The sequence below is a fragment of the Streptomyces sp. DG2A-72 genome (assembly GCF_030499575.1).
Taxonomy (GTDB): domain Bacteria; phylum Actinomycetota; class Actinomycetes; order Streptomycetales; family Streptomycetaceae; genus Streptomyces.
In genome coordinates, this window is the sequence record NZ_JASTLC010000001.1 from 904,391 (window position 1) to 961,654 (window position 57,264).

Below are 57,264 nucleotides of genomic sequence, written 5' to 3' on the forward strand. Positions count from 1 at the left end.
CAGACGGGATCTGCCACTGCACGGGGAGGGAGCCGCGGGCGCCGTCCCGGTAGACGGGCGTGACGGTGGCGGGGAGTTCGGGTGCGCGGCCGGGGACGGTGAACGCCTTCGCGGGCTCGGTGCGCAGCGCGGTCTCGTCGATCACGGTCCACCGCTGGTTCGCGTTGGACGTGGGCAGGTACGCCGACACGCGGGCGCCGTCCGCGGTGGACTGCCCGGCGACGTCGATCAGGCGGCCGGTGGCGGCGTTGACGAAGGTCCAGCTGCCGTCCCCGGTCGTCGACATGATCCACTGCGCTTCCGGCCCGGAGCCGCCGGTGTCCTCAAGGACCGCCTCGTTGTCGCGTACGGCGAGGCGCTTGCCCGTCGCGGCGTTGACGAGGGCGTAGCGCTCACGGTTGCCGTCACCGCGGGTCAGCTTGCGCACCGACCACAGCTGGGACTCGGCGTTCGGGTCGTTCGTGCGGATGACGACGCCGTTGCCGTCGTCGGACGGGGCCAGGGACTTGCCGCTCTGCGCGCCCTGGAGCCGGTACTCGTGGCCGGGCTGGACGAGCGCGGCGTCCTTGGCGGTGCCGGAGACGCCGTCGACGAGGAAGGACGTCACCGACTTCGCGGGCACGGTGAGTGTCGCGGAGGCGTCGGTCACCTTCACCGGCGTGCCCCGGACGAGCGCTCCGTCGGTGCTGGTGACGACGGGCGTCACCTTGGCGCCGGGCGCGATGTGCCGGAAGCGGGAGAGGTCCAGGGTCACGGCGCGCGGGGTCGTGCCGTTGTTGACGTGCACCACGGTCGCTCCGCGGCCGGACTTGCGAACGGCGGCGACGCTGGACCGGTCGTCGGCCTTCACGAAGTGGTCGCCGGGCCGGATGTGGTGGGTGAAGTTGCGGATCGTGTGGAACTTGGTGTTGGCGCGGATCGGGCAGGTCTGCGGCGTGTCCTTGGCGGTGCAGTTGAACGGGATGTGGATGCTGCCCCAGTTCTTCCCCGCCTGCGCCTGCGGGATGGAGTCCTCGATGGGCTGCCACAACACCCAGGCGGAGGGCTCCAGTTCGCGCATGTCGTCGACGATCCGGGTGGCGATGCCGAGGCCCGGCTCCATGCCGGTGAAGTCGGTGCCGGTGCCCCAGGTGCCCTCGACCTCGCTCATCCAGAACTTCTTGTCCGCGGCCTTGGCACTGTCGCGGGCGCTGGTGCGCATGCCGGTGCCGTAGGTGTGCACGTTGAGCTGGTCGACGGCGGCGCGCGAGGCGCTGTCGTAGGCGTTCCAGTTCTGGACGAAGATGCTGGGGTTCGTCTCGTCCATCGCGGAGATGGTGGCGCGGGTCCTGGCGTCGGCCAGGGCGCGGCTCAGGGCCTTGACGACCTTCTGCTGGAGCTCGGGGCCGGCGTGCGCGCCTTCCTGACGGCCGCCGGTGGGCTGTCCGTCGGGGCCCAACTGGGTTCCCCAGTAGTTGGTGTTGGGCTCGTTGAGCGGGGCGATGGTGTCGAACCTGATGCGGTGCTTCTTCTCCAGGTGGTCCGTCACCCGGGTCAGGTAGGTGGCGAAGTCGTCGACGCGGTCCGTGCGGATCTGGTCCGTGTTCGCGTCGAAGCCACCGGAGACGTATCCGCTGACCGTCTGGAACCACGGCGGGGAGTTGCTGAACGCCTCCCAGCGGGTCACCTTGTCCTTGATCTGGTCCACCCACCAGCGCTGGTTCGCGTCGGCGGCCCAGTTCCAGTGGGCGGGGTTGTCGGGGTTCCACCAGTCCGTGTCTTCCCTGGTGGTGCCGACGGGGGCCTTCCAGAAGCCCTCCATGGTCGCGCCGGTCTTCATGTAGTCCTTGCGGACGTCGGGGGCGTTGCCGCCGCCGATGTTGTAGCGCGCGATGTTGAGGCGGAGACCGTCCTCGCCGAACAGCATGTCGACGAGCTGCTTGCGGACGGGGTCCGGGTAGCCGCCGGTGGCGTTGGCGAACCACACCAGGCTCGTGCCCCACCCTTCGAACTCCTGCTGCTGGTACGACGGGTCGATGCGTACCGTGACCGCGTCGGCGGCAGCCGCCTGGGGCACGGCGGCAACGAGTCCCGCACCGAGGGCCAGCGGGACGGTGACCGCCAGGGCCCGGACGAGGCGATGTCTGCTGGACATGGATTCCCTTCGGGAGCGAACAGAACCGCACAGAACCAATCGAGCTTCCCGAATGTTTTAGGACGGCACCCAACACGTCAAGAGATGCGGCAGCTTCACACCTCTTGACGCGTACAACATCGATGAGCGTCCATGTATCTAAACCACGTTTGCTGTTATGGACAGACGGAGGCTCAGTGGCCGGTCCAGGCTTAGCCCGCACGCGTCCGATCGTCACGTCCCTGGCCGTTCTGCTCACCGTCTCCGGGTGCTCGGTGGCCGGCGCCGACCCCATCGGAGGCGGTCCCGACACCCTGCGCATCGTCCTTCCCGAGGAACCCCCGACCCTCGAACCCTGCGACGCCTCGCTCACCGCGACGGGCCGGGTGACGCGGGCCAACATCACGGAGGCGCTCACCGAGCGCGACGCGTCCACCGGCCGGCTTCAGCCGTCGCTGGCCACCAAGTGGACCCGTACGTCGGCCACTTCATGGACCTTCACGCTCCGGCCGGAGGTCAGATTCCACGACGGTTCGCCGTTCACGGCCGACGCTGCCGCCTTCTCGGTCAAGCGCGCCACGGACTCCCGTATCGACTGCAACGTCGACGGCTACATCTTCGCGGACAGTGAGCTGACCGCCGTACCGGTGAACGACACCACCCTCAAGGTCACCACCGCGAAACCGGACCCGATTCTGCCGCTGCGCCTGTCCTTCGTGGAGATCGTGCCGACGAGTACGGCGCCGAACTCCCGGGTGCGCGAGCCGGTCGGCACGGGGCCGTACCGGATCGATGAGTGGAGCGTGGGGCGCTTCCTGCGCCTGGAGCGCTTCTCCGGGTACTGGGGCCGAGCACCGGAGTTCGCCGCGGCCACCTATGCGTGGCGGGCGGAGGGGAGCGTGCGCGCGGCCATGGTGACCAACGACGAGGCGGACGTCGCGATCGGGCTCGCGCCCGAGGACGGGGCGGGCGACCGGGCGGTGGAGTTCCCCACCAACGAGGTGTCGTACCTGCGGATGGACGCGAGCAAGCCGCCGCTGAACGACATCCGGATCCGACAGGCCGTCAACTACGCCGTCGACCGGGAAGGGTTGGTCACCGCGGTCTTCGCCGGGCGGCCGACCGGCCAGCTCGTCGCCAAAGGCGTCACCGGCCACAACCCGCGCGTCCGGCCGTGGCCGTACGACCCGGACCGCGCGAAGGATCTCGTGGCCGAGGCCCGCGCCGACGGCGTCCCGACCGACCGGACCATCACCATCAACGGCCGCAACGGCATCTACCCGAAGGCCGCCGAGGCGATGGAGGTGGTGCAGGACGGCCTGCTCAAGGCCGGGCTGAAGGCCGAGATCAAGATGCTCGACGTCAACGCCTGGCTGGAGTACCTGCTGCGCCCCTTCCCGGCCGGAGACACCGGACCCGCCCTGCTCCAGGCACAGCACGGCAACCAGGCCGGGGACGCCGCGTTCACGATGGAGCAGATCTACGGCAGCAAGGGCGCCCAGAGCAGTTACGGCACCGCCGCGTTCGACGCGCTGATCGAGAGGGCGGAGCAGGCGTCGGGGCAGGAGCGACAGGAGGCGTTCGCGCAGGCGTTCGCCCACCAGAACGACGAGGTCGTACGGGACGCCGTCATGGCCAACATGACCGGCATCCTGGCGCTCTCCGAGAAGGTCCGCTACCGGCCGGACCCGTCCACGAACGACGAGATGCGGCTCGCCGACATGCGCCGCGCGGACTGAGAGGGACGGATGTGCTGACCCTGCTGCGCCGCCGTGCGGTCTCCAGCGTCATCCCGCTGCTGGTCGTCGTCCTCGGCGTGTTCTTCCTCGCCCGCCTCACCGGAGACCCCGCCAACCTGTACCTGCCGCTCAGCGCGACACCCGAGATGCGGGCGGAGTTCGCCGCCCGCAACGGCTTCGACGCGCCACTGATCAACCAGTTCGGCGACTACCTCGCCCAGGTCGCACGGATCGACTTCGGCGAGTCGCTGCGCACCGCCCAGCCGGCGAGCGAGGCGGTGCTCCGGGCCTTCCCCGCGACGATCCAGCTGGCGGGCTGGACGATGTTGCTCTCCATCGTGGGCGCCGTGGTGATCGGCAGCCTGGCGGCGTACCGGCCCAACTCGGCCATGGACCGGGTGGCGAGCCTTCTCTCCTCGACCGCCGCGAGCGTGCCCGACTTCTGGTTCGCCATCATGGGGGTGCTGGTCTTCGCGGTGTCGCTCGGCTGGCTGCCCACGTCCGGTACGAGCGGCGCGGCGGCCTGGGTGCTGCCCGTGGCCACGCTGTTCATCCGACCGTTCGGGGTGCTGGTCCAGGTGGTGCGGGGCGCCATGGTCACCGCGCTCTCCGCGCCGTACGTGAAGGTGGCGCGCAGCAAGGGCGCCTCCGAGGCCCGGGTGGTGTTCGGGCACGCCCTGCGCAACGCGGCGGCTCCCGCACTCACCGTCGCGGGCGACCTCGCCGTGGGGCTGGTCAACGGGGCCGTCGTCGTCGAGACCATCTTCGGCTGGCCCGGCATCGGCAAACTCATGATCGACTCGGTGCTGCAGCGGGACTTCGCGGTGTTGCAGGCCGCGGTTCTGCTCACGGCACTGGTGATCTTCGCGCTCAACATCCTGGTGGACCTCTGCCACGCGCTGCTCGATCCACGAGTACGGCAGCCGGCGGCGGCATGAGTCGAGGACGGGACATGCTTCGAAAAGCAGATGGGGCAGCGGCACAGCGGAACTGGCTCTCACCGCTGCTGCGGGACCGGTTCGCGTGCGCGGCGGTGCTGGTGCTGGTGGTGGTCGCGGTGTGCGCCGTACTGGGTCCGCTCCTCGCCGGCGACCTGGCGACCCGGCAGAACCTGCGCGCGCCCGGGCGGCCACCGTTCAGCCTCGACCACGGCTGGGCGTTCGTCCTCGGCAGCGACTCGCTGGGCCGGCCGGTCGTCGCCCGGCTGCTCGCGGCGGCCGGGACGACGCTGTCCGTGGCCGTGCCCGCCGTGCTGTGCTCCCTGATCGTCGGGTCGGTGTGGGGCATGTGGGCGGGCTATCACGGAGGGTGGCGCGAGAACGTGTCGCTGCGGATCGCCGACGTGATCCTCAGCTTCCCGTCACTGCTGCTGGCCGTGGTCGTGCTGTACGTGTTCTCGCCGAGCGCCGCCAACATTGTGCTGGTGCTGGCCGTCGCCCGGATCCCGGTCTATCTGCGCACCGCGCGCGCCGAGTCCGCGGAGCTGCGCAGCCGGCTCTTCCTCGACGCGGCCCGCACCTTCGGCGCCGGCGGCTGGGCGGCCATCCGGCGCCATGTGGCCCCCTCGGTGCTGCCCACGCTGCTCACCGTGGCCGCGCTCGACTTCTGCTTCGTGATGCTGGCCGAGTCCTCGCTGAGCTTCCTGGGCATCGGCATCCAGCCACCGGATGTGAGCTGGGGGCTGATGGTGGCGCAGGGGCGGCAGGAGTTGCAGAGCGCGTGGTGGATCGCGCTCTTCCCGGGGCTCGCCATCGTCGTCACGACCGTGTCGGCGACGGTGCTCGCCTCGTGGGCACGGCTGACAACGGATCCGGGGCAGCGGTGGCGGCAGGGGCTGCGGCGCGGTCGCCGTACGGCGGAGAAGGGTGCGGGCGCCCGCACCACCGTGGGCACCGGCGGAACCCGGGGCCACGGCCCGGCCGTCGGGCAGTCGGCGTCGGACGCTCACGTTGAACAGCCGGCGCCGGCCGCCACTCTCTCCGTCACAGACCTGTCGGTCGACATCCACACCCCCACCGGCCCCGTCCCCGTCGTCCGCGACGTCGGTTTCTCCGTCCGCTCCGGCGAGACACTGGCTCTGCTGGGCGAGTCGGGGTGCGGCAAGAGCATGACCGCGCATGCCGTCGCGGGGCTGCTCGATCCGGTCGCCGAGGTGGTGGGCGGGCAGGTGCGGCTGGGCGGTGAGGATCTGCTGGCGCTGGACGCGCGGGCCAGGCGGCGGCTGGCCGGGCCCGGGCTGGCCATGGTGTTCCAGGACGCGCTCAGTTCGCTCAACCCCGTCCTGACCGTCGGCACGCAGCTCGCGGAGCCGTTCCGGATCCACGAGGGCATGTCCCGGCGGGCGGCGCGGGCCAGGGCGGTGGAGCTGATGGAGCGCGTCGGCATCCCGGAGGCACGCGCCCGTGCCGACGCGTATCCGCACCAGTTCTCCGGCGGCATGCGCCAGCGCCTGCTGATCGCGACAGCGGTCGCGCTGCGCCCGAGGGTCCTGCTCGCCGACGAGCCGACGACGGCCCTGGACGTCACCGTGCAGGCCCAGATCATGGACCTGCTGCGGGAGTTGCGCAGCGAGCAGCACATGGCGCTCGTCCTCATCACGCACGACCTCGGACTCGCCGCCGAGCACGCGGACCGCGTCGCCGTGATGTACGCGGGCACGGTCGTGGAGAGCGGGCCGGTGGCCGAGGTGTTCGCTCGGCCCCACCACCCCTACACGCGCGGCCTGTTGGAGTCGGTACCGGCCGAACAGCACCGGGGCGCCCGACTCAGCTCCATTCCCGGCAGCCCGCCGGACCCGCGGTCCGTGCCCGCCGGCTGCGCCTTCCGCACCCGCTGCCCCATGGCCCGCGAACGCTGCGCCACCCACCGGCCACAGCTGACCACCACGGCGACCGGCCGGACCGCCGCCTGCCACTTCGGGAAGGAACTCGCCGATGCCTGAGTCGGGGACGCCGGGAACCGTGCTGGAGGCCACCGGCCTCGTGAAGAGCTTCCCGGTGAGGCGCGGCACCAGGCTGCGCGCGCTCGACGGCGTGGACCTGACCCTCGGTCGCGGGCAGACACTCGGCCTGGTCGGCGAGTCCGGCTGCGGCAAGACCACGCTGGCCAGGATCCTGCTGCTTCTGGAGCGCCCCGACGCGGGCACCGTACGGTACGACGGCGTCGACCCGTTCGCGCTGTCGGGTGCGGAGTTGCTCGCCTGGCGCCGGAAGGTGCAGATGGTCTTCCAGGACCCGTTCGGCTCGCTCAACCCCCGGATGTCCGCGGCGGATCTGATCAGCGAGCCCTGGCGCACCCACCGCGGCCTGGTGCCCGCCGGGAAGCGGGCGGCGCGCGTGGCCAAGCTGCTGGAGATGGTCGGTCTGCGCGCGTCCGACGCGCACCGCTATCCGCAGGAGTTCTCCGGCGGGCAGCGGCAGCGGATCGGGATCGCCCGCGCCCTGGCCCTGGAACCCGACGTCATCGTGTGCGACGAACCGGTCTCCGCGCTGGACCTGTCGGTGCAGGCGCAGGTGCTCAACCTGCTGTGCAACCTGCGGGACGAGCTGGGGCTGTCGTACGTGTTCATCTCGCACGACCTGTCCGTGGTACGCCATCTCGCCGACCGGGTCGCCGTGATGTATCTCGGCCGGATCGTCGAGTCGGGTCCGGCCGAGGAGGTCTTCGACCGGCCGCGCCATCCCTATACGGCGGCGCTTCTGTCGGCGGCGCCCTCGCCGGTGGCCGGCGGTGGGCGCGGGCGGCAGCGCATCCTGCTCACCGGCGAGATCCCCTCGCCGGTGAGCCCGCCGTCCGGGTGCCGGTTCCGGACCCGGTGCTGGCGCGCGCAGGGTGTCTGCGCCGAGGCCGCGCCCGCCGCACTGCCGGGAGCCCCGCTGCACAGCGCGGCCTGCCACTTCCCGCTGGAGGAGCGGACGCCGGCGGCCGCGGTCTGAGCGCCGAGAGGCGCTCTTCTGCTCAACTCGCCCTTCTCGTACCGTCGTTCCGCTTGAAGTGGCTACAGCGACGGAAGGGTTTTCATGGGCAGAGGTCTGCTTGCGCTGGTGCTCACCGCGGTCACCGGCGCCTCGCTACTCACCGCACCGGCGAGCGCGGCGCCGCCCGGCCCCTCCGACGTGTACCGGCCGGTGCGCGGGCCGTCCGCCCCCGCGGAGTACCGCTACGCCCAGAAAACCGTATCGGGCGAGTCGATCCCCCGCCACGCACACGACCTGGCCGCGGCGCAGGCCCGGAAGCTGCCCGTCGTCGGCGGGCGCTGGAAGAACGTCGGCCCCACGAACATCGGCGGCCGGGTCGTCTCCCTCGCGCTCGACCCGAAGCGCGCCGACACCCTGTACGCGGCGGCAGCGAGCGGCGGTCTGTGGCGCAGCACGGACGCCGGGGCCACGTTCCACTCGGTGTGGCCCGACAGCTGGACCCAGGCCATGGGCGCGGTCACGGCCGCCCCGGACGGCACCCTGTACGTGGGCACCGGCGAGCCCAACCCGGGCGGCGGCAGCGTCACGTACGAAGGGACGGGCCTGTACCGGAGCCGGGACGGCGGCCGGAGCTGGACGCCGCTCGGCCTGCGCGACTCCGGCGCGATCAGCGCCATCACCGTCGACTCCGCGAACCCGCGCCGCATCTATGTGGCCGCGGCCGGCTCGCTCTACAACGGCGGCGGCGACCGGGGCGTGTACCGCTCGGAGGACGGCGGCGCGACCTGGGAGCGGATCCTCGCCGGTGCCAACGAGTTCACCGGCGCCACCGAGATCGTGGCGGACGGCGACCGCCTGTACGCCGTGCTGTGGGACAAGCGCCGCCGCCCCGATCTGCGCACGTACGGCGGTGTCGGCTCCGGCGTCTTCCGCAGTACGGACGGCGGCGAGACGTGGGAGCGGCTGGGCGGCGGACTGCCCGCCGCGGGCCCCGACGTCGGACGCATCGGCCTGGGCGTCGCGGGCGACCGGCTCTACGCGATCGTCAACAAGGCCGACGGCCGCTTCGAGGGCTTCTACGCCTCCGCCGACGGCGGCGACGACTGGACCCGCACACCCGCCGACGACGACCTCACCGACTCGCAGTCCAGCTTCGGCTGGTGGTTCGGGAAGGTATGGATCGACCCCCGGGACACCGAGCACGTGCATGTGGCCGGGGTCGCCCTGCTGACCACCAAGGACGGCGGCGCCACCTGGACCGCCGACGACACGAGCATGCACGTCGACCACCACGCCATGGTGTGGGACCCGCGCCGCCCCGGCCGCGTCTACCTCGGCAACGACGGCGGTGTCTACCGCTCCGACGCGCGCGGCGACGGCGGCTGGGTCAAGTCCCGCCACCAGCCGTACACCCAGCTCTACAGCGCGGCGATCACCCCGCAGGACGTCACCCGGATCTCGGGCGGCGCGCAGGACAACGGCTCGCTGCGCTCCTGGGGCGGGGCGAAGTTCAACGAGTACCTCGGCGGGGACGGCGAGGAGAACCTGATCAACCCGGCCGACGTGAACAACGTCTTCGCCTGCTACCAGTACGGCAACTGCTTCCGCTCCACCGACGGCGGCGACACCCTTACGTACTTCGCCGACCGGACGACGTTCCAGCGCCGCAACTGGTTCACGCCGATGACCTTCGATCCGCGTGACCCGAAGATCCTCTACTACGGCTCCGAGGTCCTCAACCGCTCCACCAACGGCGGCGAGACCTGGCAGACCGTCAGCCCCGACCTGAGCGGCGGCCCGGGCTCCGACCCCAGCTACCCCAACTACGGCACCATCACCTCCATCGCCCCCGCGTCCGACGGCCGCACGGTCTACGTGGGCACGGACGACGGCCGCGTCTGGGTCACCAGGGACCTGGGCGCCACCTGGACGAAGCTGGCCGAGGGGCGCCCCTGGGTCACCCGGGTGGTCGTCGATCCGAAGAATCCCGACCGGGTGTGGACCACCCACTCCGGCTACCGCTCCGGCGACCCGCTCCCCCACGTGTACGGCAGCGCCGACGGCGGCCGGCACTGGCGCGACCTGTCGGGCAACCTCCCGGCGGCCCCCGTCAACGACCTGGTCGTGGCCCGTGGCGGTGTCCTCCATATCGCCACCGATCAGGGCGTGTTCACGTCCGTGACGGGCGGCGGACGCTGGCTGCGCCTGGGCCGCGGCATGCCGCAGGTGCCGGTGGACGACATCGAGTACGACGCGGGGCACCACCGGCTGGTGGCGGCGACGTTCGGGAGGGGGTTCTACGAGCTGACCACGTTCTGAGGGGGGACGGTCAGAGCCCCGGGATGATCCGCAGCCCTTCAAGGACCTCCTCGCCGTGCACCTCCTGCGCCGTGGCGCTCAGGTACAGGGCGAGGGGGCCCGCTGTGCCGACGAGGGCCAGCACCAGGTACAGATTGCCGTCGATGATCGCGCGTGCGGCCGTACTCGCTCATGTGTCCCCCTGCCCCGTCGGGTGGCGCCCACTTCAGGACTTCGGCGGCGTCATGGTTCCCGGGAGCGGGGCGAGCCCACCTGGTCAGGCGTGCATGGTCAGCCGGAGCAGCAGCACACCGGGTGTGCGCGGCAGGGAAACCCTCAGTCCGGTTCCGTCCCAGACGGCCGAGCCGGCGGCCGGAGCGGACGGGTGCAGGATCTCCGGGCGTACCGTGCGATCCCCCAAGTCACCTATGGGCACGTGGAGTTCGGGCTCCCCGCCCCGGCGCCACACCGACAGGTATGCCGTACGGTCGCCGGGCGCCCGCATGCCCAGTGCCAGCCATTCGTCCGTCCAGGCGGGCAGGCCGAGCGGCCAGAACGGTGCCGCCTGGGCGAGGTCGGGGCGGATCGCCTTGTAGACGCTCACCGCCTCCCGCACAAGGGCGAGTTGATGGCCGGTCATGCGATTGAGGTGGCCCGAGAGGTGGATGCGGCCGAGCAGTGCCCCGCCCAGGGTGAAGCGGATCAGGTCGTCGTCGAACTCGGGCTGTGGATAGGCCCAGACGGCGCCCTGTTCGGGCGGGACCGCCGTGGGCGCGGCGGCGGCGATCGGCGGGTAGCGCAGCGGGTCCTGCTGGTCGCTGGTGGACTGGAGCTGGGTGACGGCCAAGCAGGCCCCGTCCATGCGCATCCCGCCGGAGGCGCAGTTCTCGATCACCAGCCCGGGATACCGGTCCAGCACGTCGGACAGCCAGTCGAGGTAGGCCTGGGCGTGCCCGAGCAGCCCGGCTCCCGGCGCGATGTCCCCGGGCGCGCAGGTGCCCGGGTCGACCACGATGTTGTAGTCGAGCTTGAGGTAGCCCACGCCCCAGTCGCCCACGATCCGGTCCACCGTCCGGTCGAGATGCGCGCGTGCGGCCGGGTGTCGCAGATCGAGTTGGTGGCGGCCCTGTTCGTCGAGGCGTATGCCGTCCCGCTGGAAGAACGCCTCCGGAGGAAGTTCGGCGGCGAGCGGGCTGCGCACGCCGATGGCCTCCGGCTCCAGCCACAACCCGGGCACCATGCCCCGCTGCCGGATGTGGTCCAGGACCCGCTGGATCCCGCCGTCGGGAAAGCGGCGCGGTGAGGGCAGCCAGGCGCCGACGCTGTCCCACCAGCCCTCTGTGCCGTCGTCGTACCAGCCTGAGTCGATGCAGAAGTACTCCGCGCCGGCCTTGGCGGCCGCGTCGATCAGCGGCAGCAGTTTCGCCGTCGTCGGATCGCCCATGAGCGTGTTCATGTAGTCGTTGAAGACGACGGGGAGCGCGCTGTGGTCGGGGTGCGGGCGGCGTACGGCGCGGCGGTACGAGGTCAGGGCGCCCATCGCGTCGTCGAACCCCGAGCCGAGGGCCAGCACGCCCGGCACCGTGGTGAACTCCTCGCCCGGCGCGAGCCGGACCCGCCATTGGTGGGCCGCGTCGGTGGGGCCGTTCAGCGCGAGATACGTGCCATGCGCGCGTTCGCCCAGGTCCCAGCGCCAGCCGGCCGGGGACTCGACCTGCCACAACCAGGTGCGGCCACCGTCCCGTTCCGTCAGCGCGCCCATCGGCAGATGCCCGTCGGTGGGCCAGCTGCCGCGCCCGGTGAGCACGAGAGCGGCTCGGCTGTCGTGCTGGTGGGCGCGGACGTTGATGTCGGCGACCGCGTCGCGCAGCGGCTCGGCGAACCAGCGGCACTCGGCGAGCCAGTCGTTGCGGGCCCGGTGCACGTCGAGGGCGTCCGGGGCGGGCAGGCCGCCCAGCAGCAGACTGCTGACGGACTGGATGACAAGGGGCTGCGTGCCGTCGTTGCGCAGCCGGACGCGGGAGCGGAGCACCGGCACTCCCGTGGGCGTGGACAGTTCGGCGAAGGCCGTCAACCCGGTTGCCGGATCGTGGAGTTCGACGGTCAACCGCTCCCAGTCGGCGTGTCTGTCCGTACGGTGCCCCCGGTATGCGAGCCGCGCCCCGAGGGCCGTACCGGTGAAGCGCGGACCGGACCAGCCACTGCCATGGCCGAGGGCCGTCAACTCGACGAGAGGAAGGGCGGTTTCGACGTCGGCGGTGCGTGTCCCGTCCGGACGGTGGAGCGTGACGAGCCTGAGCGTTCCGTCGGTGCCGACCGCGAAATCGGCACGCAGCGCCGAGTGGCCCCAAGTGAAAGCGTCATGTGCGCAGTCGGAGGCTTTCTGAGCCACATCCGCCGTACCGGTCAACGTGCTTCCTCTCCCGCCCGCGCCGCCGGAGGCAGTCCGCGTCAGTCGTGTGAATCCGTCGTTACGGTCTCTTGACGGCCCCTGTGTGACCGGTCACAATCCTGGCATGAATGTGACCGGTCACACAAGGAGCCCGGCGAGCATCAGGGATGTCGCAGCCGCCGCCGGGGTCTCCTACCAGACCGTCTCCCGGGTGATCAACGGCCACCCCAGCGTCAAGCCGTCGACCCGGGAGCGGGTGCTCGCCGCCATCGACGAGCTGGGTTTCCGGCGCAACGCCACGGCCCTCGCCCTGGCCAGCGGCCGCAGCCGGGCCGTGACCGTGCTCACCGCCAACACCACCCACTACGGCTACGCCTCGATCCTGCAGGGCGTGGAGGAGGCCGCCCGCGCCGCGTCCTACGCGGTCGGGATAGGCGTTCTCGAGTCGGCCGCGGAAGCCGCCGTCGCCGCCGAGGTGCGGCGGGCCGCGGACGTGGGCGGCGGACTGATCGTGATCGCCTACGATCCGGCCGGTGTCCGGGCCCTGGAGGCGGTCCCCGCCGGGCTGCCGGTCGTCGGCGTGGTCGAGACCCCGGCGAGTCCGCCCGGCGACAACCGGCCCTGGGTGTGGACGGACGACCGCGAGGCCGCCTACCAGGCGACCCGCCATCTGCTCTCCCTGGGCCATGAGACCGTGCACTACGTCGCGATCCCGTCCAGCACCCGCCGCACCAGCGCCCGAACCAGCGGCTGGCGGCAGGCCCTCAAGGAGGCCGGCGCGCCGGAACACCGTCCCGTGCAGGGCAGTTGGGGTCCGGCCGGCGGCTACGCGGCGAGCCGGGAACTCGCGCGGAACCCAGCCGTCACCGCGATCCTGTGCGGCAACGACGACCTCGCCCTCGGAGTGCTGCGGGCCCTGCACGAGGCGGGCCGCTCGGTGCCGGACGAGGTCAGCGTGGCCGGGTTCGACGACGCCCCGCACTCCGCCTATCTGACCCCGTCGCTGACGACCGTACGCCTGGACTTCACCGGTCTGGGCCGGTCCGCGTTCGCCCTGCTGCACGGCGTGCTGGAGGAATCCGCGCAGATCGCCCCGCATCCCGTCTCCGTGCTGGAGCTGGTGGTGCGGGAGAGCTCGGGGCCGCCGCCCGCCAGGGGCTGACCGCCCGGCCACTCCCCTACTGAGATCTCGGTACCGCCGTCCTGAACCACCTGTTCTCGAAAGGCACTTGAGGTACGTGATGAAGAGTAGAGCCCTCCCCGCGCTGGCCCTGATATGTGTTGCGGCCCTGGCCGCCACCGCGTGCAGCGACCCCACCGCCGCGGACTCCGATACGGACGCCAAGCAGACCGCGGTCGATCCGACCGCCCGCCTGGACGGCGTGAAGCTGACCATGTGGACCGCGCAGAACACGGTCGACGCGCCCCAGCAGGTCATCGACGCCTTCAAGAAGGCCACCGGCGCCACGGTGGAGACCCAGGCCATCCCGGACCTCTACGAGCAGAACGTGCCGACGAAGCTGGCCTCCGGCGACCGCCCCGACCTGATGTTCTGGCAACCGTCCATCTCCACGCTGCCGTTCGTCCAGCCGCAGCAGAACCTCCTCCCCCTCGACGGGGAGCCGTGGGAGTCCAGGCTCGGCGACACCGAGAAGACGCTCGGCATGATCGACGGCAAGCGGTACGCGGCGATCGTCACCAGCCCCGCCATGCTCGGCGTCTACTACAACAAGGAGGTCTTCGAGCAGGCGGGCATCGCCGAGAAGGACTTCCCCAAGTCGTACGACGATCTGCTGGCCCTCGGCCACAAGGTCACCGACAAGACCGACGCCGCAGCCTTCTACGAGGCCGGCGGCGACAAGTGGCCCCTGCAGTGGCAGATGCAGGTCCAGCTCACCGACCTCGACAAGCAGTGGTGGGACGGGCTCAACGAGAACAAGGAGAAGTGGACCGACCCGGTCGTCGTCGACGCGATCAAGAAGTACAAGGAGAAGCTGCTCGACGCCGGGCTCGCCCAGAAGAACTACCGGACGGGCACGTTCACCGGGCAGGCCGACGCGCTGTGGAAGGGCGAGGCCGGCATGGTCCTCAACGTCACCTCCTTCCAGAGCCAGTTGCAGGCGAAGTACTCCACCGCCGAGATCGACGACAAGATCGGCTGGTTCCCGATCGCCAACTCCTCGGCCACCGGCATGTACTCCCCCGACCAGACCAACGGTGTGGTCGCCTTCAAGACCGGAGACGAGAAGCGGCAGAACGCCGCCCGGCAGTTCCTCGCCTTCTGGCTCGGCCCCGACTACGACGACTACATCAAGGCGATGAAGATCCCGTCCGTGCAGCCGTCCGTGCCGACCCCCGACGGCCTCCCGCAGACATCCAAGGACCAGGTCGCCGCCCTGCCCACGGCCATCGGGGTTTTCCAGGCCAAGGCGATCGTCGCCCCGGACACGCACCTCTACCTCGCCAACATGATCTTCGGCAAGAAGGACCCGCGGCAGGTCGCCCAGGCCATCCAGGACCAGTTCGCACAGGTGGCCAAGGCCCAGGGCGCACCCGGGTTCTGACGATGGCGCACACCGTCGTACGTTCCGAGCCCACGCCGGTGACCGGCGCGCCGAAGAAGGTCGGCCGCCTGCCGCGTGCCGCCGTGCACCACCCCTGGTGGTTCGCCCTCCCCGCGATCGTCGTCTTCGCGGGCTTCTTCCTGCTGCCGAACCTGCTCAACTTCTACTACCCGTTCACGAACTGGTCCTCGTACCACTCGGACATCGCCTTCACGGGCCTGGACAACTTCAAGACCATCGCCGACGACGGCTCACTGCTCCGCGCGATCCGCACGACCCTGTTGTACGCGCTACTGGCGGCGCTGTTCCAGAACGGCTTCGGGCTCGTGCTCGCGCTGCTCCTGGAGGACGACACCCGCTTCAACCGGTTCTTCCGCGCGGTCTTCTTCCTTCCGGTGCTGATCTCGGCGCTCGCCACCGGTTATGTGTTCCAGGCGCTCCTCGACCAGGACGGGGCCGTCAACTCCGTTCTCGGCACGGACATTCCGTGGCTGGGCTCGACGACGTGGACGCTGATCGTGGTCACCCTGATCCACGGCTGGAAGTGGATGGGCCTGTCCATGCTGATCTATCTTGCCGGACTCAAGGGCATCCCCGGCGACATGCTCGAAGCCGCGCGGATGGACGGGGCCGGGCCCTGGCGGACGTTCTGGTCGGTGCGCTGGCCGATGCTCGCCCCGGCCGTCACCTTCAACGTCACCACGGCGCTGATCGGCTCGATGAACACCTTCGACATCGTGCAGGCCACCACGGGCGGCGGCCCCGCGGCCTCCACCGAGGTCTTCAACATCTACATGTTCCGGATCTTCGGACAGGGCCTGTACGCCCAGGCCTCCGCGATGAGCCTCGTCCTGTTCCTGGTCGTGGTCACCGTGGCGATCCCCCTGGTCATCGGCCTGCGGCGAAGGGAGCAGCTGCTGTGAGTCCGATCTGGCGGTACGGCCGCCCGGCCCTCGTCCTGCTGCTCGCCGGCCTGGCCGTCGGCGTGCCGCTGTGGCTGGTCGCCGTCACCTCGGCCAAGCCGCAGGCGGAGGCCATCGAGCCGAACCTCGATCTGCCGCGGTCCTGGCAGCCCGGCAGCAACTACGCCGACGCCGTCAGCGAGGGCGAGATGCTGCGCGGCTTCCTCAACTCCCTGCTCGTCGTGGTGCCTTCGGTGCTCCTCGTCCTGATCCTCGGGGCGGGCGCGGCCTGGGTCTTCGCGCGCCGCAAGTCGAAGCTCGTGTCGGCGGCGTACGCGCTGTGCATCAGCGGACTGCTGCTGCCACCCGCCGTCATCACCATCGTCATGGAGCTGCGGCAGCTGGGCCTGGCGAACACACGCCCCGGCATGATCGCCGTCTACACCGGCATGTATCTGTCGACGTCGATCTTCTTCATGACCGGATTCATCCGCGCCATCCCCATGGAGCTGGAGGAGGCGGCCCGGATCGACGGGGCGCCCCCGTGGCGGATCTTCGCGCGGATCGTCCTGCCCCTGCTCCGGCCGGTGATCGCCACCGCGACGATCATGGTGATGCTCTACGCCTGGAGCGACATCTTCTACGCGTTCTTCGTCCTCGGCGGCGGAGACCGGGCGACCCTGCCGCTCAACCTCTACCAGGTCGCCAGCGCCCAGCTCTACCTCAACAACTGGCACCTCGTCTTCGCGTACGTCGTGGTGATGAGCCTGCCCATGGTCGCCGTGTTCCTCGTCGGCCAGCGAAAGATCGTGTCCGGAATCACCAGTGGAGCCGTCAAATGACCGGAGGTCCAGCAGCGTGATCACCCCCACCCGCACAAGATCCCGTACCAGAACCGCCTTGACAGCAGCCGCACTTGGAGTAGCCGCCATGGCAAGCGCCCTCCCCGCAGCCGGGTCGGCAGCTGCCGCCGACCCGCAGCGCCTCACCGTCGACCTCGCCGCCTCCGAAGGCCCGGTGATGCTCGGCGCCAACGGCTCGCTCTACGGGCTGAGCGACGACGGGGTGCCCAGCGACGCCGCGATGGAACCGTTGAAGATCACCAGCATCTCGCAGAAGCCGGAGGGCGGCGCCCAGCACCCCAACGGCGACGCGCTCACGGTCTCGAAGTCGTTCTTCCGCAACAGCGGCGGCGAGATCAACGTGATGATGCAGGACGTCTACGCGAAGTGGCCGTACGAGGACCTCGGCATCGACGACTACCTCCCCAGGGTCGACAAGATCGCCAAGGAGGTGTCGGCGGCCCCGAACAGCGACCGCTTCGTCTACATCCCGTTCAACGAGCCCGACCAGATCTGGTACAAGCTCGGCGTCGCCGACCAGGCCACGTACGAGAAGAACCGCGACCGGTTCTTCAAGGACTGGAAGACGGTGTACCACCGGATCCGCGCGATCGACCCGGACGCGAGGATCGCGGGCCCCAACGAAGCCGCCTACCACACCCGCCTGCTGAAGGACTTCCTGGCGTTCGCCAAGCGGGAGAACGTCCTGCCGCAGGTGATGACCTGGCACGAGCTGGGCTCCGGTTCGCTGCGCGACTTCCAGGCGCACTACGACAACTACCGCTCCCTGGAGCGCGAGGCGGGCATCGCACCGCTGAAGATCAACATCGACGAGTACGCCAACCGACGTGACCTGTCCGTGCCGGGGCAACTCGTGCAGTGGGTCTCGATGTTCGAGCGGAACAAAGTGTTGGCCAACATGGCCTACTGGGACGCCGCCGGCAATCTCAGCGGCCATGTGGTGCGCTCCAACATCCCCAACGGCGGCTGGTGGTTCTTCCGCTGGTACGCCGGACTCACCGGCGACACCGTCAAGGTGGCCCCGCCGCAGCCCAACACCATCGACACCCTCCAGGGGCTCGCCTCCCTCGACACCTCGCGCCGCCAGGCCCAGGTCCTGCTCGGCGGCTCGGCCGGTGATTCGGACGTGGTCGTCAAGAACGTCTCCCGTTCCCTGTTCGGCCGCACGGTCACCGCGACCGTCGCCGAGGCCGGCTGGTCCGGCTACGAAGGGCAGCACGCCGCGCCGCGGGTCCTCACCCGTACGAAGGTCAAGGTGGCCGAGGACGGCTCGGTGACCGTTCCGCTGCGCGGCATGCACAAGATGTCCGCGTACCGGATCGTCCTCACCCCCGGCGGCACCGGCACCCCCTCCCCCGCCTCCGTCCCCTGGACGGCGTCGTACGAGGCCGAAGACGCCACCATCACGGACGGCAGGATCTACACCCAGGGAACGGTCAGCAACGCCAACGGCTACGCCGCCTCCGGCACCAAGGACGTCGGCTCGCTCAACGCGGCCACCAGCAAGGTCGACTTCACGGTGTCGGTCCCGGCGGACGGCACGTACGACCTGGCGATCCTGTACGGCAACCAGTCCGGCGGTCCCGCCACCCAGCAGTTGTCCATCGACGGCCGCGCCCCGGTCGCGGTCACCTATCCCTCCACCGAGAACTGGACCTACCGCGCCAAGAAGGACGCCACCGTACGGCTTTCGGCGGGCACCCACGTGCTGACGCTGGCCAAGGGGGAGGCGGAGGTCACCCTCGACCGCATCGACCTCACCGCCCGCACCGGCGCTCCGTCCGCGTCGTACGAGGCCACCCTGGCGGACATCGGCGGGAAACCGTCGTACGACTATTCCTCGTCGGCCGGGACGGGCACCGGTGCCCTTGGCCTTCGCTCCGGCGACAAGGCCGTCTTCGATGTCTACGCGCCGCGCGACGGCTACTTCACGGTGGTGTCGCGCGCCTCGGCGGCGGTGCGGCTCTCCCTGCACGGCGAGACGGTGACGGCAGCGCCCGGACGCCCGCTGCGCCTGTACCTCGTGGCCGGCAACAACCGCGTCACCATGACGTCGGACCATGCTTCCGTCCGCTCCCTCGACGTCACGGGTGAGGGCTCTACCACCGGTGTCCTCTCCTACGAGAGCACCTCGGCCACGCTGACAGGCGGCGCCGAACTCATCGAGTCCCGCCACGCATCCGCCGGTTCCTACATCGGCCGACTCGGCAACAGCCCGTCCAGCACCGCCGAGTTCACGGTGGACGCACCCCGGTCCGGCCGCTACGTCCTGGTCGTCCAGTACGCGCACAACGACCGGCGCGACAACGGCCACGCCTACAACACGGACATCATGTCCCGTACGGCGGACATCACGGTCGGCAGCGGCTCGCCCCGACGCGTCACCTTCAAGAACACCTGGAGCGCGGACGACTACTGGACGCTCGGCGTCCCGGTCGAGCTGAAGAAGGGCTCCAACAAGGTGACGTTCGGCAACGCGACCGCCTGGGCGCCGGACATCGACAGGATCGAACTCGCCCGCGTCCTCGGCCAGTCCAGGCACTGATCAGCGCTCCTCGCCCCACGCCGACCGACTCGGCGTGGGGCGAGGAACGGAAACTCCGCCCGTCCGCGGGAACTGAATCCGTCGGCTCAGGTGAAGTTCACGTCGCTGCACAGGAAGTACGTCTGGTCCATGTGCGATGCCTGCCAGATCGTGTAGACGACATGGTGACCGGTGAGTCCCGGCATGCTCACGTCGATCGAGTAGTTCTGGCTGGGGGCGTAGCGGCCGGTTCGGGTGACCAGTTGGAGGTCGCCCCAGGTCAGCGGCTGGGTGGTCGGGTCGAAGCCCTGGCGGGTGACGTAGACGAGGAAGTAGTCCGCACCATGGCTGGCCTGGTCGTACAGGCGCACGGTGAAGTCGCTGCTGCCGATGTCCGTCGTCTTCCAAGGGCCGACGGCGTCCAGGGAGTTGTACCGGCCGCCTTCGGTCCGACCGCCACTGCACAGTTGCCCGTCCGGGACGGCCGCCGGGAAGTTGCCGCCGGAGCCGTTGCGGTACAGGCCGTTCCAGTTCCACATGGCGTTCGGGTTGTCCTGCCACGCCTGCCAGCACATGGGGTCTTCCTGCTCCATGGCCGGATTCTGGAAGTCCGATCCCCACCGGAGCCAGCAGCCGTAGTTCCGGGACGCCGGGTCGACGACCGAGCCGTGCGCCACAGCGGTTCCGCTCCAGGGGATCAGACAGAGCAGCAGCGCGGCGAGCATGCTCAGGGCGAGGGTCGCACGAGGACGGACTCTCTTCGCCCTACTGACTTGCTCATGACAATGCATGATGTCTTACCTCCGAGATGACTGTCGAGTTGCGCGGGAGCGATATGGGAGCGCTCCCATATCATCCAACCTGCTCCTCGCGAAACGGGGGCGCAACGTCCGATTGCGCCACTCTCCCGCCCCCTGACCGACTGGCCGGGCGGCGACTCGCACGCGTCCTCAGGCGAGTTCGGGCCATGCGCTCAACTCGGTGGGCCGGCCGTCGATCTCGGCCGTCGGGGCAGGGTGGGGGAAGCCCGGAAGCGCGATGCGCAGTCGGGGGTGGTCGGGGCCCTCGGTGGTGATGGTCAGATGGCTGTCATCGGCGAGGTGGGCGGTGATGACGGTGCGGTGGCCGTTCTCGTCGTTCAGCGTCGCGCGGGCCGTGCGGGAGGGCTCGTACTGCGGATGAGGCCAGACCGCGGTCACCTCCTGGAAGGGGGTGCCGCCTGCGCGGTCGGTGGGGGTGGCTGTCAGGAGGAGGGCTCCGGCTCGTAGCCAGAGCGGGGCGGCGGCGAGTGGGATGTCGAAGCGGTGCCAGTCCGGACCGGTGATCGGGGCTCCGCCGCCGTAAGGCAGCCACTCGCCCGGCGGGAACCAGACCTGCCGTCGGCCTCCCGGTGCGTACAGCGGGGCGACCAACAGGTCGGGGCCCAGCAGGTACTGGAGGTCGGCGGCGTGGGCGTCCGGGCGGTCGGGGTGGTCCAGGGGCATGGGGCGGGCCAGTGGTTCGCCGGTGCGGACCGCGTCGGCTGCGGCCGAGTAGACGTACGGCAGCAGACTCATGCGCAGGCGGGCCGCGTGCAGGACGGCCTCGTACGCCTCCTCGCCGAAGTCCCACGGGAGCCGGGACGTCATCCCGTGGAACCGGCTGAGGGGTGACAGCAGGCCGAACTGAGCCCAGCGTACGAAGAGTTCGGCACTCGGCGTGCCGTGGAAGCCGCCGATGTCGTGGCTCCAGAAGGGGTGGCCGGAGAGGGAGAGCGAAAGGCCTGCGCGGAGGGTGGCGGCGAGGTCCTGCCAGCTCGCGTTGGGGTCGCCGGTCCACTTGGCGCCGTGCCTCTGTCCGCCGGTCCAGGTCGAGCGGCCCCAGGTCAGGCCGTGGCCCGCCGCTGCCTCTCGGGTGACCTCGGCGACCAGGTCGTTGTAGAGAAGGGGGTAGAGGTTGTGCAGACGGTCGCCCGTCATGCCGTTGTGGGCTACGGCGTCGGCGGGGACCGCCTCGCCGAAGTCGGTCTTGAGGACCGACGCCCCGGTGGCCAGGGCCTGATGGATGCGGGCGCGGAACCAGTCGGCGGCACCGGGGTGGGTGAGGTCCAGCACGGCCGTGTCCGGGTGCGTGCCGCCCCAGACCTGGCCGACCCAGGTGGCGCCGGAAGCGGTGCGCAGGAACCAGCCGTTGCGGTCCGCCTCGGTGTAGTACGGACTGTCGACGCCGACGTACGGGTTCATCCAGAGCGAGACGTGGAAACCCCGCCCGGCCAGGTCGGCCATCAGCCCCCGCGGGTCGGGGAATGCCTCGGTGTCCCAGCGCATGTCGGACCAGGAGCCGTGCGGCTGCCAGTACGTGTCGATGTGCAGGACGTCGCAGGGGAAACCGCGTAGGCGGATCCGGTGGGCTCGTTCGCGCACTTCGACTGCGCTGTCCCGGCGGAAGCCGCCGGAGATCCAGGGGCCGAAGGCCCACTTCGGGGGCAGCAGGGCGGGGCCGGTCAGGTCACGGTACGCGGTGAGGCACTCGGCGGGGGTGCCCGTGATCAGGTAGTAGTCGAGCACCTCGTCGGGGACGGTCATCGACCAGGCGCCGGTGTTGCTGTGGGCGAGGTCGAAGGAGGCCGCGGTGGTGGTGTCCAGGAGTACGGCGTAGCCCCGGCTGGAAAGCAGGAACGGTACCGCTTTGTAGGAGCGGGTACCGGTCGAACCCTGGGCGTCCTGGACCCAGCAGTCGACCCGTTGTCCGCGCAGGTCCGGGCCGGTGAAGCGTTCGCCGAGGCCGTAGAAGTGCTCGTTGGGTTCGGTGACCCAGCTGTCGTGGTGGGCGAAACGGCCGTCCCTGAGTTCGGTGACGCCGAACGGCAGCACGGTCGTACGCTCACTGGGGTCGCTCACGTCGGTGGACTGGCGCAGGGTCCTATGACGGCCCGTCAACTCCATGGCGAAGGGCGAGAGACGCAGGTCCGCGCGCAGGGCGTCGAGGCGCAGGGTGAGCGTGTTCGGCGACCGCTCGACAGTGCACTGCGTGTCCGTCCGTGCGGTGACGACGGAGGCCCGGGGAGCCGTCGGTACGTCGGCCATCCGCAGCGTGACGCGCAGGATGCTGCCCGTCGCGGGGCGCAGGCGGAGCGTGCCGGTGCGACCGGCTGCGGTGCGTACGTCCAGGGTCGCGCCGTCCTTGTCGGCGTGGGCGACTGAGGCGCTGACCACCGGATCGAGTGCGGTGGGCCCGGCGGGCGTCAGGGGCGGAGGCGGCGCGACGAAGGGCGTGTGGTCACGGGGATGGAGAGAGGACATGACGATCAGCCCCTTACACTGCCCGCGGTGAGCCCGCCGACGATGAAGCGCTGGAAGAGGGCGAAGACGCAGACCACCGGGATGCTGATGAGCGTGGCGGTGGCCATCAGGGCGCCCCATGTCGTCCCGTGCTGCCCGATGAAGGCGTTGAGAAGGACGGTGACGGGCTGGACGCCGGGCCCGTCGGCGAGGGTGAGGCCGAACAGAAACTCGCCCCAGCCGATCAGGAAGGACAGCCCGGCCGCCGCGACCACTCCGGGCACCATGAGCGGAAGGACGACACGCAGCAGCACACCCGGCAGTCCGCAGCCGTCCACCAGAGCGGCCTCCTCCAACTCGGCCGGAACGCTCCGCAGTACCGGACGCAGCACGATCACGGTGAACGGCAGGGTGAGCGTCGTGTCGGCGGCGATCAGGCCCAGGTAGGTGTCGGAGAGACCGGCCCGGCGTTCGAGGATGAACAGCGGCGCCGCCAGCACGATGGCGGGCGGCAACTGGGCGACCAGGAGCGCGAGCACCATGGCGCCCGACCCCCGCATCCGGACTCGGGCGAGCGCGTAGGCGAGCGGGATGCCCAGCAGCAGGGTGAGTGCCACGACCCCGCTGGAGATGACCAGGCTGTTGAGCAGGGCCCTGGCCAGTCCCGGGTAGCCCAGTGCCGTCGAGTAGTTCTCGCCGGTGAGCGGAGTGGGCACCCACTGCGGGTCGGGGGTCTGGATGCGGTCCGGCCGCGTGAGGCTGGTCTTCGCCATCCAGTACACCGGCAGCAGGAAGGCCGCGGTGATCACGGTGGCGACCGCGGTGAGCAGCCAGGGGTGGCGTGGCGGTTTCATACGGCGCCTCCTGTCGATGTCATACGGCACCTCCCGTCGGCGCCTCTTGCTCTTGCCGCAGCCGTCGTACGTAGAACACGCCCGCGAGCAGCGGTACGACGAGCAGCAGCAGGCCGGCGGCAGCACCCTGCCCGAACCGGAAGAAGGTGAAGAAGACCTCGTAGACGTAGAGGGAGAGCACGCGGGTGGCGTCGACGGGGCCGCCGCCCGTCATCACGAAGATGAGGTCGAAGACCTTGAAGGTGTAGACGAGGCCGAGGAGGAGGACGGTCACCGAGACCGGCCGCATCAGCGGCAGGGTGATGAGGCTGAAACGCTGCCAGGCGCTCGCGCCGTCGACGGCTGCGGCCTCGTGGAGCTCGGGGTCGATGGTGTGCAGTCCGACCAGGAGCAGCAGCATGTTGAAGGGCACGCCGACCCAGATGTTGGCGAAGATCACCCCCGCCATCGAGGTGGCCGGGTCGGTGAGCCAGTCATGGGACAGGGGGTCCAGGCCGACCGCTCTGAACAGGGCGTTGTAGGCGCCGGACTCCGCGTCCAGCAGCCAGCGGAAGAGGGTGCCGCTGACCACCGGGGGGAGCAGCCAGGCCACCAGCAGGAGCGATCGCAGCAGACCGCCCAGCGGGAATGGGCGGGCGAAGAGCAGGGCCAGGGCGAAGCCGATGGCGAACTGCAGCAGCAGCGAACCCAGGGTGAAGATCAGCGAGAGACGCACGGAGTGCCAGAAGGCCGGGTCGTCGATCACGGCCCGGTAGTTCTCCAGGCCGTTGAACCGCTCGGCCCCGCCGAGCAGTTGGCCCAGTTCGACGTCGTGGACGGACGTCCACACGTTGTAGAACAGCGGGTAGGCCAGGAAGAGGGCGAGGAAGGCCATTCCCGGAAGGCAGAACAGGTAGCCCGCGCGTCGGCGGCGTGCCGACGGGGAGAGAAGTCTCGTCCGCGGGGAGAGCCGATGCGGAGAGCGCCGATGCTTCATTGCTTGCCCAAAGCTTTGTCGATCTTGGCGGCGGCGGTTCTCGCCGCCGCTGAGGGCGAGGCGGACCCGGTGAGCACGGCCTGTTCCGCCTCCGCGACGGCCTGCGAGGCCTCGGCGTAGCGTGCGCCGTACTGGCGCGGACGGGCGAGGGGCAGCTGGCTGAGGAAGAGCCGCAGGGCCGGGTCGGACGCCCAGGTGCCCTGGTCGGCGAGGTCCTTGCGGGCAGGGAGTTCACCGAACGCCACCAGGTACGGGACCAGCACCGACGGGCGCTGCGTGTACTGCAGGACCTCCCATCCCTTGTCCAGGTGCTTGCTGTTCGCCATCAGGACCCAGTTCTCACCGCCGAGACAGGTGGCGGCCTGTCTGTCGCGGGGCAGGGCGACGACGTTCCAGTCGAAGTCCGCCGCCTTCAGAGCGGGGATCTGCCAGGGGCCGTTGATCTGCATGGCGGCGCGCTGGTTGAGGAACCGCGTGTTGACGTCCTGCTGGGTCCAGCCCACGCACTGTTCGGACAGGGAGCCCTTGGCGATCAGGTCGTCGAGGAAGGACAGGGCGGTGGCGCCGTACGTGGTGAAGGTGTCCAGATCGCCGCCCGCCTGCCACAGGAACGGCAGGAACTGGAAGACCCCCTCCTCCGTCTTGATCGCGCTCAGTGCCAGGCCGTAGCGGTCCCCGCTGGTCAGCCGCTGGGCGGCGGAGGCCAGCTCGTCCCAGGTGGTGGGGGGTTCCACTCCGGCGGACTCGAGCATGCCGGCGTTGTAGTAGAGGGCCAGGCAATTGCTGTTGTTGGGGATCCCCAGGGTCTTTCCGCCAACCTGGCAGCCGTCCCACGGGCCTTTGTAGTACTGGTCGGCCTGGCCCCACTTCTCGGCCCTGTCGGTGAGGTCGGCGAGCAGATCGCGGCCGGCGAGGGTGTTCATGGCGACGTTGTCGACGATGGCGATGTCCGGCAGGTTGCCGGAGATGGCGGCCAGGGCGATCTGCCGGTCGAGCTCCGCGAACGGGAAGGTCCGCCGCTCGATCCTCACGTCCGGGACACCGGCCTCGATGTCCTTGATCAAGCGGTTCATCCCGGGCTGGAAGTTGTCCAGGGTGAAGTAGTCCCACCAGGTGAGTGTGGCCGTGCTCGGTTCTTCCGAGCCGCACGAGGTCACGGCTGCGCCGGGGCCGAGGGCGGCCGCTGCCGCTCCCGCGGTACGCAGGAAGGCGCGGCGGTCTACGGGGTACGGCATGCTCCACTCCTCGGGGTTGGTGAGCGGTGGCTCGGTGAGCGACGTATCAGAGACGCATGAGAAACGGGCCTGAAAGCGACGTATCAGAATCATTCAGACATCGGCGTATCAGAAATCGAGGTCGAAGTCCGGGAACTCGGGTTCGGGTTCCGAACCGGGCACCGCTCGGCAGCGCCCCGTGCTGGCGCGCAGGGTGATCAGGGGTTTCAGCAGGACGTGCCGGGGAGGTGAGCCGGGTGAGCGCAGCCGCCGCATCATCAGCTCGACGGCGACCCGGCTCATCTCCTTGGCGGGTATCTCCGCGGCGGTGAGCGGCGGTGTCACCTGCTCGGCCCAGGGGCTGGCCGCCACACCGACGACCGAGAAATCGCGCGGCACGCTCTGGCCGTGCCGGATGAGCCCGCGGTAGACGCCCTCCAGGGCCGCCTCGTTCTGGGTGACCAGGGAGGTGGTCGCCGGGTCGTCCCGCAGGATCCGCTCCACGACCTCCTCCCCCGAGGCGAGGTCGTCGCCGCAGAGGTACGCGCGGGGGGTGAGCAGCAACTTCTTCATCGCCTCGGTGTAGCCCTCGTCCCCGAGCCGGGCGAACCCGTACCCACTGTTGAACAGCCGCTCAGACCGGTTGACGAAGGCGATTCTGCTGTGGCCCAGGTCGGCGAGGTGCTGGACGCAACGGCCGGCCAGGCCGGCGAAGTCCAGATCGACCCAGCCGGCCACGTCGGCCCGGTGGTTGCGGCCGATGGCGACGAAAGGGAAGCCCGCCTCGGCCAGCTGCTCGACCCGGTCGTCCTCCCGGCGGATCTCCATGACGATCACGCCGTCCACCTGCCGCTCGCCGACCATCCGCAGGAACGAGGGGTCGTCGTGCGAGACGCCGGGCGAGAGCAGCAGGTCGTAGCCGTACGCGGTGGCGGCCTCGGCAATCCCGCCGACGAAGGCGAGCTGCATGGTGGTGTAGTCGCGGTTGCGGCCGGCCGGCGGATAGAGCAGCCCGAGCGTGTGCGTTCCGCCGTCGGAACCCCCGTTTCTGGTGCGCTCCGCCATGGTCAGCCGGCCGGGAGGGATTGTTCGGCCCAGATGGTCTTGCCCACGGGGGTCTGGCGGGTGCCCCAGCCCTGGGTGAGCTGGGCCACCATGTGCAGCCCGCGACCGCCCTCGTCGTAGGTGCGGGCACGGCGCAAGTGCGGAGCGGTGTTGCTGGCGTCGGACACCTCGCAGATCAGGGTCCGGTCCCGGATCAGCCTGAGGCCGATCGGTACGGCCCCGTAGCGGATGGCGTTGGTGACCAGCTCGCTGACCACCAGCTCGGTGACGAACGCCGCGTCCCCGAGTCCCCAGAGCGCGAGCTGGCGGGAGACCTGGGCCCGGGCGTCGGCCACGATCGCGGGGTCGGACGACAGGGACCAGGCGGCGACCTGGTCCGCATGCAGGGCCCGGGTGCGGGCGAGGAGCAGGGCCACGTCGTCGGGAGGAGTCTCGGGCAACAGGCCCTTGAGAATGGCGTCGCAGGTGACCTCCAGCGAGGGAACGGGGCTGGCCAGGGCCTCGCAGAGCCGTTCGAGCCCGAGGCCGATGTCGCGGTCGCGCGCCTCGATCAGGCCATCGGTGCAAAAGGCCAGCAGACTGCCCTCGGGCAGCTCCAGCTCGGTGGACTCGAAGGGCAGCCCTCCGACGCCCAGCAGCGGACCGGGGCTGAGGCGGACCACGCTGGCCGTGCCGTCGGGGAGCAGCACGACAGGCGGGAGGTGGCCGGCGCTGGCCATGGTGCAGACACGGGAGACCGGGTCGTAGACGGCGTACAGACAGGTCGCGCCGATCTCACCCAGGTCGTCCCGGATACGGCCGTCGACACTGTCGTCGTCCGCGGTGAGGTGGATGACCAGGTCGTCCAGGTGGGTGAGGAGTTCGTCCGGGGGCAGGTCCACGTCCGCGAGGGTGCGCACCGCGGTGCGCAGCCGCCCCATGGTGGCGGAGGCGTGGATGCCGTGCCCCACGACGTCACCGACGACCAGGGCCACGCGCGTACCCGACAGCGGCACGACGTCGAACCAGTCGCCGCCCACTCCCACACCCGTACCGGCCGGCAGATAGCGGTAGGCCACCTCGACGGCCGCCTGCCTGGGGAGGGCACGGGGCAGCAGACTGCGCTGGAGGGTGAGCGCGTTGGTGCGTTCGCGGGTGTAGCGGCGCGCGTTGTCCACTCCGACGGCCGCCCGGCCGGCGAGTTCCTCGGCGAGGATCAGGTCGTCCTGCTCGAAGGGCGGGGAACCGTCGGTGCGGGCGAAGACCGCTACCCCGAGGGTGATGCCCCGGGCGCGCAGCGGGGTGGCCATGACGGAGTGGAATCCGTACTCCTCGACGCGGGCGGTGCGCGCCTCGTCCGCGGCGACCCAGCGGGCGAAGTCGGGGTCGTCCACGCCGCTGAGCACCGGTTGCCCGCTGGTCAAACAGCGGGCGGGCGGTGAGAACGGGGGGTAGGTGTCGATTCCGCCGAGGTCGATGGCGGCCTCGGGCACGCCTTCGCCTTCGGTGGAGGACTGGTGCGCGACCCTGCGCAGTACCACGGCCGCGTCGACCGGTCCGGGCACCGGCTCCTCCCCGCGCAACACGGAGTCGAGCAGGTCCACGCTGGCGAAGTCGGCGAGCCGCGGGACGGCGAGATCGGCGAGCTCCTGGGCAGTGCGGGTCACGTTCAGGGTGGTGCCGATACTGATGCCCGCTTCTTGCATCAGGGCAAGCCGCCGGCGGGCCGTGTGCTGGTCGCTGCTGTCGAACGCGGCGGTGGCTACGCCGACGACCTCACCGGTGGCGGGATCCCGGACGGGCCAGAGCTCGATGATCCAGGCGCGGTGACGGGCGGAGGCAAGGGGGGCGGCAGCTGCGGAGGACGACTCGAGGGCCGGGCGCTCGTACCGCATCGGTGTGGCCTCTTCGGCAACCCGGCGGACGCAGCGGAGGAAGCCTTCGTTGGTGGGGGTGGCCTCGTGCGGCTCGCTTCCGCTCTCGGGGACATGCTCCCCGCCGACCTCGGCGACCTGCTCGCCGCCTTCCGCAGCCGCGTTGATATGCCGCGAGGCGGACCCCGTGGGGTGGACGGAGAGCGCGATCGGGGCCTGGGCGAACGCCCACTCCACCATCCTCCGGTCGTGCTCCGATTCCGCGGGGCCGGTGGTGACGGTCACGACGAACCCCTGGGCCGTGCCGTCGCCGCCCAGCAACGGATGGGCATGCAGGCTCACCTCGACGCGGCGGCCGTCCCGGTGCCGCAGTGCCGCCGCACCGCTCCATTCCTGGGAGCCGGTGAAGGAGAGTCCAGCCGCCTCGGGGGCCTCCCGGCCGAGGAGCAGATCGGCCGCGGCGCGGCCTACGACCTCCGGGGCCCGGTAGCCCAGCAGCCGACGGGCGCCCTCGCTCCATCCAGTGACGATGCCGTCCAGGCTGACGGTGACTGTTGCGACATCGACTGACCACCTGCAGTGACCGTCTCCATGATCATAAGTGGCCATTCTTGCTCTATTCGCACGGTGAGGTTCCTCACAGACCCAGCGTGCGCGTCACCAAAGAAACGGACAAGTCAGGCGAGCGGCCTTCGCGCGCCGGTTCACCATCTCCAGCCGCGACACCCTTGTCCGAGTCACGACACTCCACCTAGCCTGACTTTGTGCCGCTAATAAACAAAGCCCGAACGCACAACGCCGTGCCGGGCAGCCGAAGCGACCTCACCCGACTCCGTATCGCCCTCACCGTCTTCTTCGCCCTCGACGGCTTCGTCTTCGCCGGCTGGGTCGTGCGCATCCCGGCCATCAAGGAGCAGACCAGCGCTTCCAGCAGCGCACTCGGCCTCGCCCTCCTCGGCGTCTCCGCCGGCGCGGTCGTGACGATGATGGTCACCGGCCGCCTGTGCCGTCGCTTCGGCACCCATCCGATGACCGTGATCTGCGGAATCCTGCTCTCCCTCAGCGTCGCGCTGCCCCCGCTCACCCACTCCGCGCCGGCACTCGGGGCCGTCCTGCTGGTCTTCGGTGCCGCGTACGGCGGGATCAACGTGGCGTTCAACAGCGCCGCAGTCGACCTGGTGCAAGCCCTGCAACGCCCCGTCATGCCCAGCTTCCACGCCGCGTTCAGCCTCGGCGGCATGATCGGCGCCGGGCTCGGTGCGCTCGTCGCCGGTGCGCTGACTCCGACGCAGCACCTGCTCGGCCTCACGCTGACCGGGCTGCTCGTCACCGGCCTCGCGGGCCGCACGCTGCTGCGTATCCAGCCACCGAAATCAGCCCCGAAATCACCCGGGAGTGCACCGCGGGGGGAGTCCGCGCCGCGCCGGCCGGGATCCCGTACCCGCCCCCTCGTGATCACCTTCGGCCTCATCGCGCTGTGCACGGCCTATGGCGAGGGCGCCCTGGCCGACTGGAGCGCGCTGCACCTGGAGCAGGATCTGGACGCCACGGCGGGTGTCGCGGCGGTCGGCTATTCCTGCTTCGCGCTCGCCATGACCATCGGGCGGCTCACCGGCACCCAACTGCTCGAACGCCTCGGCCAGACACGCACGTTGGTGTACGGCGGCACGACCGCCGCCGCCGGCATGCTGCTCGGCGCCCTCGCTCCCGCCCTCTGGGCGGCCCTCCTCGGTTTCGTGATCGCCGGACTCGGTCTGGCCAATCTCTTCCCTGTCGCCGTCGAACGCGCGGGCGCGCTGGCCGGCCCCGACGGTGTCGCCGTCGCGTCCACGTTCGGCTACGGCGGCATGCTCCTGGGACCGCCCGCCATCGGGTTCATGGCGGACTGGTTCTCCCTTCCCACCGCCCTCACCAGCGTTGCGGCACTGGCGGCGTCGGCCGCACTCATCGCCGTCGTGACACGACGTGCGGCGGCCGGCTGAGGCGCGGATGCCCGGCGACGGAGTCGGCACTCGCAGGAGGCCGCGGGCTCGTATCGAGAGGTTTGCGTCGTGACGAATCGGTGAGGCGCACGAGATGTCGCGCCGCTTCGTCACAGCAGTCACTCCCGTAAGACCAAGACCTGTATCCAACTGCCCGGTAGGACCTGCGTCCCACCGCGCTCATCCGCTGCGCTGTACGCAGGGGGCGGTGTGGTGAACCGGGCCACGGACACCGCACGCGACCGCGACGAGGCCCCGGCGCTGGAAGGAACGAAGCAGCGCGACGCGTTCTTCGACAACGCCAAGTATCTGGCGATCGTGCTGGTGGCGATGGGGCACGCCTGGGAGCCACTGCGCGACGGAAGCCGGACCGTCATGGCGCTCTACACGCTCGTGTACGCCTTCCACATGCCGGCGTTCATCGTCATCTCCGGCTATTTCTCGCGTGGTTTCGACGCGCGCCCGGAGCAGCTCAAACGGCTGGTGACCGGTCTGGTCGTCCCGTACGTCGTGTTCGAGACGGCATACACCCTCTTCACCAGGTGGACCGACCAGGTGCCGGACCGCCCCGTCACCTTGCTGGATCCCCTGTATCTGACGTGGTTCCTGGTGGCGTTGTTCATCTGGCGGCTGACCACGCCGCTGTGGCGGTCGGTGCGCCGGCCCCTGCCGGTCGCGCTCGCCGTCGCGATGCTGGCGACCCTGGGGCCGAGCATCGGCAACGACCTCGATCTGCAGCGCACCTTGCAGTTCCTGCCGTACTTCGTGCTGGGCCTGTACCTGAAGCCCGAGCACTTCCGGCTGGTCCGGCGGCGCGCGGTGCGGATTGGGGCCGTGCCGGTGTTCATGGGCGCGTTCGTCGCGGCGTACTGGGCGGTACCCCGGATGAGCAGTGCCTGGTTCTACCACCGTGACAGCGCCCAGGAACTCGGCGCACCGGCCTGGTACGGGCCCGTGATGACGCTGGTCACCTTCGGCTGCTCGATGCTCCTTGTGGCCTGTTTCCTCGCCTGGGTGCCGGGGCGGCGCATGTGGTTCACCGTGCTGGGCGCAGGCACTCTGTACGGCTATCTGCTGCACGGGTTCGTGGCTCAGGGCGCCAAGTTCTGGGGCTGGTACGCCCCCGCCTGGGTTCATGGGCCGCTGGGCTGCATCGCCGTCACCGTGGTGGCGGCCGGTGTCGTCACCGTGCTGTGCACCCCGCCCGTACGGCAGGTCTTCCGCTTCGCCGTGGAACCGAGGATCAGCTGGGCGTTCCGGCAGGACGCGTTCCGAGGGCGCCCCCACCCGGCCGTCGCACCATGTAGAGATCGATCGGGTCCTGAGCTTCTACGGTGAACCCGTGGCGCTCGTACAGCCGTCGGGCGGCGCTGCCCTGGAGGACGTTCAGGCGGACGGGCATGTGGTCGGCGTCGATCCGCTGCAGCAGAGTGCTCAGGACGGCCGATCCGAGTCCCCGGCCCTGGAGACGCGGAGCGAGATAGAAGTGCTCCAGCCACCGCCCGTCCTCGGCCGGGCGCACGGTGACGCAGCCCGCGAAGGCGCCCTCGGCCACGATGACCGACGTGTGCTGCGGGGAGAAGGAATCCCGCAGCCGCTGCCGGACCCGATGCTCGTCGAACCGTCCCAACCGCTCCAGATCCGGGCGCATCACCGTCGCCCGCAGCTCCGCGATCGCCTCGACATCCGCCGGCTCAGCGGAACGCAGGGCCCATTCCATGGGACGGCCCGATGCGTTTCCGCGCGCCGTCCCGCCCGGCTGTACCGCGTTCACCTGCGCGCTTGTGTCCATGGCCGAAGTATCTCAACGGTTCAGTGCAGCCACGCACGCAGCGTGGTTCCCCGCTCAGCCCGGCAGTCGCTGCGTCACCCGCCACAGCCGGCGCGGCAGTTCGCCCTCCTCGAAGGCGTACACGTCGACGCCTTCCCAGCCTTCCGCCAGTTCCTCCACCAGCGTGCGGTCGAAGAAGTGCACCGCGAAGCCGCCGTGTTCGAAGATGTCGTCGCCGTGGGAGACGCCGGCGCCGTAGTGGGCGTCCCCGATGTGGCGGACGGAGTAGACGAAGGCACCGCCGGGGCGCAGCACGCGGCGTACCTCGGTGACGAGGGCGTGGATCTCCTCGGTGGACAGGGCCATGCACAGCAGCATGTGCGCGAACACCCCGTCCTCGGACGCGTCGGGCAGCGGCAGCGCCTCGCGTACGTCGTGGACCGTCGTCGTCACCGACAGGCCGGACCCGGCCGCCCGGGCGCGGAGTTGCTCCAGGCCCTCGGCGCTGAAATCCGTGGCGTGCACGGCGAAGCCCTCGCGGGCGAAGTACAGGGCGTCCCGTCCGTGCCCCGCGCCCAGCTCCAGCACCTCGTGTGCGCCCGCCCGCCGGAAGACCTCGGCGGCGTGCACCGCGGGAGCGGACGGCTCGTCGCCGTACATGCCCGGATGACCGGCGTAGGTGCGCTGCCAGTGCTGCCGCTGCTCCCGAGCCAGTGCCTCGTCCTGCTCCCGCTCGCCCATCGGTACTCCTCCGTTTCGCGAAGCCCCGACGGGGCCGAGGGCAGCCTAAGGTCCACGCGCCGGGTTACCGGGGAACCCGGCGGCCCGATCTCCAGCCTCTGCGCTCTTCCCTTCGACCGCACTCCATACGGCACACTCGGCGCATGGAGACAGCCGAGTTCGTACGGATACTCGACCGGGAAGGCCAGTCGCTGGCCTCGGCCGCCGAGGATGCCGGCACCGACGTGAAAGTACCGACCTGCCCGGACTGGCAGGTGCGGGACCTGCTGCGGCACACCGGGATGGTGCATCGCTGGGCGGCGGCCTTCGTCGCCGAGGGGCACACCGCCTACCACCCCGACGGGGGCCTGCCCGACCTCGACGGGGCCGACCTCGTGGCCTGGTTCCGCGAAGGGCACCGGTATCTCGTCGACACCCTCTCCACCGCCGCTCCCGACGTGGAGTGCTGGCATTTCCTGCCCGCGCCGTCGCCACTCGCGTTCTGGACGCGCAGGCAGGCGCACGAGACCACCGTGCACCGTTTCGACGCCGAACTGGCCCGCGGCGGAACGCCGTCCGAGATCGCCCCCGCCTTCGCGGTGGACGGCATCGACGAACTGCTGCTCGCGTTCCACGCCCGCCCCAAGAGCAGGGTGCGCACCGATGAGCCCCGGGTGCTGCGGGTGCGGGCGACGGACACGGACGACGCGGTGTGGACCGTACGACTGTCTCCGGAGCCGCCCGCGGCCACACGCGACGACGCCTCGGCCGCGATCGCCGCCGACTGCGAGATCAGTGGTCCGGCGGCCCGGATCTATCTGTCGCTCTGGAACCGGCTGCCGTTCCCCGCCGTCAAGGGCGACGCCTCGCTCGCCGCGCTGTGGCGGGAGAAGTCCGCCGTCACATGAAGTTGAGCCGCCGTCACGTGGCCCTGGGGCCGGCGAGCATCCGCGTCAGCACCTCGCGCTGCACCGGCAGCACCTCGCCGTGCAGCGAGCGCCCCTTCGGGGTGAGGGCCACCTTGACGCCTCGCCGGTCCTCCGGGCACATGCCGCGCTCGACGAGGCCGTCCTTCTCGAGCCGGGCGACGAGCCGGGACAGTGCGCTCTGGGTGAGGTGGACGCGCTCGGAGATCTCCTGGACGCGGTAGGAACAGGTGCCGTCCACCGCGCGCGCCTCGGCCAGGACGTCGAGTACCTGGAAGTCGCTTGCGCACAGGCCGTGTTGGTGGAGAGCGCGGTCGAGTTCGCACTGTGTGCGCGCATGGAGTGCGAGCATGTCGCGCCACTGTTCCACGAGCGTCTGTTCGGGCTTCTTCGCCGCCATAGCGCGGCACCGTAGCAGAGAAGCGGCTTTGTTGCATCAGAATTAAATGCGCTCGCATCTGATGCATGCGCATGTATTGTCTGCAGCATGACCTCTCCGCTCACCACCCCCACGTCCGACGGACGCTGGACGCCCCGGCTGTGGGGCACCCTGCTGGTGCTCTGCGCCGCGATGTTCCTGGACGCGCTGGACGTGTCGATGGTCGGCGTCGCCCTGCCGTCCATAGGCGCCGATCTCGGTCTGTCCACCTCGACGCTGCAGTGGATCGTCAGCGGCTACATCCTGGGATACGGCGGCCTGCTGCTGCTCGGCGGACGGACCGCCGACCTGCTGGGCCGGCGCCAGGTCTTCCTGGTGGCCCTGGGTGTCTTCGCGCTCGCCTCGCTGCTCGGCGGGCTCGTAGACTCGGGCCCGCTGCTGATCGCCAGCCGCTTCATCAAGGGCCTGAGCGCGGCGTTCACGGCGCCCGCCGGCCTGTCGATCATCACCACGACCTTCCCCGAGGGCCCGCTGCGCAACCGGGCCCTGTCCATCTACACCACCTGCGCGGCCACCGGCTTCTCGATGGGCCTGGTGCTGTCCGGTCTGCTCACCGAGGCCAGTTGGCGCCTGACCATGCTGCTGCCCGCGCCCATCGCCCTGATCGCCCTGATCGCGGGCCTGAAGCTGCTGCCGCGCAGCGCCCGCGAGAAGGACCACAACGGCTACGACATTCCCGGTGCGGTCCTCGGCACCGCCTCGATGCTGCTGCTGGTCTTCACCGTCGTACAGGCCCCGGAGGTCGGCTGGGCCTCGGCCCGCACGCTGCTGTCCTTCCTCGCCGTCGCCGTACTGCTCACGGTGTTCGTCCTGGTCGAGCGGCGCTCGCCGGGCCCGCTGATCCGGCTCGGCGTGCTGCGCTCCGGCATCCAGATCCGCGCCCAGCTCGGCGCGATGTTCTTCTTCGGGTCGTACATCGGCTTCCAGTTCCTGGTCACCCTGTACATGCAGTCGCTGCTCGGCTGGTCGGCGCTGCACACAGCGCTCGCCTTCCTGCCCGCGGGCGCGCTGGTGGCGCTGTCCGCGACGAAGATGGGCTCGATCGTCGACCGGTTCGGCACCCAGCGGCTCCTCCCGGCGGGCTTCGGGCTGATGGTCATCGGGTACGCCCTGTTCCTGCAGGTCGACCTCGACCCCGTGTACGCCGCCGCGATCCTGCCGTCGATGCTGCTCATCGGCGCGGCCTGCGCGCTGGTCTTCCCGTCGCTCAACATCCAGGCCACCAACGGCGTCGACGACCACGAGCAGGGCATGGTCTCCGGGCTGCTCAACACCTCGGTCCAGGTGGGCGGCGCGATCTTCCTGGCCATCGTGACGGCGGTGGTCACCGCGGGCGCGCCCGACGACGCCACCCCGCAGGCCGTCCTCGACAGCTACCGGCCCGGGTTGGTCGTCGTGACGGGCATCGCCGTCGCCGGGCTGCTGATCACCCTCACCGGGCTGCGCCCCGCCCGTCGTCCGCGGCAGTCCGTCGTCGTCGCCAAGTCCACGGTGCAGGAACCGGAGCGCGTGTCCGTGCGCGACTAAGCGCTGTGCCGCGATGGGCCGTCGATCGTCTGCGGCGCCATCGTGGCTGGTCGCGCAGTTCCCCGCGAACCGCAGCCGACTTCACCGACCTGCCCCCTGTGTGCGCCCGGCGGAGCCTGCTTGCTCCGCCGGGCGCACGCCTGTGACACTGCACGGATGAGCGAATACGGGGGACGGCGCAGTCAGGCGCAGCGGGACGCGATCACCGTCGAGATCGGATACGCGCTGTTCAGTGCGGCGTTCGTGGCGGCCGTCGTCTTCGGGGCCGTCGCCGGTCCGGCGCTGCTCTTCGAACTGCCCGACACCATGGAGACGTTGCTGCTGCGCACCGGGCTCGTGCTCGCGCCGGTACTCTTCGTCGCCCGCGTCGTCAGCGTGCTGCTCCGCTTCCGGCAGCCGCCTCAGCCCAGCCAGCCCGGCCGCACCAGCCCCGACTCGTAGGCCAGCACGACGAGTTGGGCCCGGTCCCGAGCGCCCAGCTTCACCATCGTGCGGCTGACGTGGGTCTTCGCGGTGAGCGGGCTGACGACCAGGCGGCGCGCGATCTCGTCGTTGGACAGGCCGATGCCGACCAGCGCCATCACCTCCCGTTCCCGCTCGGTGAGTTCGCCAAGGACGTCGGCGGCCGCGGGCTCCTTGGAGCGGGCGGCGAACTCGGCGATCAGGCGGCGCGTCACGCCCGGCGACAGCAGCGCGTCGCCCCCGACCACCGCCCGTACGGCGCGCAGCAGTTCCTCCGGCTCGGTGTCCTTGACCAGGAAGCCGGAGGCGCCGGAACGGATCGCCTCGAAGACGTACTCGTCGAGCTCGAAGGTGGTGAGCATGACGACCTTGACGTCCTTCAGCTCGCCTTCGTCGGTGATACGACGGGTCGCGCCCAGTCCGTCGAGCTTGGGCATGCGGATGTCCATGAGGACGACATCGGGGCGCAGTTCGCGCACCATGCGCAGCGCCTCCTCGCCGTCGGCGGCCTCCCCGGCGACCTCGATGTCCGGCTGGGCGTCGAGCAGCGCCTTGAAGCCTGCGCGGACCAGCGACTGGTCGTCGGCGAGCAGTACGCGGATCACCGGTCGTCCTCCTTGGCATTGAGCGGCAGTACCGCCAGCACGCGGAATCCGCCGTCGTCGCGCGGTCCCGCCTCGATCGTGCCACCGAGGGCCGCGGCCCGCTCCCGCATTCCGGCCAGTCCATTGCCGCTGCCGCCCGCGTCGGCGCCGGTCGCGGGCCCGTCGTCGTCGATCCGCAGCCGTAGCGCCCCGCCCTCGTGATCGAGGTGCACGCGCGCGTGCCGCGAGCCCGAGTGCCGTACGACATTGGTCAGGGCCTCCTGGACGATACGGAACGCCGCGAGGTCCGCGCCGGGCGGCAGCGGCGGGGACTCGCCCTCGACCGCGACGGTAAGGCCCGCGCTCGCCGCCTGCTCCACCAGTTCGGGCAGCCGGTCGAGGCCGGGTGCGGGCGCGCGCGGCGCGGCACCCGGCGTGCGGAGCGTGTCGAGGACCTGGCGGACCTCGCCGAGCGCCTCCTTGCTGGCGGCCTTGATCGTGCTGAGCGCCGTGCGCGCCTGTTCGGGGTCGGAGTCGAGGAGCGCGAGACCGACGCCCGCCTGGACATTGATGACCGAGATGCTGTGCGCGAGGACGTCGTGCAGCTCACGCGCGATCCGCAGCCGCTCCTCGTCGGCACGCCGCTTGGCCGCCTGGGCGCGCTCGGCCCGCTCCCGGGCCCACTGCTCCCTCCGGACCTTGACCAGCTCGGCCAGCGCCACGATGGCGACCACCCAGGCGGCGACCACGCCTTCCGTCCCCCAGGGCTGAGGCCCGTCCCCGGACGGCGGCAGCCAGCGGTACAGCCAGTGCGCGATCAGCACATGCCCGATCCACAGCATCCCCACGGCCGCCCACGCGGCCCGCCGATGCCCGGAGACGATGGCGCTGAAGCAGGCCAGGGCCACGGCGAGGAAGATCGGCCCGTACGGGTACCCGGCGCCGAAGTAGCCCATCGCGGCCGTCGCCGTGCCGAAGACCACGGCGACCGGATACCGCTGCCGCCACAGCAACTGGACGCAGGCCGCGACCAGCAGCGCCCGCGCGAAGGGGTCCAGCGCCGCACGCTCGCCGGCCTGCGCCTCAGCCGCGAAGCCCGAGCCGACCAGCACGAACACGGTGAGCGCCGCGGTGGAACGCCAGGGCCACCGCGCGCCCCGCTCCTCGTCGTCCCAGCGGTGCGCCCACGGCGGCCCGTACCGCCACCACGGCGGCGCGCCTCCACCGCGTACCCGAAGCCTGTCCATGTCCGCAACGCTAGACGCCACGGGCGACCTGCGACGTCAGCCGGACGGGGTGATCACACATACTCCCCGCGAAGTACGTCCTCCTCCCTCTTCTCCTCCCGCACCCGCAGCCGGCGCAGCCGCCTCGGCGCCACCAATTCGCCCGCCCCGCCAGCCGCGTGGTCACCGGCAGCAGCACGACCCGGATGAGGGTGGCGTCGACGAGGATCGTCAGGGCGGTCCCGATGCCCAGCTCCTTGAGGAACACGACGCCTCCGGTGGCGTACGACAGGAACGACAGCGCCAGGATCCCGGCCGCGGCGGTGACCAGCGGTGCGCTGCGCCGGATGCCCTCGCCGACGGCCTGCTCGGTGTCGCCGGTGCGGTCGTGTTCCTCCTTGATGCGCGCGAGCAGGAACACCTCGTAGTCCATGGACAGCCCGTACGCCACGCAGAACATCAGCACCGGGACGCTCGGCTCGATCGAGCCCGTCGGGGTGAAGCCGAGGAGCCCGGACAGATGCCCCTCCTGGAAGACCCACACCAGACAGCCGAACATCACCGACAGGCTGAGCAGATTCAGCACGGTCGCTTTCGCGGGCAGCAGCACGCTCCCGGTCATCAGGAAGAGGATCACGTACGTCGCCACCAGCACGATCCCGATCGCGAGCGGGAGCCGGTCGAGCAGCGTGGAGCGGAAGTCGGTCATCTCGCCCGGGTAGCCGCCGACCAGGGCGGGAGCGGGGGCCGGGGTGTCCCTGACGCGTTCGACGAAGGCGAGGACGTCGCCGTACATGGCCTGCTGGGTGGGTACGACGGCCACGCGCACGCTTCCGTCGGGTGCCCTCAGCCGGTCCTGGCCGGCGGGTGCGGTGCGCACTCCCTCGCGGTAGGTCCCTTCGGGTGCGTCGACCTGGAACACGCCCGGGAGACGGGAGAGTTCGGCGGCGTACGCGCGCGTGTCGGCCGGTTTGCCGAGGACGACCTGGACGGTGTCCGTGGGTTCGGCGGCGAACTCGCGGTGCACGATCTCGGAGGCGGTGCGCGAGGACGTGCCCTCGGGGAGCGTGCGCTCGTCGGGGAGACCGAAGCGCAGGCCGAGCAGGGGCGAGGCGGCGACGAGCAGGATCGTGAGCACGCCGGCGCCGGCGAGGAACGGGCGGCGCATGGCGGCGCGAGCCGCGCGGTGCCAGAAGCCGGATGCGGGTGCGGGTGCGGGTGCGGCGGGACGCTCCACGCGGGGGCCCCAGCGGCCGAGCGCGGCAGGCAGAAGGAGCACGGCTCCGGCCACCGCGATGAGGCTGGAAGATCCACTGGAAGACGGGGTGCGCGTCAGGCTCGACGCATGGGGACAACGGGGACTGCGCGGGCCCGCACACGGCGACGACGGCGGCTTCACCCGCCCTGCGCTGCGAACTGCTCGGCCCACTGCGCGCGTTGCGCGACGGCGTGGAGATCCCGCTCGGCCCACCGAAGCAACGCGCGGTGCTCGCCGTCCTGTTGCTCCAGGAGGGGCGGCCCTTGTCGTACGACGGCCTGGTCGAGGCCGTGTGGGGCGGGGCGCCGCCGGTGCATGTGCGCAACCTGGTGCAGAAGTACGTCTCCGGGCTGCGCCGCGCGCTCGGAGACGGGCCGGAGCTGTCGTGGACCGGCACCGGATATCTGCTCACCGGAGCAGAGGCTGACGACCTGTGCGAACGACGCCGCCTGGTGGTCCAGGCCCTGGCGGCACGGGACGCGGGCGAGCTGCGGCAGGCGGGTGAACTGGCCCGACGTGCCGAGGAGTTGTGGCGCGGCGATTTCGCCGAGGGCCTGCAGGCGCCCCACCTTGCGGCGCAGCGACTGCGCTGGGCCGAGAAACGGCTCACCGTCCTCGAAGCCCGGCTCGCCGGAGCGATCGAACTCGGCCAGTCCTTCGAGTACGTCCACGAACTCGTCCGGCTCGTGGCGGCGCACCCCGTGCGCGAGCGCCTCGTCGAGCTGCTGATGCCGGCGCTGTGCCGCACCGGCCGGCCGACGGACGCGCTCACCGCATACGAGGCCGCGCGCAGCGGCTCGCCGAGGCGATGGTCGCGGATCCGGGGCCCGCGCTGCGGTCGCTGCATGAGCGGATCCTGCGCCAGGACTCGGAGTTGCTGCCGGTGCCGGTGGTTGCGGTGCGGTAGGGCTGCTAAGGCCCTGGTGAATTGGGCTGCGGTTCAGCAGCGCCCCCGAAGGGGCGCGGGGCTGTATCTATATGCGGCTCCGCCGCGTGGGCGCGGCCAGCCACAACGTACCCGCAGACGACCGGCGACCTCTCACCGCACTTCCCGCGGAGCGCTCCGCACGGTTGCCCTGCCCTTTTGCGGATACACCAGGCCCACGCCATGGGCGAGTTGAGCCACCGCATGCCGGAAGAACGTCTCGCGGTCCTCCACGACCCGGTTGAAATGACCGAACAGCTCGAAGCCGATCAGCCCGTACAGCTGCGCCCAGGCCGCGACGAGTGCGTTGACCGTCTCGGGCGGCAGGTCGGGCGCGTGGTCGGCCGTCATCCGTTCGGCCTCGGGGCGCAGTTCGGCGGGCAGCGGCGGCTTGGCGAGGCCGAGGCCCTGGTAGGCGTCGCGGACGATCCCGATGAAGACGAGGGCGACCCGGGAGGCTGCGGGGACGGTGTCGTCGGGCGCGGTGTAGCCGGGGACCGGCGAACCGTAGATCAGCGCGTACTCGTGCGGATGCCCCAGCGCCCACGCGCGTACCGCCTCGCACACCGTGACCCAGCGCTGTGCGGGCCCGGCGTCCGCGGCCTTCTCGTGCGCCGCCTCCGCGCTCTGGCCCATGGAGTTGTAGGCGTCGATGATGAGGGCGGTGAGCAGGTCGTCGCGGCTCGGGAAGTAGCGGTAGAGCGCGGAGGAGGCCATGCCGAGTTCGCGGGCCACTGCGCGCAGCGAGAGCTTGGCGGCGCCTTCGGCCGCGAGCTGTCTGCGCGCCTCGTCCTTGATGGCGGCGGTGACCTCGATCCTGGCTCGGGCGCGGGCTCCTTGTGCGGTCCTCATACGAAGAAGTGTTCCATGTTTTCGGAGCAGTGCACACAAACAAGAGCGGGGAACGCAGAAAAGAGCAGTACACGCAAAAGAGAGCAGTGCTCTTGCTTTGGATCACCGATCTCGGGCAGACTTCGAGAGAAGCGAGAGCAGCGCTCACAAACACGATCGGCGCTCGCGCAAGCGAGCGCCGCTCTCCCGCCAAGTCCCTGGGGGCCCAGATGTCCACGTCCACCCACGTCCAGAAGCCCGGCTGGTTCACCATCAACGTCTTCAACCGCTCCGTGGCCTGGATGACGCGCCGCGGGCTCAGCGTCTGGGGCTCCCGGGTCCTCGCCGTCCGTGGCCGCAAGAGCGGCGAGTGGCGCACGACACCGGTCAACCTGCTCACCGTGGACGGCGCGCAGTACCTCGTCGCACCCCGCGGCCACGTCCAGTGGACGCACAACATGCGGGCCGCGGGCGGCGGTGAGCTGCGGCTCGGCAAGAACGTGGAGACGTTCACCGCGACCGAGGTCGCCGACGACGACAAGCCCCCGCTGCTGCGCGCCTACATCAAGCGCTGGAAGGCCGAGGTCGGTGTGTTCTTCAAGGGCGTCGGCCCGGACTCGTCCGACGAGGAGCTGAGGCGCACCGCCCCCGACCACCCGGTGTTCCGGATCACGGTCAAGAGCTGACCTCGCCGGCCTCGCCGCCGACGGGCCGGCGGTCCAGCGCGGTCAGGGCGCGCTGGGCCATCGGATGCGAGCGGACGATCTCGCCCAGCGAGGTCGCCCCGCGCGTGATGTCCGTGAACGCCTTCCAGGCGGGCCGAAAGCCGGTCAGCGCCGCGTGGAAGAGACCGGGGCGCCGCTCGAACACGGTCAGCAGCCGCTTGCCGACCGCCATCTCCACGCCCAGCCCCGCCTTGATGGCGAAGGCGTAGTTCAGGGCCTGGCGCCGGGTGTCCACCGCGTCGTTCGCCTCGGCGATCCGCACCGCCCACTCCCCCGCGAGCCGCCCCGACCGCAGCGCGAACGAGATGCCCTCGCGCGTCCACGGCTCCAGCAGCCCCGCCGCGTCCCCGCACACCAGCACCCGCCCGCGCGACAGGGGCGAGTCGTCGGCGCGGCAGCGCGTCAAGTGGCCGGAGGAGATGCTCGGTTCGAATCCGGCGAGCCCGAGCCGCCCGACGAAGTCCTCCAGGTACCGCTTCGTCGCCGCGCCCTCACCCCGCGCCGAGATGACCCCGACGGTCAGCGTGTCCCCCTTGGGAAACACCCACCCGTAACTGCCGGGCAGGGGCCCCCAGTCGAGGAGTACCCGCCCCTTCCAGTCCTCGGCGACGGTCTCCGGCACCGGGATCTCCGCCTCCAGGCCCAGATCCACCTGGCCGAGCTTCACGCCGACGTGCGCCCCTATGCGGCTGGCGCTGCCGTCGGCCCCCACCACCGCCCGCGCGAGCAGCGTCTCGCCGCCCTGCAGGACGACGGCGACCGTGCGCCGGTCCGGCACCGCCGACCCGTGCTGCTCGACCCGCGCCACCGTGACGCCCGTACGCAGCTCGGCGCCCGCCTTCTGCGCGTGCTCGACGAGCTGCTGGTCGAACTCGGAGCGGTTGATCAGGCCGAACAGCATCTGCTTGGAGCGGCGTGTACGCGTGAAGCGTCCGTTGCTGGAGAACGTGACCGCGTGCACCCGGTCCCGCAGCGGCAGCTCGAAGCCGGGCGGCAGGGAGTCGCGCGAGGGGCCGATGATCCCGCCGCCGCATGTCTTGTAGCGCGGCAGTTCGGCCTTCTCCAGCAACAGGACGCGGCGTCCCGCGACCGCCGCCGCGTACGCGGCCGAGGCCCCCGCGGGTCCCGCGCCCACCACGACGACGTCCCACACCTGCCGCACGTCGTCCGCCGAAGAGTTCTCGCTGCTCACGATGGTCTACTGCTCCCGATCAAGCCGCTGCCGCACCTGTCTCCCGCATCCTACGGCGGCCGTCGCCCGAGGCCGCTGTGGGAGGATCACAACACTTACTCGTCACAACGTCGCACCCACAAGGAGCGTGCCCATGTCGTCGAATCCGGTCGCCGAGACCGTCGCCTCGCTGATGCCCAGGGCGCGGGCGGAGCTCACCGAACTGGTGGCGTTCAAGTCGGTGGCGGACTTCGACCAGTTCCCGAAGAGCGAAAGCGAGGGCGCCGCGAACTGGGTCGCCGACGCGCTGCGTGCCGAGGGCTTCCAGGACGTGGCCCTGCTCGACACCCCCGACGGCACGCAGTCCGTGTACGGCTGCCTGCCCGGCCCCGAGGGCGCGAAGACGGTCCTGCTGTACGCCCACTACGACGTGCAGCCGCCGCTCGACGAGGCAGCGTGGACCACGCCGCCCTTCGAACTGACCGAGCGCGACGGCCGCTGGTACGGGCGCGGGGCCGCCGACTGCAAGGGCGGCGTGATCATGCACCTGCTCGCGCTGCGCGCGCTCAGGGCGAACGGCGGCATACCCGTCCACGTCAAGGTGATCGCCGAGGGTTCGGAGGAGATGGGTACGGGCGGACTGGAGCGGTACGCCGAGGAGCATCCGGAGCTCCTGGAGGCCGACACCGTCGTCATCGGCGACGCGGGCAACTTCCGCGTCGGCCTGCCGACGGTCACCTCCACCCTGCGCGGCATGACCCTCGTCCGCGTCCGCATCGACACGCTCGAAGGCAACCTGCACTCCGGCCAGTTCGGCGGCGCCGCGCCCGACGCGCTGGGCGCGCTGATCCGCGTACTGGACTCGCTGCGCGCGGAAGACGGTTCGACGACGGTCGACGGGCTCGCCGACGAAACGTCGTGGGACGGGCTGCAGTACGACGAGGAGCAGTTCCGCACGGATGCCAAGGTCCTGGACGGCGTGGAGCTGATCGGCTCCGGCACGGTCGCCGACCGCATCTGGGCGCGCCCGGCCGTCACGGTCCTCGGCATCGACTGCCCGCCGGTCGTCGGCGCCACCCCGTCCGTGCAGGCGAGCGCCCGCGCGCTGATCAGCCTGCGGGTGCCGCCGGGCGTGGACGCGGCCGAGGCGACCAAGCTGCTCCAGGCTCATCTGGAGGCCCACACGCCGTGGGGCGCCCGGGTGCACTCCGAGCAGGTCGGCCAAGGCCAGGCTTTCCGCGCCGACACGAGCAGCCCGGCGTACCAGGCGATGGCGGACGCGATGGCGGTGGCCTACCCGGGCCAGGACATGCAGTACGCCGGCCAGGGCGGCTCCATCCCTCTGTGCAACACCCTCGCCGCCCTCTACCCGAACGCCGAGATCCTGCTCATCGGCCTCAGCGAGCCGGAGGCCCAGATCCACGCGGTGAACGAGAGCGTGTCCCCGCAGGAGCTGGAGCGGCTGTCGGTGACGGAGGCACTGTTCCTGCGCAATTACGCGGGCAACTGAGCCACCGGGCCATGTCCCCCAACGAGCGCCTCGCCACCCACGGCGACATCGCGACCTCCCTCGCTCTCCTCAGCGACCTCGAACTCGCCGAGCTGGTGGCGTCGGGCACGTCCGTCACCACCGGCATCGGAGGGCGCGGCGCGGTCACGGAGGTCGCCGGTCGCCGTGTCTTCGTCAAGCGGGTGCCGGTCACGGACCTGGAGCTGCGTCCGGCCAACGTCCGCTCCACGGCGAACCTCTTCGGGCTGCCGACGTTCTGCCAGTACAACATCGGCGGCCCGGGCGGCGGGGCGTGGCGGGAGCTTGCCGCGCACGCCATGACGACGAACTGGGTGCTGACGGGCCGGTTCGCGGGGTTCCCACTCCTGCACCACTGGCGGGTGCTGCCCGATGCGGTTCAGCCGCTCCCGAAGGAACTGGCCGACGTGGAGCGGGCCGTCGCCTTCTGGGGAGGCGCCGAGCAGGTGCGGGCGCGGATCGAGGCGCTGGCGTCCGCTTCCGCGAGCCTGACGCTGTTCCTGGAGTACGTGCCATACACCCTGCACGACTGGCTCACCGAGCAACTGGCCACAGACGACACGGCCTGCGCCTTCGTGGAGAGCGAGCTGGAGGCCGTCGTCGCCTTCCTCCGGGACCACGAACTCCTGCACCTGGACACCCACTTCGGCAACATCCTCACGGACGGCCACCGCCTCTACCTCGCCGACTACGGCCTCGCCCTCTCCTCCCGCTTCCGACTCACCCCGGAGGAGAGGGACTTCTACGACCGGCACCGTGACTACGATCGCGCGTACGCCACCGGGTACCTCGCGAACTGGCTCGTCACCACCCTGCGCGGCTGCGGCGGCGAGGAGCGCAACGCCTTCATGCGTGCGTGTGCCGAGGGCGCGCCGCCGGTCGGGCTGCCGTCCGTCGCGGCGAGCGTGGTGGCCCGGCATGCCCGGACGGCCGTGGTGATGGCGGACTTCATCGGACGGCTCCAGTCCGAGAGCCGGGAGACGCCGTATCCGTACGAGGCGCTCCGCACTGCCCTCGCAACAGGCACGTGATGACGCAAGTCACGGCGTCGGAATCCCGGCCTCCAGATACAGTGCCGCCCCGCGTTCCCGCGCCCGCAACGCCCACCGCAGCCGCTCGTAGCGGACGGGCGGGAGCAGATCGGCGGCCTCCGCTTCGGTGACGAAACGCCAGTCGCGCAGTTCGGGGCCGGGCAGCAGCAGCCGGTGGGCCTCGGTGGAGTCGAGTCGACCGCCGTCGTAGAGAAGGCGCAGGCCGCCGAAGCCGGGCGGGGCCGGAGGTTCCCAGTCCACGACGAGGAGGCGGGGTACGTCGTCGAGCCGTATCCCGGTCTCCTCGGCGACCTCGCGCATGCCCGCGCGCGCGGGCGCCTCACCGGGTTCGACGACACCGCCGGGAAACTCCCAACCTGCCTTGTAGGTGGGGTCGACGAGCAGTACCCGGTCGTGTTCGTCGAAGAGGAGGACGCCTGCGGCGATCGTCTCGGCGGTGGGTTCCGGGGTTTGTACGATGTCACATACCGGAACGCTCCCACTGCTGACCGCGTCGGCGATACGGACCGCGGTCTCGTACGGCGTGAGGGCGCCGGTGTCGACGGGGTGGGCGTCGGCGGTAAGCCAGGATGCGAGGGCGGCGCGGTACGGCTCTATGTGGTCGTACGACCACTGCCGTATGCGCATCTCACCGTCGGGCAGTTCGGGCGGCACCTCCCGCCCGGCTATTCGTTCGCGCAGGATCGTTTCCGCCGGGGCGAGGAGCACATGCCGGACACTGATCCGGCGTGCGGCGAGCCCACCGAAGATCTCGTCGCGGTAGTCCTGGCGCAGCAGGGTCATCGGGACCACCAGCGTGCCGCCGAGTTCGGTGAGCATCGCGGCCGCCGTGTCGATCACCAGCCGCCGCCAGATCGGCAGATCCTGGTAGTCACCGACCTCGGCGAGGTGTTTGGGCGGAAGCAGGTGAGTGAGTGCTCCGCCGATGACCTCGGGGTCGAAGAGCGTGCTGTTCGGGATCAGGTCGATCAGTTCCCGTGCGGTGGTGGTCTTCCCCGCACCGAACGCACCGTTGATCCAAACGATCACGGTTCCCCCTCTTCTGTTGGCCCCCTGTGGCTTGCCCGCTCCACCCTGCCACCAAAACCAGCTCCCGTTGAGGGTGCACAAACGCAGAACGCCGGTGGCCCCCACAGCGGGGACACCGGCGTCGCGCTCCGGCCGTCGGCCTCGTCAGCCGATCTTGCCCTTGCCCTTCGGTCCGTGCGGGGTGTCGTCCAGCGCCATACGGAACTCCCTGGCGAGGAACGGGTCGACGGTGCCCATGGTCTCGTCGACGTCGACAACAGCCGGACTGTGGACCACGGCTGGGGTGCCGCCGAGAACAGCCGGACCGTGCAGTACGGCCGGACCGTGGAGTACGGCCGAGTCGCCGGGACCAGCCGGACGGTCGGGAGCAGCCGGACCGCTGGGCGCGGCGGGATCGTCGCCGTGGGCATGGGACGGCGACACAGCCGCGACGACGAAACCGGTGGCAAGGGAGGCGATGGCGAGCATGCTGCGCTTCTTCATGCCCCGCTCAACTGCGCGGACCGGGCCGGGGTCACGCACCCCTTGCCGAGGGAACCGGAACGGATGGCATCCATGCCCAACTGGCATGCTCTGCCGTGACGGCCACGACAAGGAGGGCGGATGAACGAGCAGGACCGGCACATCCACGTCGACGCGAAGGTGATGCGCAACAGTGCCGCCACGCGCAACATCCTGGCGTCCACGTTCGCTCTCGCCGGCGATCTCCCGAGCACCGTCACCGCCGGATGCGGCCTGCGTGTGCCGTACGCGATGACCTCCGCGCGCCCGGAGAGCGTCACCTGCCTGCCCTGCCGTGAACACGCCGCGCGTGAACACCTGCGCCTCGCCGAGGACATGGAGCGCCTGGGCGCCATGGCGGGCTCCACGATCCCGCGGGATCAGGCGGCCGACGCGGCGGCCTCGCTGCGCGACCTCGCACGCCGCTTCTCGGGTATGTGAGCACAGACTCACACCATCGAACGCGCGTCTTCCAACAGAGTCCGACACATCCTACCGTGAACGCACTTATGACGCGTACATGCAGTCATCCCACCTTTCGCTGGTTCGGAGGAACGTAACGATGCGTCACCTTCACACCCGCACAACCCGCACAAGAGTGGTCGGACGGCCTGCCCGAAGCCGACGCCTACACCCTGCGCGACCTGTGGCAGCACAAGAGCTACAACACCGCGGGCACCATCTCGGCCACCGTCCCGGCGCACGGCACGGTTCTCGTCCGGGTCGCGCCCGACCCGCGCTGGGCCAAGCATCCGCCCGCCGTCGAACTCGGCCTGGAGGGCAGCCCGTTGGTCGAGGCGGGTGAGCCGGCCGCACTGACGTCCACCGTCACCGACCTGGGACGCACGTCGGCCAAGCGCGTCTCCGTCGCGCTGACCGGTCCCGAGGGCTGGACCGTCAGGGCCACGTCACCGACGGCCACCGCCTCCCTGCCGACCGGCCGCTCGCTGCGCACCAAGTGGTCCGTCACCGCGCCATCAGGGACGCCCTCCGGGTCGTACGACCTGACGCTCAAGGCGAGTTACCGCTCCCCGGCCGGTGTCCGCGTCGACAGCGCGGTGCCGATCGCCGTGTCCGTGGTGGTGCCGCCGCCCTCGGGGACGTCCGGACTGGGTGACCTCCCGTGGTTGTCGGCCGCCAGCGGATGCGGGCCGGTCGAGAGCAACACCAGCAACGGGGAGAGCGACGCGGGCGACGGCAACCCGATCACCATCGGCGGGGTCGCGTACGCGAAGGGGCTCGGTGTGCACGCCGAGAGCGCCGTCGACTACTACGCCGGCGGTGCGTGCGAGACGGTGACCGCGGACGTCGGTGTCGACGACGAGAAGGGGGCGAACGGGACGGTCGCCTTCGAGATCTGGGCGGCCGGTACCAAGGCCGCCTCGACCGGCGTCCTCACCAACGCGATGCCCGCCCAGCCGCTCACCGCCGCCGTGACGGGCGCCCAGCTGATCCGCCTCGTCGTCACCGACGGCGGCGACGGTATCGACTCCGACCACGCGGACTGGGCGGACGCACAGCTGAGCTGCTGAGCCCGGCGGCGGGTTCGCACCCATGCCAGCCCGCACGACGACTCGGCGGCCGAGCCCCTCCCCCAGGGCCGACCGCCGAGTGAACGTTCCTGCTGAGGCCCTGCCTCACACCCCCGCAGCGGCCGCGTCCGGTCGCTTGGCGAGCGCGGCGGCGGCAGCGCCCACCAGTCCCGCGTCCGTCCCCATCTGTGCCGGCACCACGGTCAGGCGCTGCACGAAGGACAGCGTCGCGTAGTCGCTCAACGCCTTGCGCAACGGCGTGAAGAGCACATCGCCCGCCTTGCCGACGCCCCCGCCGATGACGGCGATGTCGATCTCGACGAGGGTCGCGGTGGCCGCGATGCCGGCGGCCAGGGCCTGGGCGGCGCGTTCGAAGGAGGCCACGGCGACGGGGTCGCCCTCGCGCGCGGCGGCGGCCACCGCGGCGGCGGAGGTGTCACCGTCGGGGCCCGGATGCCAGCCGCCCTCGAGCGCGCGCCGCGCGATGTTCGGGCCGCTCGCGATGCGCTCCACGCAGCCGCGCGAACCGCACGGGCAGTCGTCGCCGTCGAGATCCACGCTGATGTGCCCGATGTGGCCCGCGTTGCCGGTCGGCCCGGGGTGCAACTGGCCGCCCAGGACCAGGCCGCCGCCGACACCCGTGGAGACGACCATGCACAGCGCGTTGTCGTGGCCGCGGGCTGCGCCCTGCCAGTGCTCGGCTGCCGTGATCGCCACCCCGTCGCCGATCAGCTCGACGGGCAGCCCTCCGGCGGCGGCGCGCACCCGCCGTACGAGCGGGTAGTCGCGCCAGCCGGGCACGTTCACCGGGCTCACCGTGCCCGCGGAGGCGTCCACCGGGCCCGCGCTGCCGATGCCGAGCGCGGTGGCCCGTCCCCACAGCTCGGACGCGGTCAGTTCACCGAGCACCTCCTCGACGGCCTCCATCACGGTGTCGCCGTCCTCCTGTGCCGGAGTCGCGCGCTGTGCACGCACGAGGATGCTGCCGTGGCCGTCCACCAGCGCCCCGGCGATCTTGGTGCCGCCGATGTCGAGCGCAGCCACGAAGTCGGTGTGCATCTGTGTCTGATCTCCCGGTCAAGGATCGGTTCTCCCCGTCAACCACGGGAAAAAGGCGGGCCGGTCTCACGGTGGGGACGCAGGCCGGAGATTGCGGTGGACAGTCTCTCCCGCATCTGACAACGTTGTCCAGGCTCTATGCTCGACGCCACATCCTCATACATACCCATGGCCCGACGCATCCCCGTGGACGACAGGACAGGACACCGCACTGTGCCCGAGACCAGCCGCCGTGCAGATCGCCTCGCAGACCGCATCTCCGGGAACCGCTACGGCAATCGTCCGACCATGAAGGACGTGGCGGCGCGTGCGGGAGTCGGACTCAAGACCGTCTCGCGCGTGGTCAACGCGGAGCCGGGGGTCACCCCGGAGACGGAGCGCCGCGTCCAGGAGGCCATCGACGCGCTGGGCTTCCGCCGCAACGACAGCGCGCGGGTGCTGCGCAAGGGCCGTACGGCGAGCATCGGCCTGGTCCTGGAAGACCTCGCGGACCCGTTCTACGGTCCGCTCAGCCGCGCGGTCGAGGAGGTGGCCCGCGCGCACGGTGCCCTGCTCATCAACGGCTCCAGCGCGGAGGACCCGGACCGTGAGCAGGAGCTGGTGCTGGCGCTGTGCGCACGGCGGGTGGACGGGCTGGTGGTCATCCCGGCCGGTGACGACCACCGCTATCTGGAGCCCGAGCTGCGGGCGGGCGTGGCCACCGTGTTCGTGGACCGTCCGGCCGGGAAGATCCACGCCGATGTGGTGCTGTCGGACAGCTATGGCGGCGCCCGCGACGGTGTGGCCCACCTCATCGCCCACGGTCACCACCGGATCGGCTTCATCGGCGACATGCCCCGCATCCACACGGCCGCCGAGCGGCTGCGCGGCTACCGGGCGGCCATGGAGGACGCGGGGATACCGGTCGAGGAGTCCTGGATGTCGCTGGGGGTGACCGACCCCGAGCGGGTGCGCCGCGCGGCCGAGGAGATGCTCTCCGGCCCCTCCCCCGTCACCGCGGTCTTCGCGGGCAACAACCGGGTGACGGTCACCGTGGTCCGAGTGCTCGCCGAGCAGTCGCGCCGGGTCGCCCTGGTCGGGTTCGACGACATCGAGCTGGCCGATCTGCTGCAGCCGGGCGTCACGGTCGTCGCGCAGGACGCCGCCACCCTCGGCCGTACCGCGGCCGAGCGTCTCTTCCGCCAGCTGGACGGCTCGCTGGTCGTCCCGGAGCGCATCGAGCTCCCGACCCGGCTGATCACCCGCGGCTCGGGCGAACTGCCGCCGGCGGACTGAGGCGCCTGTGGAAGACCGCACCCTGGAATCGCTGTGCCTGGCCGAGGCTCCGCGCGATCATCCGCTGCTCTACCCCGGTGTGTGGCCGACCGAGTCCGTCCTCCTGGACGGTGACCGACTGCTGCCGCTCGACCGTCTGGTGTACGAGGACCGCGTCCCCGTCCTCGCGGTCGGCTCCAACGCCTGCCCGGCCCAACTGCGGTACAAGATGGCCGAGTCCGGGATCACCGCCCCCGTGCCGATGGTGAAGGCCCGCGTCACGGGCGTCGAGATCGGCGTCTCCGCGCATGTGAGCCGCATGGGGTACGTGTCCGCGTCGCCGTTCGAAGCGCCGGGGCGGGTGCGCGAGTTGTTCATCACCTGGCTGGATGCCGAGCAGCTCGCGGTGGTCGACGCGAGCGAGGGCGTGCCACTGCCGGACGGCAACTACGGCCGCGCCTGGCTGCCCGCGCCGGAGGTGCTGGTGGAGTTGGCCGACGGCACCACGCTGCCCGGCGCTCACGTCTACGTCAATCGCCGCGGCGTCCTGCACAACGGCACCGGCGCGCCACGCACCCACCCCGGGCAGCGGGCCCTGCTCACCGAACTCCTGACGGGTTCGCCGCGGTTGAGGGAACTGTTCGGCGTCACGCCCGAGGACTTCTGCACGCGCGCGCGTGCCGACGGGCGGGTGTGCGCGGCGGGGACACGGCTGCTCGGCGAGGAGAAGCTGGTGACGGCCTCGGGGCTGGAGCGGTATCTGCCGGTTCAGCAGGCCGGGAGTCCGGGGACCGGCTCGTCGTTGTTGCCGCCCTTGATGTAGACGTCGCTGATGTAGACGCCCGCGTTGCCTCTGTCGTCGTCCGTCTTCGCCCACCAGACGTTGGTCCACTCGCCGTAGGTCTCCCGGCGCCCCAGGTTGGACTGGCAGTAGAAGTAGTTGGTGCCCGCGTTGAGGACGCCGGCCTTGGTGCCGTCGGCGGTGTACGAGGTGGCGGTGCGCCAGACCTCGCAGTTGTACTTGCCGCCGCCTATGGACACACAGGCGGCCGTCGGCGCCGGGGTGGTCGCGCCGCCCCCGCCGCTCGCACCGCCGCTGCTGGAGCCGCCCTCCGTCGTGCCGCCGCCGGCGGACTTGGTCGGTGTGGGCGTGGAACCCTGGCCGCCGGACGTGCCCTCGCCCTTCTCGGGCGGCGGTGTCGTCGGGGTACGCGTCTTCTCGTCGCCCTGCTCCGTGGGGTTGGCGGAGGCGGAGCGGTCGGCGTCGGGGCTGCCGGACGCCGAGGACGTGGCACCGCCGGATGTGGTGGCGGAGGACGTGGGCCGGGCGCCGGCTTCCGCATCGCCGGTGTTGTTCAGCAGGGCGACGGTGACCCCGGTGGCCGCGAGGACGACGGTCACGGCCGCGGCGGCCAGCAGGACGCGCCCCTTGCGACGGGAAGGGGGCGACGCGGGGATGGGACCGGTGGCGGCCGAGGCCTGGGCGGCAGCCGCGGCGGAGCCGGAGCCGGGCGCGCTTGAGCCGTCCTGCACGGGCGAACCGAAGCCGGGCGTCGACGAATCCGCCCTCTCCGGCGAACCGAAGCCGGGCGTTCCCGGACCCGCCTGCACCGGCGAACCGAAGACGGGCGCCTCCGAACCGGCCGGTCCCTCCTGCCCGGACCGTTCTGACGCGTCCGCCCTCTGTGCCGCCGACGCACCGGACTCCGGCGGCCCGAACCCCGGCGGCACCGCCGGAACGCTGCGCTGTGTCTCCTCCCGGGGCGCCCCGCTCCCCCGCAGCATCGTCGTCGGTACGTCCGTCCCGGAGCCGTCCGCCACCCGCTGCAGCAGCTCCCGCGCCGCGTCGGCCTCCGGACGGCCCTCGGGCCGCTTGTCCAGCAGGAGTTGGAGGACGGGGCCCAGGGGCCCGGCCCTGCGCGGCTCCGGCAGCGGTTCGGAGACGATCGCGGTGAGGGTGGAGTAGGTCGACGTACGGCGGAAGGGCGAGACGCCCTCGACGGCCGCGTAGAGCGTGGCGCCCAGGGCCCAGACGTCGGAGGCCGGGCCGGGGTCGGCGCCCTGGGCCCGCTCGGGGGCCAAGTAGTCCAGGGAGCCGACCAGTTCGCCGCTGCGGGTGAGGTGGGTGGCGGAGCCGTCGCCCGGGTCCTCCATGGTGGCGATGCCGAAGTCGGTGAGGACGACTCGGCCGGAGCGCTCCAGCAGGATGTTGCCGGGCTTCACGTCGCGGTGCAGGACACCGGCGCGATGGGCGGCGGCCAGCGCCTCCATCACCTTGGCGCCGATCCCGGCCGCCTCGCGCGGGTCGATGGTGCCGTGTTCACGCAGCACGTCGTCCAGGGACGGGCCGTCCACCAGCTCCATGACGATCAGGGGGCGGCCGTCGACCTCGGCGACGTCGTGCACGGCCACGACTCCGGGATGGCGCACCCGGGCCGCGGCACGGGCCTCGCGCTGCATCCGCACCCGGAGATCGGCGAGTTCGGGTCCGTCGGCGTCGGTGTACGTGCGCAGTTCCTTGACGGCGACCTCGCGGCCGAGCACCTCGTCGACGGCTCTCCAGACCACGCCCATGCCGCCGCGCCCGAGCTGCGCCACGGCACGATAGCGCCCGGCCAGCAGCCGACCGGCCCCGTCCGCCTGTCCGTACTCCCCCGAAGACACCGCCGCCCCGTTCCTGTGACACGTCTGATGCGTGGGGAACAGACTAAGGGGCGCCAGTGACAACGCGGCCGGGAGACCTCGGCTGTGACAGCTCCGCTACTTCGTCACTTGGCGGAGACCGTGAGATCGGCGCGCCTGGGCGCCGCGAAACCCTCCAGGTCCACACGAGTCAGCCCGGTCGCGCGGGCGACCTCGGCGATGTCGAGCGCGCCGCAGTCCAGGCCGCGCAGCAGATACCCGCTGAGGGCCTTGGCGGTGGCGGGCTCGTCCATGACGTCGCCGCCCGCCCGGTTGGCGTACCGGGTCAGACGGGCCGCTGCCTGCTCGAAGCCCTCTCGGTAGAAGGCGAAGACGGCCGCGTACCGGGTCGGGATGTGCCCGGGGTGCATGTCCCAGCCCTGGTAGTAGGCGCGGGCCAGGGCGCGCCGGGTGAGGCCGTAGTGCAGTCGCCAGGCGTCGTGGACCTTCTCGGTCGTACCGACCGGGAGGACGTTGGTGGAGCCGTCCGACACGCGCACGCCCGTGCCTGCCGCCGCGACCTGCATGATCGCCTTGGCGTGGTCGGCGGCCGGGTGGTCGCTGGCCTGGTGGGCGGCCGAGACGCCGAGGCAGGCGCTGTAGTCGAAGGTGCCGTAGTGCAGCCCGGTGGCGCGGCCCTCGGCGGCCTGGATCATGCGCGCGACGGTTGCGGTGCCGTCGGCGGCGAGGATGGACTGGCTGGTCTCGATCTGGATCTCGAAGCCGATCCGGCCGGGGGCGAGACCGCGCGCCTTCTCGAAGGCCTCCAGGAGCCGCACCATGGCGGTGACCTGCTCGGCGTAGGTCACCTTGGGCAGCGTCAGGACCAGCCCGCCGGGCAGCCCGCCCGCCTCCATGAGGCCGGTCAGGAAGATGTCCAGGGTGCGGATGCCCCGGTCGCGGACCGGCGCCTCCATGCACTTCATGCGGATGCCCATGTACGGCGCCGCCGTGCCGTTCTCGTACGCCTGAGCGATCAGCCGCGCCGCACGGGCCGCCGTCTCGTCCTCCTCGGCGTCCGCGCGCGGGCCGTAGCCGTCCTCGAAGTCGACGCGCAGGTCTTCGATGGGCTCGCGCTCCAGCTTGGCGCGCACGCGCGCGTACACGGGCTCGGCGAGGTCGTCCGCGAGGCCGAGGACGGCGGCGAAGGAGGCGGCGTCCGGGGCGTGTTCGTCGAGGGCGGCGAGGGCCTGGTCGCCCCAGGAGCGAATGGTGCCGGCGGCGAAGACGTCCCCGGGGACGTAGACGGTGTGGACGGGCTGGCGGGTGCCGGGGTCGCCGGGATAGCGGCGTTCCAGTTCGGCGTCGACCGGCGCGAGAGAGGCACTGATCTCCTCGCTGACGGCGCCCGCGAGGCTCGTCGCCACCTGCTCCTGCTGGCCCTGACCCATCCCATACCCTCCTGTTTTCCGCAATACGGAATCAACAATCCGTAGAACGAAGTTATCCGGGAATCTTCCCGCCGGTCAACACCACTTCTGTATCGGTCCACTCCGGGCTTTCGGCATGTTCACGCCCATCTCACATGGCGATAGAACACTTCCGTACGCACGACTCGTCCGGCAGCCCTACCGAAGGAGCCCCCGTGCCGCAGCACAGCCGAGTCACGCGCCGTCTGGGTCTGAAGGCCGCGTTAGCGGCGGCGGTCGCCGTTCCGCTCTCCAGTACAGCACTGTCCGGACCGTCCGCCTCGGCGGGCGAACCCCGGTCCGCGGGCCGTCGCCTGGAGGTCATGTCCTTCAACCTCCGCTTCGCCAGTACCACCGAGCCCAACAGCTGGGCCGTTCGCAGACCGGTGATGCGCGAACTGCTGCACCGCGAGGCCCCGCACGTCATCGGCACCCAGGAGGGCATCTTCCACCAGCTGCTCGACATCGGGAACGATCTCGGCAGCCACTACGACTGGATCGGCACCGGCCGCCTGCACGGCAGCCGGGACGAGTCCATGGCGGTCTTCTACGACCGGCGACGCCTCACGCCCACCGAGTACGACCACTTCTGGCTTTCCGACACCCCAGACGTGATCGGCTCGAACACCTGGGGCGCGGGCTTCGCCCGGATGGTCACCTGGGTCCGCTTCCGCGACCGGCGCGACGGCGGACGGGAGTTCTACGTCCTCAACACACACTTCGACCACGCCAGCCAGTACGCGCGCGAGCGCTCCGCCGTACTCATCGCCCAGCGGCTCACCACCCTGGACCGCTCCCTGCCCTTGGTGGTGACCGGCGACTTCAACGTGGCCGCCCACAAGAACGTCGTCTACGACACCATGCTGGGCACCGGTCTCGTCGACACCTGGGACACGGCGGCCGAGCGCGGCCCGCTGTACGCGACCTTCCACGGCTACCGGCCGCTGACGCCGAACGGCGACCGGATCGACTGGATCCTGACCACGCCGAGGGTCACGACGCACCACGCGTCGATCAACACCTTCGCCGTGGACGGGCAGTTCCCGAGCGACCATCTGCCGGTGCAGGCGTCGCTGACCCTGGGATGAGCCGAGGCCCCCGCGACCGTGCCGACGGTCGCGGGGGCCTCGTTCAGCTGTCTGCGAATCAGCCCTTACGGGTCTTGATCTCCTCGGTGAGCTGCGGGACGACGTCGAAGAGGTCGCCGACGACGCCGTAGTCGACGAGGTCGAAGATCGGGGCCTCGGCGTCCTTGTTGACCGCCACGATCGTCTTCGAGGTCTGCATACCGGCGCGGTGCTGGATCGCGCCGGAGATGCCGGAGGCGATGTACAGCTGCGGCGAGACCGACTTACCGGTCTGGCCGACCTGGTTGGTGTGCGGGTACCAGCCGGCGTCGACGGCGGCACGCGAGGCACCGACGGCCGCGCCGAGGGAGTCGGCGAGCGCCTCGATGATCGCGAAGTTCTCCGCGCCGTTCACACCACGGCCGCCGGAGACCACGATCGCGGCCTCGGTCAGCTCCGGGCGGCCGGTCGACTCACGCGGCGTACGGGCGGTGACCTTGGTGCCGGTGGCCTTCTCGGAGAAGGTCACGGCGAGCGCCTCGACGCTGCCTGCGGCCGGAGCGGCCTCCACCGCGGCGCTGTTGGGCTTGACCGTGATGACCGGGGTGCCCTTGGCCACACGGGACTTGGTGGTGAAGGACGCGGCGAACACCGACTGCGTGGCCACCGGGCCCTCGTCGCCGGCCTCCAGGTCGATGGCGTCGGTGATGATGCCGGAACCGATACGCAGCGCCAGCCGGGCGGCGATCTCCTTGCCCTCGGCGGAGGACGGCACCAGCACGGCGGCCGGGGAGACGGCCTCGACCGCGGCCTGAAGCGCGTCGACCTTCGGGACGACCAGGTAGTCGGCGTACTCGGCGGCCTCGTGGGTGAGGACCTTCACGGCGCCGTGCTCGGCGAGCGTGGCGGCGGTGTCGGCGGCGCCGTTGCCCAGCGCGACGGCGACGGGCTCGCCGACGCGGCGGGCCAGCGTCAGCAGCTCCAGGGTGGGCTTGCGGACGGCACCGTCCACGTGGTCGACGTAGACGAGAACTTCAGCCATGGGACTTCTTCTCTCCTGCTTGCGAAGT

The 57,264-nt window shown here is 70.9% G+C and carries 46 protein-coding genes and 2 pseudogenes (1 of these 48 running past the window's edge); 25 read left to right on the forward strand and 23 right to left on the reverse strand.

From position 1 onward, the window contains the following. On the reverse strand, nucleotides 1–2,134 hold the 5' portion of the coding sequence (locus QQY66_RS04540) for a glycoside hydrolase (RefSeq protein ID WP_301977734.1). The gene continues 1,025 nt to the left of window position 1, outside the view; 2,134 of the gene's 3,159 nt are visible here — the first part of the coding sequence; the start codon lies at nucleotides 2,132–2,134; its stop codon lies beyond the left edge, outside the window. 176 nt (nucleotides 2,135–2,310) lie between these two features. On the opposite strand from QQY66_RS04540, the gene QQY66_RS04545 reads away from it, so the two are divergent. The 5 genes from QQY66_RS04545 to QQY66_RS04565 all read left to right on the forward strand — a co-directional run bounded on the left by QQY66_RS04545 (nucleotide 2,311) and on the right by QQY66_RS04565 (nucleotide 10,088). Then, entirely contained in the window at nucleotides 2,311–3,852 is a 1,542-nt protein-coding gene (locus tag QQY66_RS04545; RefSeq protein WP_301977735.1) for an ABC transporter substrate-binding protein, read from the forward strand. Between the two features lie 11 nt (nucleotides 3,853–3,863). Continuing rightward, nucleotides 3,864–4,790 (forward strand): ABC transporter permease, encoded by a 927-nt coding sequence (locus QQY66_RS04550; protein ID WP_301977737.1) that lies wholly within the window; start codon nucleotides 3,864–3,866, stop codon nucleotides 4,788–4,790. 14 nt (nucleotides 4,791–4,804) lie between these two features. Next, nucleotides 4,805–6,793, forward strand: a complete 1,989-nt coding sequence (locus QQY66_RS04555) for a dipeptide/oligopeptide/nickel ABC transporter permease/ATP-binding protein (RefSeq protein ID WP_301977738.1) — start codon at nucleotides 4,805–4,807, stop codon at nucleotides 6,791–6,793. Beyond that, nucleotides 6,786–7,787, forward strand: coding sequence for an ABC transporter ATP-binding protein (locus QQY66_RS04560; protein ID WP_301977739.1), 1,002 nt, complete (start codon nucleotides 6,786–6,788; stop codon nucleotides 7,785–7,787). Before QQY66_RS04555 ends, QQY66_RS04560 begins: the two co-directional genes overlap by 8 nt. A gap of 84 nt (nucleotides 7,788–7,871) precedes the next feature. Next, nucleotides 7,872–10,088, forward strand: a complete 2,217-nt coding sequence (locus QQY66_RS04565; protein WP_301977740.1) for a glycosyl hydrolase — start codon at nucleotides 7,872–7,874, stop codon at nucleotides 10,086–10,088. 256 nt (nucleotides 10,089–10,344) lie between these two features. Here QQY66_RS04565 and QQY66_RS04570 read toward each other — a convergent pair whose 3' ends face one another. After that, nucleotides 10,345–12,477, reverse strand: coding sequence for a glycoside hydrolase family 36 protein (locus QQY66_RS04570; RefSeq protein ID WP_301977741.1), 2,133 nt, complete (start codon nucleotides 12,475–12,477; stop codon nucleotides 10,345–10,347). Between the two features lie 106 nt (nucleotides 12,478–12,583). Here QQY66_RS04570 and QQY66_RS04575 point away from each other — a divergent pair, with 106 nt between their 5' ends. From QQY66_RS04575 to QQY66_RS04595, 5 genes are all read left to right on the forward strand, one after another. Next, nucleotides 12,584–13,621, forward strand: a complete 1,038-nt coding sequence (locus QQY66_RS04575; RefSeq protein WP_301977742.1) for a LacI family DNA-binding transcriptional regulator — start codon at nucleotides 12,584–12,586, stop codon at nucleotides 13,619–13,621. 79 nt (nucleotides 13,622–13,700) lie between these two features. Beyond that, nucleotides 13,701–15,023: an ABC transporter substrate-binding protein gene (locus QQY66_RS04580; protein WP_301977743.1), complete on the forward strand. Its 1,323-nt coding sequence runs from the start codon at nucleotides 13,701–13,703 to the stop codon at nucleotides 15,021–15,023. A gap of 2 nt (nucleotides 15,024–15,025) precedes the next feature. Continuing rightward, a complete protein-coding gene (locus QQY66_RS04585; RefSeq protein WP_301977744.1) occupies nucleotides 15,026–15,946 on the forward strand; it encodes a carbohydrate ABC transporter permease in 921 nt (306 codons plus the stop codon). Beyond that, nucleotides 15,943–16,767, forward strand: a complete 825-nt coding sequence (locus tag QQY66_RS04590) for a carbohydrate ABC transporter permease (protein ID WP_301977746.1) — start codon at nucleotides 15,943–15,945, stop codon at nucleotides 16,765–16,767. The genes QQY66_RS04585 and QQY66_RS04590 overlap by 4 nt, the downstream gene beginning before the upstream one ends. Nucleotides 16,768–16,855: 88 nt before the next feature. Further along, on the forward strand, nucleotides 16,856–19,333 hold the full coding sequence (locus QQY66_RS04595; RefSeq protein ID WP_301977747.1) for a CBM35 domain-containing protein: 2,478 nt from the start codon (nucleotides 16,856–16,858) through the stop codon (nucleotides 19,331–19,333). 86 nt (nucleotides 19,334–19,419) lie between these two features. On the opposite strand, the gene QQY66_RS04600 is transcribed toward QQY66_RS04595, so the two are convergent. The 7 genes from QQY66_RS04600 to QQY66_RS04630 form a co-directional block, all read right to left on the reverse strand. Next, nucleotides 19,420–20,103, reverse strand: a complete 684-nt coding sequence (locus tag QQY66_RS04600; RefSeq protein ID WP_301977748.1) for a lytic polysaccharide monooxygenase — start codon at nucleotides 20,101–20,103, stop codon at nucleotides 19,420–19,422. A 159-nt stretch (nucleotides 20,104–20,262) separates the two neighbouring features. After that, entirely contained in the window at nucleotides 20,263–22,593 is a 2,331-nt protein-coding gene (locus tag QQY66_RS04605) for an alpha-xylosidase (RefSeq protein WP_301977749.1), read from the reverse strand. A gap of 5 nt (nucleotides 22,594–22,598) precedes the next feature. Next, nucleotides 22,599–23,426, reverse strand: a complete 828-nt coding sequence (locus QQY66_RS04610) for a carbohydrate ABC transporter permease (RefSeq protein WP_301977750.1) — start codon at nucleotides 23,424–23,426, stop codon at nucleotides 22,599–22,601. A 19-nt stretch (nucleotides 23,427–23,445) separates the two neighbouring features. Continuing rightward, nucleotides 23,446–24,300, reverse strand: a complete 855-nt coding sequence (locus QQY66_RS04615) for a carbohydrate ABC transporter permease (protein ID WP_301977751.1) — start codon at nucleotides 24,298–24,300, stop codon at nucleotides 23,446–23,448. 98 nt (nucleotides 24,301–24,398) lie between these two features. After that, a complete protein-coding gene (locus QQY66_RS04620) occupies nucleotides 24,399–25,637 on the reverse strand; it encodes a sugar ABC transporter substrate-binding protein (protein WP_301977752.1) in 1,239 nt (412 codons plus the stop codon). Nucleotides 25,638–25,745: 108 nt separating this feature from the next. Beyond that, complete coding sequence (locus QQY66_RS04625) at nucleotides 25,746–26,681, reverse strand: LacI family DNA-binding transcriptional regulator (RefSeq protein ID WP_301977753.1); 936 nt, start codon at nucleotides 26,679–26,681, stop codon at nucleotides 25,746–25,748. A 2-nt stretch (nucleotides 26,682–26,683) separates the two neighbouring features. Further along, nucleotides 26,684–29,143: a SpoIIE family protein phosphatase gene (locus QQY66_RS04630; protein ID WP_301977754.1), complete on the reverse strand. Its 2,460-nt coding sequence runs from the start codon at nucleotides 29,141–29,143 to the stop codon at nucleotides 26,684–26,686. A gap of 191 nt (nucleotides 29,144–29,334) precedes the next feature. Between QQY66_RS04630 and QQY66_RS04635 the strand changes: the two genes are divergently transcribed. Continuing rightward, complete coding sequence (locus QQY66_RS04635) at nucleotides 29,335–30,516, forward strand: MFS transporter (protein WP_301977755.1); 1,182 nt, start codon at nucleotides 29,335–29,337, stop codon at nucleotides 30,514–30,516. Between the two features lie 261 nt (nucleotides 30,517–30,777). Next, nucleotides 30,778–31,854: an acyltransferase family protein gene (locus QQY66_RS04640; protein WP_301987167.1), complete on the forward strand. Its 1,077-nt coding sequence runs from the start codon at nucleotides 30,778–30,780 to the stop codon at nucleotides 31,852–31,854. On the opposite strand, the gene QQY66_RS04645 is transcribed toward QQY66_RS04640, so the two are convergent. Together QQY66_RS04645 and QQY66_RS04650 are read right to left on the reverse strand one after the other, a co-directional pair. Next, a complete protein-coding gene (locus tag QQY66_RS04645; RefSeq protein ID WP_301987169.1) occupies nucleotides 31,760–32,236 on the reverse strand; it encodes a GNAT family N-acetyltransferase in 477 nt (158 codons plus the stop codon). The two genes, QQY66_RS04640 and QQY66_RS04645, sit on opposite strands and share 95 nt — an antisense overlap. A gap of 126 nt (nucleotides 32,237–32,362) precedes the next feature. Further along, entirely contained in the window at nucleotides 32,363–33,028 is a 666-nt protein-coding gene (locus QQY66_RS04650) for a class I SAM-dependent methyltransferase (RefSeq protein ID WP_301977756.1), read from the reverse strand. 143 nt (nucleotides 33,029–33,171) lie between these two features. Between QQY66_RS04650 and QQY66_RS04655 the strand changes: the two genes are divergently transcribed. Continuing rightward, a complete protein-coding gene (locus QQY66_RS04655; RefSeq protein ID WP_301977757.1) occupies nucleotides 33,172–33,915 on the forward strand; it encodes a maleylpyruvate isomerase family mycothiol-dependent enzyme in 744 nt (247 codons plus the stop codon). Nucleotides 33,916–33,928: 13 nt separating this feature from the next. On the opposite strand, the gene QQY66_RS04660 is transcribed toward QQY66_RS04655, so the two are convergent. Beyond that, complete coding sequence (locus QQY66_RS04660; RefSeq protein WP_301977758.1) at nucleotides 33,929–34,333, reverse strand: MarR family winged helix-turn-helix transcriptional regulator; 405 nt, start codon at nucleotides 34,331–34,333, stop codon at nucleotides 33,929–33,931. A gap of 87 nt (nucleotides 34,334–34,420) precedes the next feature. Between QQY66_RS04660 and QQY66_RS04665 the strand changes: the two genes are divergently transcribed. Then, nucleotides 34,421–35,899, forward strand: a complete 1,479-nt coding sequence (locus QQY66_RS04665; protein WP_301977759.1) for an MFS transporter — start codon at nucleotides 34,421–34,423, stop codon at nucleotides 35,897–35,899. 156 nt (nucleotides 35,900–36,055) lie between these two features. Next, entirely contained in the window at nucleotides 36,056–36,340 is a 285-nt protein-coding gene (locus QQY66_RS04670; protein ID WP_301977760.1) for a DUF6332 family protein, read from the forward strand. On the opposite strand, the gene QQY66_RS04675 is transcribed toward QQY66_RS04670, so the two are convergent. From QQY66_RS04675 to QQY66_RS04685, 3 genes are read right to left on the reverse strand one after another with little or no spacing between them, the layout of a single operon-like run. Further along, nucleotides 36,301–36,966 (reverse strand): response regulator transcription factor, encoded by a 666-nt coding sequence (locus tag QQY66_RS04675; protein ID WP_301977761.1) that lies wholly within the window; start codon nucleotides 36,964–36,966, stop codon nucleotides 36,301–36,303. The genes QQY66_RS04670 and QQY66_RS04675 overlap by 40 nt on opposite strands. After that, nucleotides 36,963–38,192, reverse strand: coding sequence for a sensor histidine kinase (locus QQY66_RS04680; RefSeq protein WP_301977762.1), 1,230 nt, complete (start codon nucleotides 38,190–38,192; stop codon nucleotides 36,963–36,965). Before QQY66_RS04680 ends, QQY66_RS04675 begins: the two co-directional genes overlap by 4 nt. Before the next feature lie 10 nt (nucleotides 38,193–38,202). Then, nucleotides 38,203–39,462 (reverse strand): MMPL family transporter, encoded by a 1,260-nt coding sequence (locus tag QQY66_RS04685; RefSeq protein WP_301977763.1) that lies wholly within the window; start codon nucleotides 39,460–39,462, stop codon nucleotides 38,203–38,205. Between the two features lie 194 nt (nucleotides 39,463–39,656). Here QQY66_RS04685 and QQY66_RS50220 point away from each other — a divergent pair. Together QQY66_RS50220 and QQY66_RS04695 are read left to right on the forward strand one after the other, a co-directional pair. Beyond that, a pseudogene (locus tag QQY66_RS50220) lies at nucleotides 39,657–40,163 on the forward strand (BTAD domain-containing putative transcriptional regulator); the annotation flags it as partial. A 5-nt stretch (nucleotides 40,164–40,168) separates the two neighbouring features. After that, on the forward strand, nucleotides 40,169–40,336 hold the full coding sequence (locus QQY66_RS04695) for a hypothetical protein (protein WP_301977765.1): 168 nt from the start codon (nucleotides 40,169–40,171) through the stop codon (nucleotides 40,334–40,336). A 132-nt stretch (nucleotides 40,337–40,468) separates the two neighbouring features. Here QQY66_RS04695 and QQY66_RS04700 read toward each other — a convergent pair whose 3' ends face one another. Next, nucleotides 40,469–41,206: a TetR/AcrR family transcriptional regulator gene (locus QQY66_RS04700; protein WP_301977766.1), complete on the reverse strand. Its 738-nt coding sequence runs from the start codon at nucleotides 41,204–41,206 to the stop codon at nucleotides 40,469–40,471. A 209-nt stretch (nucleotides 41,207–41,415) separates the two neighbouring features. Between QQY66_RS04700 and QQY66_RS04705 the strand changes: the two genes are divergently transcribed. Next, a complete protein-coding gene (locus QQY66_RS04705) occupies nucleotides 41,416–41,871 on the forward strand; it encodes a nitroreductase family deazaflavin-dependent oxidoreductase (RefSeq protein ID WP_301977767.1) in 456 nt (151 codons plus the stop codon). Here the strand turns inward: QQY66_RS04705 and QQY66_RS04710 are convergent. Next, the gene (locus QQY66_RS04710; RefSeq protein WP_301977768.1) at nucleotides 41,861–43,102 is read right to left on the reverse strand and encodes a geranylgeranyl reductase family protein; all 1,242 of its coding nucleotides are present in this window, start codon (nucleotides 43,100–43,102) and stop codon (nucleotides 41,861–41,863) included. The two genes, QQY66_RS04705 and QQY66_RS04710, sit on opposite strands and share 11 nt — an antisense overlap. Before the next feature lie 133 nt (nucleotides 43,103–43,235). On the opposite strand from QQY66_RS04710, the gene QQY66_RS04715 reads away from it, so the two are divergent. Next, a complete protein-coding gene (locus QQY66_RS04715; RefSeq protein WP_301977769.1) occupies nucleotides 43,236–44,591 on the forward strand; it encodes a dipeptidase in 1,356 nt (451 codons plus the stop codon). An 11-nt stretch (nucleotides 44,592–44,602) separates the two neighbouring features. Further along, nucleotides 44,603–45,640: a protein kinase family protein gene (locus tag QQY66_RS04720; protein ID WP_301977770.1), complete on the forward strand. Its 1,038-nt coding sequence runs from the start codon at nucleotides 44,603–44,605 to the stop codon at nucleotides 45,638–45,640. Nucleotides 45,641–45,649: 9 nt separating this feature from the next. On the opposite strand, the gene QQY66_RS04725 is transcribed toward QQY66_RS04720, so the two are convergent. After that, nucleotides 45,650–46,690: an NUDIX hydrolase gene (locus QQY66_RS04725; protein ID WP_301977771.1), complete on the reverse strand. Its 1,041-nt coding sequence runs from the start codon at nucleotides 46,688–46,690 to the stop codon at nucleotides 45,650–45,652. A gap of 144 nt (nucleotides 46,691–46,834) precedes the next feature. After that, on the reverse strand, nucleotides 46,835–47,113 hold the full coding sequence (locus tag QQY66_RS04730) for a hypothetical protein (RefSeq protein ID WP_301987170.1): 279 nt from the start codon (nucleotides 47,111–47,113) through the stop codon (nucleotides 46,835–46,837). Nucleotides 47,114–47,293: 180 nt separating this feature from the next. Here QQY66_RS04730 and QQY66_RS04735 point away from each other — a divergent pair, with 180 nt between their 5' ends. Together QQY66_RS04735 and QQY66_RS04740 are read left to right on the forward strand one after the other, a co-directional pair. After that, the gene (locus tag QQY66_RS04735; protein WP_301977772.1) at nucleotides 47,294–47,632 is read left to right on the forward strand and encodes a hypothetical protein; all 339 of its coding nucleotides are present in this window, start codon (nucleotides 47,294–47,296) and stop codon (nucleotides 47,630–47,632) included. A 167-nt stretch (nucleotides 47,633–47,799) separates the two neighbouring features. Then, nucleotides 47,800–48,723: pseudogene (locus QQY66_RS04740) on the forward strand (NPCBM/NEW2 domain-containing protein); the annotation flags it as partial. A 105-nt stretch (nucleotides 48,724–48,828) separates the two neighbouring features. On the opposite strand, the gene QQY66_RS04745 reads toward QQY66_RS04740, so the two are convergent. Beyond that, nucleotides 48,829–49,782, reverse strand: a complete 954-nt coding sequence (locus tag QQY66_RS04745) for an ROK family protein (protein ID WP_301977773.1) — start codon at nucleotides 49,780–49,782, stop codon at nucleotides 48,829–48,831. A gap of 168 nt (nucleotides 49,783–49,950) precedes the next feature. Here QQY66_RS04745 and QQY66_RS04750 point away from each other — a divergent pair, with 168 nt between their 5' ends. Continuing rightward, complete coding sequence (locus QQY66_RS04750) at nucleotides 49,951–51,057, forward strand: LacI family DNA-binding transcriptional regulator (RefSeq protein WP_301977774.1); 1,107 nt, start codon at nucleotides 49,951–49,953, stop codon at nucleotides 51,055–51,057. Between the two features lie 7 nt (nucleotides 51,058–51,064). Beyond that, nucleotides 51,065–51,859, forward strand: a complete 795-nt coding sequence (locus tag QQY66_RS04755) for a hypothetical protein (protein ID WP_301977775.1) — start codon at nucleotides 51,065–51,067, stop codon at nucleotides 51,857–51,859. On the opposite strand, the gene QQY66_RS04760 is transcribed toward QQY66_RS04755, so the two are convergent. Both QQY66_RS04760 and QQY66_RS04765 read right to left on the reverse strand, forming a co-directional pair. Further along, nucleotides 51,805–53,700 (reverse strand): serine/threonine-protein kinase, encoded by a 1,896-nt coding sequence (locus tag QQY66_RS04760; RefSeq protein ID WP_301977776.1) that lies wholly within the window; start codon nucleotides 53,698–53,700, stop codon nucleotides 51,805–51,807. The genes QQY66_RS04755 and QQY66_RS04760 overlap by 55 nt on opposite strands. A 104-nt stretch (nucleotides 53,701–53,804) precedes the next feature. Continuing rightward, on the reverse strand, nucleotides 53,805–55,109 hold the full coding sequence (locus tag QQY66_RS04765) for an aldolase/citrate lyase family protein (protein ID WP_301977777.1): 1,305 nt from the start codon (nucleotides 55,107–55,109) through the stop codon (nucleotides 53,805–53,807). A gap of 194 nt (nucleotides 55,110–55,303) precedes the next feature. Here QQY66_RS04765 and QQY66_RS04770 point away from each other — a divergent pair, with 194 nt between their 5' ends. After that, on the forward strand, nucleotides 55,304–56,215 hold the full coding sequence (locus QQY66_RS04770; RefSeq protein ID WP_301977778.1) for an endonuclease/exonuclease/phosphatase family protein: 912 nt from the start codon (nucleotides 55,304–55,306) through the stop codon (nucleotides 56,213–56,215). Between the two features lie 58 nt (nucleotides 56,216–56,273). Here the strand turns inward: QQY66_RS04770 and QQY66_RS04775 are convergent, their stop codons facing one another. Beyond that, a complete protein-coding gene (locus tag QQY66_RS04775; RefSeq protein ID WP_301977779.1) occupies nucleotides 56,274–57,236 on the reverse strand; it encodes an electron transfer flavoprotein subunit alpha/FixB family protein in 963 nt (320 codons plus the stop codon). Nucleotides 57,237–57,264 lie beyond the last annotated feature (28 nt).

What these genes read in the sequence shown, in the direction of transcription:
- QQY66_RS04565 (WP_301977740.1), top strand. Translation starts at nt 7,872, where the DNA reads ATGGGCAGAGGTCTGCTTGCGCTGGTGCTCACCGCGGTCACCGGCGCC.
- QQY66_RS04645 (WP_301987169.1), bottom strand. Translation starts at nt 32,236, where the DNA reads ATGGAATGGGCCCTGCGTTCCGCTGAGCCGGCGGATGTCGAGGCGATC.
- QQY66_RS04720 (WP_301977770.1), top strand. Translation starts at nt 44,603, where the DNA reads ATGTCCCCCAACGAGCGCCTCGCCACCCACGGCGACATCGCGACCTCC.
- QQY66_RS04595 (WP_301977747.1), top strand. Translation starts at nt 16,856, where the DNA reads ATGGCAAGCGCCCTCCCCGCAGCCGGGTCGGCAGCTGCCGCCGACCCG.
- QQY66_RS04745 (WP_301977773.1), bottom strand. Translation starts at nt 49,782, where the DNA reads ATGCACACCGACTTCGTGGCTGCGCTCGACATCGGCGGCACCAAGATC.
- QQY66_RS04650 (WP_301977756.1), bottom strand. Translation starts at nt 33,028, where the DNA reads ATGGGCGAGCGGGAGCAGGACGAGGCACTGGCTCGGGAGCAGCGGCAG.
- QQY66_RS04575 (WP_301977742.1), top strand. Translation starts at nt 12,584, where the DNA reads ATGAATGTGACCGGTCACACAAGGAGCCCGGCGAGCATCAGGGATGTC.
- QQY66_RS04665 (WP_301977759.1), top strand. Translation starts at nt 34,421, where the DNA reads ATGACCTCTCCGCTCACCACCCCCACGTCCGACGGACGCTGGACGCCC.
- QQY66_RS04610 (WP_301977750.1), bottom strand. Translation starts at nt 23,426, where the DNA reads ATGAAACCGCCACGCCACCCCTGGCTGCTCACCGCGGTCGCCACCGTG.
- QQY66_RS04735 (WP_301977772.1), top strand. Translation starts at nt 47,294, where the DNA reads ATGAACGAGCAGGACCGGCACATCCACGTCGACGCGAAGGTGATGCGC.
- QQY66_RS04775 (WP_301977779.1), bottom strand. Translation starts at nt 57,236, where the DNA reads ATGGCTGAAGTTCTCGTCTACGTCGACCACGTGGACGGTGCCGTCCGC.
- QQY66_RS04615 (WP_301977751.1), bottom strand. Translation starts at nt 24,300, where the DNA reads ATGGCCTTCCTCGCCCTCTTCCTGGCCTACCCGCTGTTCTACAACGTG.
- QQY66_RS04765 (WP_301977777.1), bottom strand. Translation starts at nt 55,109, where the DNA reads ATGGGTCAGGGCCAGCAGGAGCAGGTGGCGACGAGCCTCGCGGGCGCC.
- QQY66_RS04715 (WP_301977769.1), top strand. Translation starts at nt 43,236, where the DNA reads ATGTCGTCGAATCCGGTCGCCGAGACCGTCGCCTCGCTGATGCCCAGG.
- QQY66_RS04680 (WP_301977762.1), bottom strand. Translation starts at nt 38,192, where the DNA reads ATGGACAGGCTTCGGGTACGCGGTGGAGGCGCGCCGCCGTGGTGGCGG.
- QQY66_RS04670 (WP_301977760.1), top strand. Translation starts at nt 36,056, where the DNA reads ATGAGCGAATACGGGGGACGGCGCAGTCAGGCGCAGCGGGACGCGATC.
- QQY66_RS04700 (WP_301977766.1), bottom strand. Translation starts at nt 41,206, where the DNA reads ATGAGGACCGCACAAGGAGCCCGCGCCCGAGCCAGGATCGAGGTCACC.
- QQY66_RS04600 (WP_301977748.1), bottom strand. Translation starts at nt 20,103, where the DNA reads ATGCATTGTCATGAGCAAGTCAGTAGGGCGAAGAGAGTCCGTCCTCGT.
- QQY66_RS04555 (WP_301977738.1), top strand. Translation starts at nt 4,805, where the DNA reads ATGCTTCGAAAAGCAGATGGGGCAGCGGCACAGCGGAACTGGCTCTCA.
- QQY66_RS04580 (WP_301977743.1), top strand. Translation starts at nt 13,701, where the DNA reads ATGAAGAGTAGAGCCCTCCCCGCGCTGGCCCTGATATGTGTTGCGGCC.
- QQY66_RS04660 (WP_301977758.1), bottom strand. Translation starts at nt 34,333, where the DNA reads ATGGCGGCGAAGAAGCCCGAACAGACGCTCGTGGAACAGTGGCGCGAC.
- QQY66_RS04560 (WP_301977739.1), top strand. Translation starts at nt 6,786, where the DNA reads ATGCCTGAGTCGGGGACGCCGGGAACCGTGCTGGAGGCCACCGGCCTC.
- QQY66_RS04705 (WP_301977767.1), top strand. Translation starts at nt 41,416, where the DNA reads ATGTCCACGTCCACCCACGTCCAGAAGCCCGGCTGGTTCACCATCAAC.
- QQY66_RS04625 (WP_301977753.1), bottom strand. Translation starts at nt 26,681, where the DNA reads ATGGCGGAGCGCACCAGAAACGGGGGTTCCGACGGCGGAACGCACACG.
- QQY66_RS04620 (WP_301977752.1), bottom strand. Translation starts at nt 25,637, where the DNA reads ATGCCGTACCCCGTAGACCGCCGCGCCTTCCTGCGTACCGCGGGAGCG.
- QQY66_RS04750 (WP_301977774.1), top strand. Translation starts at nt 49,951, where the DNA reads ATGGCCCGACGCATCCCCGTGGACGACAGGACAGGACACCGCACTGTG.
- QQY66_RS04605 (WP_301977749.1), bottom strand. Translation starts at nt 22,593, where the DNA reads ATGTCCTCTCTCCATCCCCGTGACCACACGCCCTTCGTCGCGCCGCCT.
- QQY66_RS04585 (WP_301977744.1), top strand. Translation starts at nt 15,026, where the DNA reads ATGGCGCACACCGTCGTACGTTCCGAGCCCACGCCGGTGACCGGCGCG.
- QQY66_RS04655 (WP_301977757.1), top strand. Translation starts at nt 33,172, where the DNA reads ATGGAGACAGCCGAGTTCGTACGGATACTCGACCGGGAAGGCCAGTCG.
- QQY66_RS04630 (WP_301977754.1), bottom strand. Translation starts at nt 29,143, where the DNA reads ATGGCCACTTATGATCATGGAGACGGTCACTGCAGGTGGTCAGTCGAT.